The organism is Allonocardiopsis opalescens, assembly GCF_003002095.1.
Lineage (GTDB): Bacteria > Actinomycetota > Actinomycetes > Streptosporangiales > Streptosporangiaceae > Allonocardiopsis > Allonocardiopsis opalescens.
This window is the reverse complement of record NZ_PVZC01000001.1, coordinates 1,427,226-1,483,585: the sequence shown is the minus strand read 5'-3', so window position 1 is coordinate 1,483,585 and position 56,360 is coordinate 1,427,226. Positions and strand designations below refer to the sequence as shown.

At 73.7% G+C, this 56,360-nt stretch carries 53 protein-coding genes (2 of these 53 cut by a window edge); 15 read left to right on the top strand and 38 right to left on the bottom strand.

Going from position 1 to position 56,360, the window contains the following annotated elements; all coding sequences use genetic code 11:
• On the top strand, positions 1 to 662 hold the 3' end of the coding sequence (locus CLV72_RS06125) for a glycoside hydrolase family 3 protein (protein WP_106240556.1). It extends 811 nt beyond the left edge of the window; 662 of the gene's 1,473 nt are visible here — the last part of the coding sequence; the start codon falls outside the window, past its left edge; its stop codon occupies positions 660 to 662.
• A 106-nt stretch (positions 663 to 768) separates the two neighbouring features.
• Here the strand turns inward: CLV72_RS06125 and CLV72_RS06120 are convergent, their stop codons facing one another.
• A complete protein-coding gene (locus CLV72_RS06120) occupies positions 769 to 1,302 on the bottom strand; it encodes a hypothetical protein (RefSeq protein ID WP_146159359.1) in 534 nt (177 codons plus the stop codon).
• 37 nt (positions 1,303 to 1,339) lie between these two features.
• Complete coding sequence (locus CLV72_RS06115) at positions 1,340 to 1,780, bottom strand: hypothetical protein (protein WP_106240548.1); 441 nt, start codon at positions 1,778 to 1,780, stop codon at positions 1,340 to 1,342.
• A 217-nt stretch (positions 1,781 to 1,997) separates the two neighbouring features.
• Here CLV72_RS06115 and CLV72_RS06110 point away from each other — a divergent pair, with 217 nt between their 5' ends.
• Complete coding sequence (locus tag CLV72_RS06110; RefSeq protein WP_106240545.1) at positions 1,998 to 2,456, top strand: RrF2 family transcriptional regulator; 459 nt, start codon at positions 1,998 to 2,000, stop codon at positions 2,454 to 2,456.
• Between the two features lie 206 nt (positions 2,457 to 2,662).
• Complete coding sequence (locus CLV72_RS06105) at positions 2,663 to 4,231, top strand: serine/threonine-protein kinase (protein WP_106240541.1); 1,569 nt, start codon at positions 2,663 to 2,665, stop codon at positions 4,229 to 4,231.
• Positions 4,232 to 4,312: 81 nt separating this feature from the next.
• On the opposite strand, the gene CLV72_RS06100 is transcribed toward CLV72_RS06105, so the two are convergent.
• The 6 genes from CLV72_RS06100 to CLV72_RS06075 form a co-directional block, all read right to left on the bottom strand.
• Positions 4,313 to 4,780 (bottom strand): Dps family protein, encoded by a 468-nt coding sequence (locus CLV72_RS06100; protein WP_106240537.1) that lies wholly within the window; start codon positions 4,778 to 4,780, stop codon positions 4,313 to 4,315.
• Between the two features lie 132 nt (positions 4,781 to 4,912).
• Positions 4,913 to 5,260 carry a helix-turn-helix domain-containing protein gene (locus CLV72_RS06095; protein WP_106240534.1) on the bottom strand — a complete coding sequence of 116 codons (348 nt, stop codon included), beginning with the start codon at positions 5,258 to 5,260 and terminating at the stop codon, positions 4,913 to 4,915.
• A 105-nt stretch (positions 5,261 to 5,365) separates the two neighbouring features.
• Positions 5,366 to 5,911: a CinA family protein gene (locus CLV72_RS06090; RefSeq protein ID WP_106240530.1), complete on the bottom strand. Its 546-nt coding sequence runs from the start codon at positions 5,909 to 5,911 to the stop codon at positions 5,366 to 5,368.
• Between the two features lie 38 nt (positions 5,912 to 5,949).
• On the bottom strand, positions 5,950 to 6,528 hold the full coding sequence (pgsA, locus tag CLV72_RS06085; RefSeq protein ID WP_245929882.1) for a CDP-diacylglycerol--glycerol-3-phosphate 3-phosphatidyltransferase: 579 nt from the start codon (positions 6,526 to 6,528) through the stop codon (positions 5,950 to 5,952).
• Between the two features lie 42 nt (positions 6,529 to 6,570).
• Positions 6,571 to 8,007: a 30S ribosomal protein S12 methylthiotransferase RimO gene (gene rimO / locus CLV72_RS06080; protein WP_106241474.1), complete on the bottom strand. Its 1,437-nt coding sequence runs from the start codon at positions 8,005 to 8,007 to the stop codon at positions 6,571 to 6,573.
• Positions 8,008 to 8,055: 48 nt separating this feature from the next.
• Positions 8,056 to 8,835: a helix-turn-helix domain-containing protein gene (locus tag CLV72_RS06075; protein ID WP_170140890.1), complete on the bottom strand. Its 780-nt coding sequence runs from the start codon at positions 8,833 to 8,835 to the stop codon at positions 8,056 to 8,058.
• Between the two features lie 203 nt (positions 8,836 to 9,038).
• Between CLV72_RS06075 and CLV72_RS06070 the strand changes: the two genes are divergently transcribed.
• Positions 9,039 to 9,500, top strand: coding sequence for a DUF3592 domain-containing protein (locus tag CLV72_RS06070; RefSeq protein WP_106240519.1), 462 nt, complete (start codon positions 9,039 to 9,041; stop codon positions 9,498 to 9,500).
• A gap of 13 nt (positions 9,501 to 9,513) precedes the next feature.
• Here CLV72_RS06070 and CLV72_RS06065 read toward each other — a convergent pair whose 3' ends face one another.
• From CLV72_RS06065 to CLV72_RS06045, 5 genes are all read right to left on the bottom strand, one after another.
• Entirely contained in the window at positions 9,514 to 12,003 is a 2,490-nt protein-coding gene (locus tag CLV72_RS06065) for an FtsK/SpoIIIE family DNA translocase (RefSeq protein WP_106241471.1), read from the bottom strand.
• 76 nt (positions 12,004 to 12,079) lie between these two features.
• The gene (locus tag CLV72_RS06060; protein ID WP_106240516.1) at positions 12,080 to 13,765 is read right to left on the bottom strand and encodes a ribonuclease J; all 1,686 of its coding nucleotides are present in this window, start codon (positions 13,763 to 13,765) and stop codon (positions 12,080 to 12,082) included.
• On the bottom strand, positions 13,762 to 14,739 hold the full coding sequence (gene dapA / locus CLV72_RS06055; protein ID WP_106240513.1) for a 4-hydroxy-tetrahydrodipicolinate synthase: 978 nt from the start codon (positions 14,737 to 14,739) through the stop codon (positions 13,762 to 13,764). Before dapA ends, CLV72_RS06060 begins: the two co-directional genes overlap by 4 nt.
• A 269-nt stretch (positions 14,740 to 15,008) precedes the next feature.
• The gene (locus tag CLV72_RS06050) at positions 15,009 to 15,386 is read right to left on the bottom strand and encodes a phage holin family protein (protein ID WP_106240510.1); all 378 of its coding nucleotides are present in this window, start codon (positions 15,384 to 15,386) and stop codon (positions 15,009 to 15,011) included.
• Between the two features lie 29 nt (positions 15,387 to 15,415).
• On the bottom strand, positions 15,416 to 15,688 hold the full coding sequence (locus tag CLV72_RS06045; RefSeq protein ID WP_106240507.1) for a hypothetical protein: 273 nt from the start codon (positions 15,686 to 15,688) through the stop codon (positions 15,416 to 15,418).
• A 111-nt stretch (positions 15,689 to 15,799) separates the two neighbouring features.
• On the opposite strand from CLV72_RS06045, the gene CLV72_RS06040 reads away from it, so the two are divergent.
• The 3 genes from CLV72_RS06040 (at position 15,800) to CLV72_RS06030 (ending at position 17,937) form a co-directional block, all read left to right on the top strand.
• Positions 15,800 to 16,369, top strand: coding sequence for a CGNR zinc finger domain-containing protein (locus CLV72_RS06040; RefSeq protein WP_106241467.1), 570 nt, complete (start codon positions 15,800 to 15,802; stop codon positions 16,367 to 16,369).
• A gap of 57 nt (positions 16,370 to 16,426) precedes the next feature.
• Positions 16,427 to 16,978 carry a GNAT family N-acetyltransferase gene (locus CLV72_RS06035; protein ID WP_106240503.1) on the top strand — a complete coding sequence of 184 codons (552 nt, stop codon included), beginning with the start codon at positions 16,427 to 16,429 and terminating at the stop codon, positions 16,976 to 16,978.
• 89 nt (positions 16,979 to 17,067) lie between these two features.
• A complete protein-coding gene (locus tag CLV72_RS06030; protein ID WP_106240501.1) occupies positions 17,068 to 17,937 on the top strand; it encodes a 1,4-dihydroxy-2-naphthoate polyprenyltransferase in 870 nt (289 codons plus the stop codon).
• A gap of 105 nt (positions 17,938 to 18,042) precedes the next feature.
• Here CLV72_RS06030 and CLV72_RS06025 read toward each other — a convergent pair whose 3' ends face one another.
• The 13 genes from CLV72_RS06025 to rimP form a co-directional block, all read right to left on the bottom strand.
• Positions 18,043 to 20,982: a glycoside hydrolase family 48 protein gene (locus CLV72_RS06025; RefSeq protein WP_106240497.1), complete on the bottom strand. Its 2,940-nt coding sequence runs from the start codon at positions 20,980 to 20,982 to the stop codon at positions 18,043 to 18,045.
• 679 nt (positions 20,983 to 21,661) lie between these two features.
• Positions 21,662 to 22,405 carry a 4-hydroxy-tetrahydrodipicolinate reductase gene (gene dapB / locus CLV72_RS06020; protein WP_106240494.1) on the bottom strand — a complete coding sequence of 248 codons (744 nt, stop codon included), beginning with the start codon at positions 22,403 to 22,405 and terminating at the stop codon, positions 21,662 to 21,664.
• 529 nt (positions 22,406 to 22,934) lie between these two features.
• Positions 22,935 to 24,281, bottom strand: coding sequence for a M16 family metallopeptidase (locus CLV72_RS06015; RefSeq protein WP_211302724.1), 1,347 nt, complete (start codon positions 24,279 to 24,281; stop codon positions 22,935 to 22,937).
• A gap of 103 nt (positions 24,282 to 24,384) precedes the next feature.
• Positions 24,385 to 26,661 (bottom strand): polyribonucleotide nucleotidyltransferase, encoded by a 2,277-nt coding sequence (locus tag CLV72_RS06010; protein WP_106240489.1) that lies wholly within the window; start codon positions 26,659 to 26,661, stop codon positions 24,385 to 24,387.
• Between the two features lie 275 nt (positions 26,662 to 26,936).
• Positions 26,937 to 27,206 carry a 30S ribosomal protein S15 gene (rpsO, locus tag CLV72_RS06005; RefSeq protein WP_106240487.1) on the bottom strand — a complete coding sequence of 90 codons (270 nt, stop codon included), beginning with the start codon at positions 27,204 to 27,206 and terminating at the stop codon, positions 26,937 to 26,939.
• Between the two features lie 273 nt (positions 27,207 to 27,479).
• Entirely contained in the window at positions 27,480 to 28,433 is a 954-nt protein-coding gene (locus CLV72_RS06000) for a bifunctional riboflavin kinase/FAD synthetase (protein WP_245929881.1), read from the bottom strand.
• Positions 28,434 to 28,568: 135 nt separating this feature from the next.
• Positions 28,569 to 29,459: a tRNA pseudouridine(55) synthase TruB gene (gene truB / locus CLV72_RS05995; protein WP_106240481.1), complete on the bottom strand. Its 891-nt coding sequence runs from the start codon at positions 29,457 to 29,459 to the stop codon at positions 28,569 to 28,571.
• Positions 29,452 to 29,904 (bottom strand): 30S ribosome-binding factor RbfA, encoded by a 453-nt coding sequence (rbfA, locus tag CLV72_RS05990; protein ID WP_106240478.1) that lies wholly within the window; start codon positions 29,902 to 29,904, stop codon positions 29,452 to 29,454. Before rbfA ends, truB begins: the two co-directional genes overlap by 8 nt.
• A 6-nt stretch (positions 29,905 to 29,910) precedes the next feature.
• A complete protein-coding gene (locus tag CLV72_RS05985) occupies positions 29,911 to 30,204 on the bottom strand; it encodes a DUF503 domain-containing protein (protein ID WP_106240475.1) in 294 nt (97 codons plus the stop codon).
• Between the two features lie 128 nt (positions 30,205 to 30,332).
• Positions 30,333 to 33,389 carry a translation initiation factor IF-2 gene (gene infB, locus CLV72_RS05980; RefSeq protein WP_106240473.1) on the bottom strand — a complete coding sequence of 1,019 codons (3,057 nt, stop codon included), beginning with the start codon at positions 33,387 to 33,389 and terminating at the stop codon, positions 30,333 to 30,335.
• Positions 33,390 to 33,594: 205 nt separating this feature from the next.
• A complete protein-coding gene (locus CLV72_RS05975; RefSeq protein ID WP_106240470.1) occupies positions 33,595 to 33,909 on the bottom strand; it encodes a YlxR family protein in 315 nt (104 codons plus the stop codon).
• On the bottom strand, positions 33,893 to 34,927 hold the full coding sequence (gene nusA / locus CLV72_RS05970) for a transcription termination factor NusA (RefSeq protein WP_106240467.1): 1,035 nt from the start codon (positions 34,925 to 34,927) through the stop codon (positions 33,893 to 33,895). Before nusA ends, CLV72_RS05975 begins: the two co-directional genes overlap by 17 nt.
• A 14-nt stretch (positions 34,928 to 34,941) precedes the next feature.
• Complete coding sequence (rimP, locus tag CLV72_RS05965; protein ID WP_106240464.1) at positions 34,942 to 35,424, bottom strand: ribosome maturation factor RimP; 483 nt, start codon at positions 35,422 to 35,424, stop codon at positions 34,942 to 34,944.
• Between the two features lie 298 nt (positions 35,425 to 35,722).
• Between rimP and CLV72_RS05960 the strand changes: the two genes are divergently transcribed.
• Both CLV72_RS05960 and CLV72_RS05955 read left to right on the top strand, forming a co-directional pair.
• Positions 35,723 to 36,226, top strand: a complete 504-nt coding sequence (locus CLV72_RS05960; protein WP_106240461.1) for a hypothetical protein — start codon at positions 35,723 to 35,725, stop codon at positions 36,224 to 36,226.
• On the top strand, positions 36,223 to 36,720 hold the full coding sequence (locus tag CLV72_RS05955; RefSeq protein ID WP_106240457.1) for a ferritin-like domain-containing protein: 498 nt from the start codon (positions 36,223 to 36,225) through the stop codon (positions 36,718 to 36,720). Before CLV72_RS05960 ends, CLV72_RS05955 begins: the two co-directional genes overlap by 4 nt.
• 22 nt (positions 36,721 to 36,742) lie before the next feature.
• On the opposite strand, the gene CLV72_RS05950 is transcribed toward CLV72_RS05955, so the two are convergent.
• Entirely contained in the window at positions 36,743 to 38,500 is a 1,758-nt protein-coding gene (locus CLV72_RS05950; protein WP_211302723.1) for a proline--tRNA ligase, read from the bottom strand.
• A 362-nt stretch (positions 38,501 to 38,862) separates the two neighbouring features.
• Between CLV72_RS05950 and CLV72_RS05945 the strand changes: the two genes are divergently transcribed.
• Entirely contained in the window at positions 38,863 to 41,706 is a 2,844-nt protein-coding gene (locus CLV72_RS05945; protein ID WP_106240453.1) for a LuxR family transcriptional regulator, read from the top strand.
• Positions 41,707 to 41,713: 7 nt separating this feature from the next.
• Here CLV72_RS05945 and CLV72_RS05940 read toward each other — a convergent pair whose 3' ends face one another.
• A complete protein-coding gene (locus tag CLV72_RS05940; protein ID WP_106240451.1) occupies positions 41,714 to 44,530 on the bottom strand; it encodes an AAA family ATPase in 2,817 nt (938 codons plus the stop codon).
• A 202-nt stretch (positions 44,531 to 44,732) separates the two neighbouring features.
• Between CLV72_RS05940 and CLV72_RS05935 the strand changes: the two genes are divergently transcribed.
• Together CLV72_RS05935 and CLV72_RS05930 are read left to right on the top strand one after the other, a co-directional pair.
• Positions 44,733 to 45,161, top strand: coding sequence for a hypothetical protein (locus tag CLV72_RS05935; RefSeq protein WP_245929880.1), 429 nt, complete (start codon positions 44,733 to 44,735; stop codon positions 45,159 to 45,161).
• 31 nt (positions 45,162 to 45,192) lie between these two features.
• Positions 45,193 to 45,897, top strand: a complete 705-nt coding sequence (locus CLV72_RS05930) for a nucleotidyl transferase AbiEii/AbiGii toxin family protein (RefSeq protein ID WP_170140889.1) — start codon at positions 45,193 to 45,195, stop codon at positions 45,895 to 45,897.
• A gap of 4 nt (positions 45,898 to 45,901) precedes the next feature.
• Here CLV72_RS05930 and CLV72_RS05925 read toward each other — a convergent pair whose 3' ends face one another.
• Positions 45,902 to 46,774 (bottom strand): spermidine synthase, encoded by an 873-nt coding sequence (locus CLV72_RS05925; protein WP_106240446.1) that lies wholly within the window; start codon positions 46,772 to 46,774, stop codon positions 45,902 to 45,904.
• Between the two features lie 294 nt (positions 46,775 to 47,068).
• Here CLV72_RS05925 and CLV72_RS05920 point away from each other — a divergent pair, with 294 nt between their 5' ends.
• Positions 47,069 to 48,040: a DMT family transporter gene (locus tag CLV72_RS05920; protein ID WP_106240443.1), complete on the top strand. Its 972-nt coding sequence runs from the start codon at positions 47,069 to 47,071 to the stop codon at positions 48,038 to 48,040.
• 49 nt (positions 48,041 to 48,089) lie between these two features.
• On the opposite strand, the gene corA is transcribed toward CLV72_RS05920, so the two are convergent.
• Entirely contained in the window at positions 48,090 to 49,064 is a 975-nt protein-coding gene (gene corA / locus CLV72_RS05915; RefSeq protein ID WP_245929935.1) for a magnesium/cobalt transporter CorA, read from the bottom strand.
• 142 nt (positions 49,065 to 49,206) lie between these two features.
• Here corA and CLV72_RS05910 point away from each other — a divergent pair, with 142 nt between their 5' ends.
• A complete protein-coding gene (locus tag CLV72_RS05910; protein WP_106240437.1) occupies positions 49,207 to 49,515 on the top strand; it encodes a hypothetical protein in 309 nt (102 codons plus the stop codon).
• Between the two features lie 54 nt (positions 49,516 to 49,569).
• Here CLV72_RS05910 and CLV72_RS05905 read toward each other — a convergent pair whose 3' ends face one another.
• The 7 genes from CLV72_RS05905 to CLV72_RS05875 form a co-directional block, all read right to left on the bottom strand.
• Positions 49,570 to 50,550 carry an FkbM family methyltransferase gene (locus CLV72_RS05905; RefSeq protein ID WP_106240434.1) on the bottom strand — a complete coding sequence of 327 codons (981 nt, stop codon included), beginning with the start codon at positions 50,548 to 50,550 and terminating at the stop codon, positions 49,570 to 49,572.
• Positions 50,551 to 50,884: 334 nt separating this feature from the next.
• The gene (locus CLV72_RS05900) at positions 50,885 to 51,109 is read right to left on the bottom strand and encodes a hypothetical protein (RefSeq protein WP_106240431.1); all 225 of its coding nucleotides are present in this window, start codon (positions 51,107 to 51,109) and stop codon (positions 50,885 to 50,887) included.
• Between the two features lie 231 nt (positions 51,110 to 51,340).
• On the bottom strand, positions 51,341 to 51,529 hold the full coding sequence (locus tag CLV72_RS05895; protein WP_106240429.1) for a hypothetical protein: 189 nt from the start codon (positions 51,527 to 51,529) through the stop codon (positions 51,341 to 51,343).
• Positions 51,530 to 51,989: 460 nt separating this feature from the next.
• Positions 51,990 to 52,784 (bottom strand): class I SAM-dependent methyltransferase, encoded by a 795-nt coding sequence (locus CLV72_RS05890; RefSeq protein WP_170140888.1) that lies wholly within the window; start codon positions 52,782 to 52,784, stop codon positions 51,990 to 51,992.
• 156 nt (positions 52,785 to 52,940) lie between these two features.
• Positions 52,941 to 53,249 carry a hypothetical protein gene (locus CLV72_RS05885; protein ID WP_106240423.1) on the bottom strand — a complete coding sequence of 103 codons (309 nt, stop codon included), beginning with the start codon at positions 53,247 to 53,249 and terminating at the stop codon, positions 52,941 to 52,943.
• Between the two features lie 203 nt (positions 53,250 to 53,452).
• Positions 53,453 to 53,686 carry a DUF397 domain-containing protein gene (locus CLV72_RS05880; protein ID WP_211302722.1) on the bottom strand — a complete coding sequence of 78 codons (234 nt, stop codon included), beginning with the start codon at positions 53,684 to 53,686 and terminating at the stop codon, positions 53,453 to 53,455.
• Between the two features lie 509 nt (positions 53,687 to 54,195).
• Positions 54,196 to 55,050 carry a helix-turn-helix domain-containing protein gene (locus CLV72_RS05875; RefSeq protein ID WP_245929878.1) on the bottom strand — a complete coding sequence of 285 codons (855 nt, stop codon included), beginning with the start codon at positions 55,048 to 55,050 and terminating at the stop codon, positions 54,196 to 54,198.
• Between the two features lie 350 nt (positions 55,051 to 55,400).
• Here CLV72_RS05875 and CLV72_RS05870 point away from each other — a divergent pair, with 350 nt between their 5' ends.
• The gene (locus tag CLV72_RS05870) at positions 55,401 to 55,886 is read left to right on the top strand and encodes an ATP-binding protein (protein ID WP_211302720.1); all 486 of its coding nucleotides are present in this window, start codon (positions 55,401 to 55,403) and stop codon (positions 55,884 to 55,886) included.
• Between the two features lie 34 nt (positions 55,887 to 55,920).
• On the opposite strand, the gene CLV72_RS05865 is transcribed toward CLV72_RS05870, so the two are convergent.
• Positions 55,921 to 56,360: the end of a glycosyltransferase family 4 protein gene (locus CLV72_RS05865; protein WP_106240411.1), read on the bottom strand. 694 nt of this gene lie beyond the right edge of the window; the window shows 440 of its 1,134 coding nt (coding positions 695-1,134); its start codon lies off the right edge, out of view — the gene reads right to left on this strand; its stop codon occupies positions 55,921 to 55,923.

Here is a 56,360-nt window from a genome sequence, read left to right as displayed (position 1 = left end):
AGGCGTCGGTGCGGGCGCTGCTCGCCGGCTGCGACCTGCTCTGCCTGGGCGCCAGCCAGTACGAGGACGTGGTCGCGGCGATCCGCGCCGCCATCGTGGCGGCCGTCCGCGAGGGCCGCCTGCCGGTCGAGCGGCTGGAGGACGCGGCCGAGCGGGTGCGCCGGGTGCGGTCCTGGGCCGCCGAGCCCGCCGCCGCCCCGCCGGACCCCTCCGTCGGCGCGGAGGCGGCCAGGCGCGCCATCACCGTGTCGGGCGCGCTGCCCGCCCTGGACCGGCCGCTGGTCGTGGAGTGCGACGCCCCGCCCGGTATGGCCGTCGGCGCGGTCCCGTGGGGCCTGGCCGAGGGCTTCGGCCCCGACGTGGTGCGGGTCGGCGCCGACGGCGCCCCCGCCGGCCCGGAGGGCGCCGACGCCGTCCTGGCCCAGGCGGGCCCGAGGTCGCTGGTGGTCGTCGTCCGCGACGCCCACCGCTACCCGCGCACCCGAGCCCTGGTCGAACGCCTCACCGCGGCCCGCCCCGACACCGTCGTCGTGGAGATGGGCCTCCCCGTCTGGCGCCCCGAGTGCGCCGCCTACATCGCCGCCTACAGCGCCTCCCGCGCCTCCGGCCGCGCCGTCACCGAACTCCTCCAGGGCACCTGGACGGGCGCCTCCACCGCCTAGACCCTCCCCCGGCCCCGTGGTCGGTGGCTCCCACGGGGCCACCCGGGCCGGTCGTCCGCCCCCCGGACGACCGGCCCGGTCCCATTCCCTCATGTTCCGCCCGGGCTCAGCCCCAGATCGGCACCTCGCCGAGCAGCGCCGTCCACTGAGCGCCGGTGAGCCCGTCCCGTGGCCACACCTCCACCAGGATGCGCTCCGCCGACGTGCCGGGCACCGGCGGCCGCTCACGCGCGGCACGGTGGCCCACGACGTCGACCCGTACGCCATGGGGACCCGCCCCCGCGACCAGCGGCAGCTCCACGCCGTCGACCGGGCCGCGCGCGTCCGCACACCGCAGCCGGTCCGCACCGTAAACGACCTCGGCGGACTCCGTGGCCACGTCGGCGAGGTCCGGCCCGGCGTACTCGCACCGGCGGTAGGTCAGCTCCAGCACCAGGTGCTCCTCACGCGAGGCGGGCCGTACGTCGACGAACCCGTCCCCCGCGCCGAGCACTCCGCCGTCCGGCACCACCGCCCGGGGCGCGCTCTCCCGCCCCGGGGCGCACAGCCGCACGAAACCGTCACCGGTGTACACGAGCAGAACCCGCCGCACCGCCCCCGTCCGTGCGAAGACCCGCCGCTCCGACCGCTCAGCCCTCACTGTCGCCGTCCATCCCGCTCCGCCGCTCCACCGCGCCTCATCCCGCCGGCCAGACCGCGATGCGGACCCGCTCGGGCGAGGGTGCCTCGTCCTCCCGCGGCGCTCGTGCGGCGGCGTGGTTGACCAACTCACCACGGACACGGTAGCGACCGGGACCGGCGGGGAGAGGCGCCGCAAGACCGCCGATCCACCCGTCGACGTCCGACACGACGATCCGGTCGACCGAGAAGTCCACATCGAGCCGAGCCACGGCGACGTCGTCGGCGGCGAGCAGCGCCGGCTCGGATTCCGCCACGGCAAGGCTGACCGGAATATGCCCCGACTCCGTCGCCACCATGATGAACACGATGTCCCGTGCGCCTGCCATGAAATCCCGCCGCACATCGAAGCGCATATCGAGAGGAGGGTCGTCAGGCGGCTCCACCTTGAGGAATCCATCAAGGACGAAGGCGACGCCGAAGCACTCGCGCATCTCCACTTCTCTCCTCCCACCCCCTGCCTCCTCCCGGCCGCGCCGGCCCACGGCACTGCCGCACCCCGGTTCTACCGGGCGCCGACGACCGTCGCACGCGGTCCCCGAGCGTTTCGGCCCCGGTGACCACCGCACCCGGTCGCGGGGCCGACGAATCGTGCGTCCGGCACCGGTCCGCGCGGTGTTTGCACACCAAGCAGGCGGATGGCGGCATAATCGCACCATGCGTCTTTCTGCCCGGGTCGACTACGCGCTGCGCGCCGCAGCCGAGCTGGCGGCGGCCAGCGGAGGGCCGGTCACGGCCGAACAGCTCGCACGAGCGCAGGCCATCCCGGGCAAGTTCCTGGAGAACATCCTGACCCAGCTGCGGCGGGCGGGGCTGGTGCGCAGCCAGCGGGGGCCGGTGGGCGGGTACTGGCTGGCGCGGGCGGCCGGGGAGATCTCGCTGGCCGACATCATCCGGGCCGTCGACGGGCCGCTGGCCAATGTGCGCGGCGAGCGGCCCGAGCATGTCGGCTACGAGGGGGCGGCGCGCTCCCTGCAGGAGGTCTGGATCGCGCTGCGCGCCAGTGAGCGCTCGATCCTGGAGTCGGTCACCCTCGCCCACATCGCGGCCGGCGACCTCCCGCAGCCGGTCCGGGAGCTGGCCGAGAAGCCCGAGGCGTGGGTGAGCGGCCGCTAGCGCCGCCGTCCCTCCCGCGTCCGCCCCGGATCACGACGGGGCGACTTTTCCGGGATGCCCGAACACGGACGATCACCATTGCCGTACCCTTTGACAGTCGATCTGCCGAATGACCCGGCTGGGCACGTTCGCGGCATTCGGGCGCACCGCCCCCGCCGCCCGCCCAGATCGGCCGTACCGCACCAGTACCGTCCGGGGGGCCGTGCATGTCCCAACCTCACCCGCTCCAGCCCGGTGACCCAGCGCGCATCGGCGACTACCGCATCTCCCACCGCCTCGGCCAAGGCGGCCAGGGCGTCGTCTACCTGGGCACCGCGGCCAACGGTGCGCGGGTGGCGGTCAAGGTGCTGGGTCCCGAGGCGGCGCGCGACGCCGAGTCGCGGCAGCGCTTCGAGCGCGAGGCGGCCGCGGCGCGGCGGGTGGCGTCCTTCTGCACCGCCCAGGTGCTCGACGCCGACTTCGGCGCGGTGCCGCCCTACATCGTCAGCGAGTACGTCGACGGCCCCTCACTGCGCGACGCGGTCGCCACCGCCGGCCCGCGCACCGGCGCCGCGCTGCACCGCCTCGCCGTCGCCACCGCCACCGCGCTGGTCGCCATCCACGAGGCCGGCATCGTGCACCGCGACCTCAAGCCGGCCAATGTGCTGCTGGCGCAGGACGGCCCCCGCGTCATCGACTTCGGCATCGCCCGGATGACCGACGCGGGCGCCACCCTGCCCGGCGACGTCAACGGCACCCCCAGCTACATGGCGCCCGAGCAGATCCGCCGCGGGCCGGTCGGACCGCCCGCCGACGTCTACGCCTGGGGCGCGGTGATGGTCTACGCCGCCACCGGCCACCCCGTCCACCCGGCCAGGTCGCTGGGCGCCCTGGTCGAGCAGGTGCTGCACGCCGAACCCGACCTCAGCGGGCTGGACGGCACCTGGCGCGAGCTGCTGCTCCCCTGCCTGGACCGCGATCCGGCGCGCCGCCCCAGCGCCCACGACGTGCTGATGGGGCTGCTGCGCCGGCCCGGCTCCCCCGCCGAGCCCCGGCCCGCCGCCGCGCCGCTCGCCGCCCCGGTCGCGCCCGCCGCCCTGGCCGCTCCGCCGGAGCCCGGCCCGGCCGACGGCACCGATGTGGACCCCGCCACGGTCACCTCCACCGAGGTCTCCCCCCGGGGGCGCTCCCGGCGCGGCGCCATGGCCCTGGCCACGGCAGCCACCGCCGTCGCGGTGGTCGCCGCCCTGGTGGGCGGCGCCTACCTGCTGTTCCGGCCCAACGACGACGGCGGCCAGACCCAGGCGGCCGCGGCCGGCCCGCTGCCCGGCGGCGGCTCCGCGTCCGCGGAGCCAGGCCCGGCCCGCCCGTCGCACGACCTCGGCGGCGGCGCGGTGAGCGCGACCGCGCAGGCCAGTGCGTCGCCCTCCGCCGAACCCTCGGCGGACGAGTCCGCCGGCGATGACTCCGGCGGCGACGCCGCCGCCTTCCCCGCCGGATACGCGGGCACCTGGATCGGCTACTGGGCCGAGCAGGGCGACGCGCAGCCCGATTTCGAACTGACCATCGCCGAGGGCTCGGCCACCGGCGCCTTCCACCGCTACGACGGCCAGTGCGACGCCGAGTTCACCTTCACCGGCGCCGACGACTCCGGCACCACCGCCTCGGTCGCGCAGAGCGGCCCCGGCTGCAGCGCGCACACCACCGCCACCCTGAACGTCTCCAGCGGCATCATGGGCATCTACCTGCACCCCGCCGGCGGCGCCGCCGGCGCCAACCTGGTGGCCACCCGCTGACGCGCATACGAAAGGCCGGGCCCGCGCCCACGCGCGCGGCCCGGCCGATGCGGGCGCCCGCCCTGAGGGCGGCGCCGGCCGCTACTTCATCGCCTCGAACATCCAGTGCTGCTGCTCCAGGTCCTCGCTGACCGCGATCAGCAGGTCCTGGGAGACCGGGTCGGGCTCGTCGGTGGCGATGACGCGGTCGCGGAAACGGGCCGCGATACCCCACAGGGTGTCGGTCATGATGCCGACGACCTTCTCGTCCTGGATGTATCCGGCCTCGATAGGCCGTACGTCGGAGGTGTTCGCCACCGTCGCCGCGCGCCCGTCGGGGTTGACCCCGATGGCGACGGCGCGCTCCGCGATGACGTCCATGTGCTTGCGGGCCTTCTTGACCACCTCGTCGAGCTGCAGGTGGACGGAGCGGAAGTTGGGGCCGATGATGTTCCAGTGCGCCTGCTTGGCGATGAGAGAAAGGTCGATCAGGTCGATCAGCGCCCCCTGGAGGGCCTCTCCGACGATCTTCCTGGCATCCTCGGCCAACGGGCTTCTCACGGTAGCCATGCGATGTCCCCCAGATAGTCGTCCCTGCCGGGCTGCGAGGGGGACTCCTGCCCATGGCCCCGCCGGGCGAAACGGCGGGCGGGCGGGTGCGGGCCGGGGGCAGGGGCCCGGATGCGCTCGGGGCGCTGCCGCTTACACAGGCACCATGTCGACGACGTCGGGCACACCGCCGGAGGTGGACTCCAGCTCCAGCCGCTCGTGCTCCAGGGCGTCGGCCCGGGACAGCACCGGCTCGTGCTGCAGTTCGGCCAGGGCCAGCTGGTCCGCTACGTCACGCAGGACGTGGGAGAGCGGAACCCCCAGGGCCCGGCAGATGGACGCCAGCAATTCGGACGAGGCCTCTTTCTGGCCGCGTTCGACTTCGGACAGATATCCCAATGAGACTCGGGCGTCGGCCGACACCTCACGGAGGGTGCGACCCTGCCGCAGCCGGAGCTGCCGCAGCACGTCACCGAGTAGGTGACGAAGCAGGACCATCATTTCGCTCCCTCCCGCCAGTCAAGACCGCCTCCTCCACCGTACCCGCCAACCCGGCGCCTAGGGCACTCCCGATCGGCGATGTTCGCTGGTGGGGTAACACTTGATTTATCGGAGTTGTTCCCCTCTGTTTGGGTAACTATCGACTGCACTATGCAGGAATCGCAGCGCCCGAACGACCGTCTGCGCGCGGATTCCCGCCCTGTCCCCCACGATATCCAGGCCGTTCATCCGGGTCACCCCTCCCGGGCCGGCGAGGCCGACGAACACCGTTCCCACCGGGCGCCCGTCCTGGGGATCCGGACCGGCCACTCCGGTCACCGCGAGACCGAAATCGGCCGCGAGCCGGTCCCGAACCCCCCTCGCCATCGCGACGGCCACCTCGGGGTGCACGGCGCCGCTCCGCGCCAGCAGCGCGGCGTCCACGCCGAGCAGCCCGGCCTTGAGCTCGGTGGCGTAGCTGATGATCCCGCCGCGGAAGCTCTCCGACGCCCCGGGCACGGCGGTGACCGCCGCCCCGATCAGCCCGCCGGTCAGCGACTCGGCCACCGCCAGGCTCGCCGAGCGCCGCCGCAGCACCGCGAGGGCGGCCCGGGCCGCCTGCTCGGCCTCCGCGGGCACACCCGCGGCGTCGGCGCCGGTCCGCTGCTCCATGCGCCCAGCCTCTCATCCCGGCGGCTGCGCCGGCCCGATCACGCGCCCGCGTCGCCGCCGGCTTCACCGGCCCGTCCGCGCAGCCGCACCGCCTGCACGACGTAGTCGGCGCCGGTGACCAGGGTGACGGCGACGGCCGCGCCCATGATCACGTGCGCCACCATCAGCAGCTGCGCGGAGAAGGGCAGCACCGCGAGCGGGAACAGGTACACGCAGATCGCCACGATCTGCAGCACCGTCTTCAGCTTGCCGCCCCGGCTCGCGGGGATGACGCCCAGGCGGATCACCCAGAAGCGCAGCGCGGTGATGCCCAGCTCGCGGACGAGGATCACGACGGTAACCCACCACCACAGCTCGCCCAGGACCGAGAGGACCACCAGCGCCCCGCCGGTGAGGGCCTTGTCGGCGATCGGGTCGGCGATCTTGCCGAAGTCGGTGACGAGGTTGCGGCGGCGGGCCAGCTCGCCGTCGATGTGGTCGGTGATCGAGGCCACCACGAACACCGCGAAGGCGGCCAGCCGCCACAGGGTGCCGTCCTGGAACATCAGCACGACGAACACGGGCACCAGGATCAGCCGCACCACGGTGAGCGCGTTCGCGATGTTGTACGTGCTCACGCGGGCACCGCCGTGGCCGTGGGTCTGCGGGGTCAGCACGGCTTACCGCCGGCTCAGGATCGCGACGGCGTCGGCTTCGAGGTCGACGCCGGCCGCGCCGGTGACCTCAGCGCTGACGAGGTCGCCCACCACCAGCCCGCTGCCCCGCACATAGGTGGTGCCGTCGACCTCGGGCGCCTGGTGGGCGGCCCGCCCCTCGTACAGCCCGGGTTCGGCCTCCTCCTCGATCAGCACCTCGACCGTGCCGCCGATGCGCTCCTCGGCGCGCTGGCTCATCAGCTCCTCGGCCAGCCGGCCCACCTGCTCGACCCGGGCCGCGACGACGTCGCCGGGGAGCTTGCCGGGCAGCCCGGCCGCCTCGGTGCCGTCCTCGTCGGAGTAGCCGAACACGCCGACGGCGTCCAGCCGCGCCTCCTCCAGGAAGCGGGTCAGCTCGGCCAGGTCGGCCTCGGTCTCGCCCGGGAAGCCGACGATGAAGTTGGAGCGCGCCCCGGCCTCGGGCGCCAGTTCGCGGACGCGGGCCAGCAGTTCCAGGAAGCGCTCGCGGTCGCCGAAGCGGCGCATCGAGCGCAGGGTGGGGCCGCTGGCGTGCTGGAAGGAGAGGTCGAAGTAGGGGGCGACGCCCGGGGTGCCGGCGATCACCTCGATCAGGCCGGGCCGCACCTCGGCCGGCTGGAGGTAGGTGACGCGGACGCGCTCGATGCCCGGCACCTCGGCCAGCCTCGGCAGCAGCTTCTCCAGCGAGCGGAGGTCGCCGAGGTCCTTGCCGTAGGAGGTGGAGTTCTCGCTGACCAGGATCAGCTCCCTGACGCCCTGCTCGGCCAGCCAGCCGGCCTCGGCCAGCACGTCGGCGGCGGGCCTGGACAGGTAGGCGCCGCGGAAGGCCGGGATGGCGCAGAAGGTGCAGCGGCGGTCGCAGCCGGAGGCGATCTTCAGGGCGGCGGCCGGGCCGTCGTCCAGGCGGCGGCGCAGCACCGGGCGCGGGCCGCTGGCCGGGGCGAGGCCGTCGGGGAGGTCGGCGGGGGGCGCGGCGCCGTGGCCCGGGGTGTGCACGGAGCCGCCGGGCCGCTCCGCCGGCGAGATGGGCAGCAGGGTGCGGCGGTCGCGGGGTTCGTGCGGGGTGAGCGGGCGGCCGGCCAGCACGTCGTCGAGGCGCTCGCCGATCTCGGTGTAGTCGTCGAAGCCCACGACCTGTGCCTCGGGCAGCGCCCTGGCCAGCTCACCGCCGTACCGCTCGGCCAGGCAGCCGGCCGCGACCACCCGGGCGCCGCCCTCGGAGGCCTCCAGCAGCGTGTCGATGGACTCCTGCTTGGCGGCCTCGATGAAGCCGCAGGTGTTCACGACGACGACGGAGGCGTCGGCGGAGTCGTCGACCAGGGTCCAGCCGGACCCGGCGAGTCGGCCGGCGAGCTCTTCGGAGTCGACCTCGTTTCGGGCGCACCCCAGGGTGACCAGGGAGACGGTACGGTCCGCAGACATGCCTCCGAGCATACGGGTCCGCGGCGGCGGCCGAGGCGGCCCAGTGCGTCAGGACGGGGCCAGGGCGGCGGTGGGCGGGTCGTCGGGCCGCACGGTGAAGGCCTCGACCTCGCCGCTCTCACCGACGGGACCGAGGTCCTCGCCGTTGACCAGCATCGTCAGGCCGCCGGCGTTGCCGACCACCACGCGCAGGTCGTGGTCGGCCGACCAGTCGCGGGAGCTGCCCTGCTCGATGGTGCCGCTGAACAGCTCCTGGCCCTCGGCGTCCTTGACGCTGACCCAGGTGGTCTCCTCGGCACGCAGTTCGAGGCGGAGCCGCTGCGCCGAGGGCGACGGGGAGGGCTCGGCCTGGGGCGCGGACTCGCTCGGCTCGCGCTCCTGCGGGCCGGTCAGCGACTCGGCGACGACGCGCTGGGCGGTGGCGGGGCCCTGCGGCGCCGGGGCGGTCACCGCGTAGAAGACCCCGTAGCCGACGACGCCGAGCAGCGCGAGGGCCATGGCCATGGTCCAGTTGGGGCGTCTGCGCGTGGAGACGGAGACGCGTCTGCGGCTGGAGAGGACGGGGTCGGGGGTGATGATGGTGTCGAAGCTCGGGGCGGGGCCGAACTCGGCGTCGAACTCCGCCACCAGCGGCACGGGGTCGAGGCCGAACAGCTTGGCGAGGCTGCGGATGTGGCCGCGCGCGTAGAAGTCGCCGCCGCACAGCGAGAAGTCGTCGCGTTCGATGGCGTGGATCACGGTCTCCCTGATCCGGGTCCGCTCGGCGACGTACCGGATGGAGAGGTTCGCCTCGCGCCTGGCCTGGGCCAGCTGCTCTCCGATGCTCACGCTGCCTCCCGCTGTGGAACACCTCGAGATCCCGGACGGCATTGCTGACGATCCGCTACCCACGCTAACGCAGGGTAATAACAAAGATCCCGGTTGATGGTGATCGTGTCGATACCGTTAGGAACGGCGCGGCGGGCGCCGCGGTCTGAGAAGCTGGCGGTGCCCGAACCACGCGCCCCCGCCCCTCTCCCCCGGAGGTCCTCGTGGACGACACCTATGCCGTCCTCATCGCTCCGATCGTCGGAGTCATCGTCACCATCGTCGGTGTGGCGCTGGTCCGCTCGGGCCGCCAGCTCAAGCGCGACGGCCACCGGGTGCCCGGGGTGATCGTCGGCAGCCGCCCGGTCGGGATCGGCTATGTCCGCGTCTCCAAGAACGTCTACCTCAAGGTCCGCGGCTCCAGCAGCGGCGCCAACACCCATGCCCCGGTGGTGCGCTTCCGCACGCTCGACGGCCGGCAGATGACGGCCTCGCCCGGCTACGGCTCGAACGTGGCCATCAACCGCGAGGGCAAGGAGGTGACGGTGATCTACGACCCGGACAAGCCGGAGCGGGTCCGCATCGACGGGCACATCGACAATGTGCTCGGCCCGGTGCTGTTCATCGGCCTCGGCCTGCTGTTCACCGTGATCGGCACCCTGGTCTCCTTCGCCGTGCTGACCTGAGCGGCGGCCGCGGCTACTCCCCGCGCAGCCGGGTCAGTACCTCGGGGAGGTCGTCGGGCTGGACCAGCACGTCGCGGGCCTTGGAGCCCTCGCTGGGGCCGACGATCTCGCGGCTTTCCATCAGGTCCATCAGCCGGCCCGCCTTGGCGAAGCCGACCCGCAGCTTGCGCTGGAGCATCGAGGTGGAGCCGAACTGGGTGGTGACGACCAGCTCGATGGCCTGCAGCAGCAGGTCGAGGTCGTCGCCGACGTCCTCGTCGATCTCCTTCTTGCGGGTCTCGGCGGCGGCGACGTCCTCGCGGTAGGTGGGCTCGGACTGCTTCTTGACGTGCTCGACGATCGCGCGGATCTCCTTCTCGGAGACGTACGCGTTCTGCAGCCGCATCGGCTTGGAGGCGCCCATCGGCAGGAACAGGGCGTCGCCCTGGCCGACCAGCTTCTCGGCGCCGGGCTGGTCCAGGATGACCCGGCTGTCGGAGAGGCTGGAGGTGGCGAAGGCCAGCCGCGAGGGCACGTTCGCCTTGATCAGCCCGGTGACCACGTCGACGCTCGGGCGCTGGGTGGCCAGCACCAGGTGGATGCCTGCCGCGCGGGCCAGCTGGGTGATGCGGACGATGGCGTCCTCGACGTCGCGCGGGGCCACCATCATCAGGTCGGCCAGCTCATCGACGATCACCAGCAGGTAGGGGTAGGGCTCGTAGACGCGCTCGCTGCCGGGCGGGGCGGTCAGCTCGCCCGCGCGCACCGCGCGGTTGAAGTCGTCGACGTGGCGGTAGCCGGAGGCGGCGAGGTCGTCGTAGCGGCGGTCCATCTCGCCGACCACCCACTGCAGGGCCTCGGCGGCGCGCTTGGGGTTGGTGATGATCGGCGTGATGAGGTGCGGGATGCCCTCGTACATGGTCAGCTCGACCCGCTTGGGGTCGACCAGGATCATCCGCACCTCGTCGGGGGTGGACCGCATCATGATCGAGGAGATCAGGCCGTTGATGCAGGTGGACTTGCCCGCGCCGGTGGCGCCGGCCACCAGGATGTGCGGCATCTTGGCCAGGTTCGCCACCACGTTGCGCCCCTCGACGTCCTTGCCGAGGCCGACCAGCATGGGGTGCTGGTCGCTCGCCGCGGCCGGGGAGCCGAGTACGTCGCCGAGGCTGACCAGTTCCTTGTCGGTGTTGGGGATCTCCACGCCGATGGCGGACTTGCCGGGGATCGGCGACAGGATGCGCACGTCGGCGCTCTTGACCGACAGGGCGATGTTCTTGGTGAGCGCGGTGACCCGCTCGACCTTCACCGCCGGGCCCAGCTCGATCTCGTAGCGGGTGACCGTGGGGCCGCGGGTGAAGCCGGTGACCTGGGCGTCGACGGAGAACTGGTCCAGCACGCTGGTCAGCGCCTCGACCACCACGTCATTGGCCCTGGTGCGCGGCTTGGGCGGCGATCCGGGCTGCAGCAGGCCGGCCGGCGGGAGGTCGTAGTCGCCGTCGACCACCCGGGACGGGATGGACAGCTGCTCGGCGGAGGCCGGCGGCGGGGTGGGGTCGGGCGGGTCGGGCCTGATGGCCGGCTTCTCCGCCACGATCGGGGTGTCGTAGGGCTTGTCGAGCTCGCCGGGGCCGACCGGCTCGGGCTCGGCGGCGGGCTTCCTGCGCCGCCGCGGCTTGGCGGGCTCCTCGGCCTCGGGACGCGCCTCGCGGGCGAGGGGCCGCTCGGGGTCGGCGGCGCGGCCGCCGCGCCGGACGAGCCCGCCGAGGCGCTCGGGGACCTTGCCGACGGGGGTCTTGGTGATGACCAGCAGCCCGAACAGGGCGACGAGGGTCAGCAGCACACCGGTGACGACCGGGGTGAGCAGGCTCGCCAGCGGCACCGCGGCGACGTAGCCGATGATGCCGCCGCCGGAGCGCATCGCGGTGGCGCCGTCGGCGGGCACCGGGAGGCCCTGGCTGATGTGGGTGAGGCCGAGCACGCCGACGCCGAGGGTGGCGGCGCCGATCAGCAGCCGGCCGGTGTCGGCCTCCTCGTCGGGGCGCCGGAACAGCCGCAGCGCGAACAGGCCGATGACGACGGGCACCACCGGGGTGGCGGCGCCGAAGGCGCCGAGGACCACCAGCCGGGTGGCGTCGCCGACGGCGCCGCTCATCTGCCACCAGGTGGCGGCGGCGACCACGATGGCCAGCGCCAGCACCACCAGGCCCAGGCCGTCGCGGCGGTGCGCGGGGTCCAGATCGCGGGCGCCCTGCCCGACGGCGCGGAAGGTGCCGCCGATCGCGCTGGACAGCAGGTTCCAGACGAAGGCCAGCACACCGTAGATGACGCCGCCGACCCAGGTGACCGGATCGGCTCCGCCCGCCGGCCGGCGGGACGCGGGCTTGCGCGCCGCCGGCTTCTTCGCCGCGGGCTTCTTCGCGGCCGGCTTGCCGGCGCCGGAGCGCCGCGAGGCGGCCCCGGCGCCGGATGCCTTCGCACCGCCGCGGGGGCGCGCCTGGCTCTGCGACGCACGGGGGGCCATGGTGGGCACTTTACCCAGCGACGGGCGGAGCGCGGTGGTTTCGGCCCGGTGTGTCGCCGAGGGCGCCCGGTGCCGGTCAGACGTCCATGACCACCGGGATGATCATCGGGCGCCTGCGGTAGGTGTCGCTGACCCAGCGGCCGACGGTGCGCCGGACCAGCTGGCGGAGCTGGTGGGGGTCGTTGACGCCGTCGGCGGCGGCCCGCTCCAGCCCCTCCTCCAGCTTGGGCAGCATGGCGTCGAAGTCGGAGGGGTCGATACCGGAGCCGCGGGCGTGGAACTGCGGCTCGCTGACCAGCTTGCCGGTGGTGGAGTCGACCACGATGACCACGGAGACGAAGCCCTCGTCGCCGAGGATCCTGCGGTCCTTCAGCGCCGCCTCGGTGATGTCGCCCACCGACGCGCCGTCGACGTAGACGTAGCCGCACGGCACCGCCCCGACCACCCGGGCCCGGCCGTCGATGAGGTCGACGACCACGCCGTCCTCGGCCACCGCGACGTGGCTCTCGGGCACGCCCGAGAGCACGGCGAGGTCGGCGTGGGCGCGCAGGTGGCGCCACTCACCGTGCACCGGCATGAAGTTGCGCGGGCGCACCATGTTCAGCACGTACAGCAGTTCGCCGGCCGGGGAGTGACCGGAGACGTGCACGCGGGCGTTGCCCTTGTGCACCACCTTGGCGCCCCAGCGGGTGAGGCCGTTGATGACCCGGTTGACGGCGTTCTCGTTGCCGGGGATGAGCGAGGAGGCGAGCACGATGGTGTCGTCCTCCTCGATCCGGATCTGGTGGTCGCGGTTGGCCATCCGCGACAGCGCCGACATCGGCTCGCCCTGGGAGCCGGTGGAGACGAGCACGACCCGGTCGGGCGGCAGTTCGTCGAGTTCGCGGACGTCCACCAGCAGGCCGTCGGGCACCTGGAGGTAGCCGAGGTCGCGGGCGACGTTCATGTTGCGCACCATCGAGCGGCCGACGAAGGCGACCTTGCGGCCGTGGGCGCCCGCGGCGTCCAGCACCTGCTGGACGCGGTGCACGTGGGAGGCGAAGCAGGCGACGATGACCCGCTTGGCGGCCCGCGCGAACACGCCGTCGAGCACGGGCGCGATGTCGCGCTCGCTGGTGACGAAGCCGGGGACCTCGGCGTTGGTGCTGTCGGACAGCAGCAGGTCGACGCCCTCGGCGCCGAAGCGCGCGAAGCCGCCGAGGTCGGTGAGGCGGCCGTCCAGCGGCAGCTGGTCCATCTTGAAGTCGCCGGTGTGCAGCACGGTGCCGCCGGGGGTGCGCACGCCGACGGCCAGGGCGTCGGGGATGGAGTGGTTCACCGCGAAGAACTCGCAGGCGAAGGGGCCGAAGGAGTGGCGCTCGCCCTCCGCCACCTGCTGGGTGACGGGCTTGATGCGGTGCTCGCCGAGCTTGCTGGTGATCAGCGCGAGGGTGAGCCGGGAGCCGATCACCGGGATGTCGGCCCGCTCGCGGAGCAGGTAGGGCACCGCGCCGATGTGGTCTTCGTGGCCGTGCGTGAGGACCAGGGCCTCGACGTCGTCCAGGCGGTGCCGGATGTGCTCGAAGTCGGGCAGGATGAGGTCGACGCCGGGCTGCTCGGTTTCGGGGAAGAGCACCCCGCAGTCCACGATCAGCAGCCGGCCGTCGTACTCGAAGACGGTCATGTTCCGGCCCACCTCGCCCAGGCCGCCGAGCGCGACGACGCGCAGGGCCCCCTTGGGCAGCGGCGGCGGGCTGGGGAGCTCGGGGTGCGGATGGCTCACGCGGACCCCTCCGACACGGAGTCGACCTTGACCGCGCTGGCGGGGACCGCCGCGTCGGGTGCGAGGCCGATGGGGCCCTTGACGCCCGCCGCGGCGAGGTCGCCGCGGAGCAGGGTGGTGAGCTCGACGGACGCGTCGGCCAGCGGGCTGCGGACCGGCCCGCCGGGCAAGCCGAACAGGTTGAGCACGGCCTTGACGGTGATCACTCCTTGGGTGCGGAAGATCCCGGTGTACACCGGGGTGAGCCTGCGGTGGATGGCGAGGGCGCGCACGACGTCGCCCTCCAGGTAGGCGTCGATCATGTCGTGCAGGTCGGTGCCGACGATGTGGCCCACGACGCTGACGAAGCCGGCCGCGCCGATGGCCAGCAGCGGCAGGTTGAGCATGTCGGTGCCGGAGTAGTACGCGAGGTCGGTGCGGGCCATCACCCAGGTGCTGGCGCCCAGGTCGTCCTTGGCGTCCTTGTTGGCCACGATCCGCGGGTGCTCGGCCAGTCTGACCAGCGTCTCCGACGCGATCGGCACCCCGGTGCGGCCGGGGATGTCGTAGAGCATCACCGGCAGGTCGGTGGCGTCGGCGATCGCGGTGAAGTGGCGGACCAGGCCCTCCTGCGGGGGCTTGTTGTAGTACGGGGTGACGGCGAGCAGCCCGCGCGCACCGGCCTTCTCGGCGCTGTGCGCCAGCTCGATGCTGTGCCGGGTGTCGTTCGTGCCCACGCCCGCGAGCACCGTGGCGCGGTCGCCGACCGCCTCGACCACGGCGCGTACGAGCCGCTCTTTCTCGCGGTCGCTGGTGGTCGGCGACTCGCCCGTCGTTCCGTTCAGCACCAGGCCGTCGTGGCGGTGCTCGTCGACGAGGTAGGTCGCGAGGCGGGCGGCGCCGTCGTAGTCGACGGCCCCGTCCAGGGTCATCGGAGTGACCATCGCGGTCAGCATCCGGCCGAAGGGCGCTTCTGGCGCTGTACTGCCTGCCATGGGGCCAACCGTACTCGGTATATCCCCTCATCGGGGACCACCCGGCGCGCGACGCGCGTGCGGTGGCGGGGTCCGGCCGGGCCCCAGGAGCGGCGGCGCGCGCCGCCGGGGGCGCGGCCGTGACCGGCGGCGGGCATGGGAAGACGCCGCCGGCGCGCGCTCGGGGGTACGCACGCCAGCGGCGCCTGTTTCATCATCGTGGCATATGTGGCGTCCCTTACACGGGATTTAGCCGAGTTTCCGGTAACTGTTATCGAACGGCGACGTTCTCAATCGGAATCGCGGCCGACAAACATGTTGGCCAGCCAGCTGACGATGCCGACGATGATGGCCCCCCAAAAGGCGGCCCAGAAGCCGTCGACCTCGAAGGCGAGCCCGAACTGCCCGGCCAGCCAGCCGGTCAGCAGGAGCAGCAGCGCGTTCACGACCAGGGCGATCAAGCCGAGCGTGAGGACGTACACCGGGCAGCCGACGGTCTTGACGATCGGTTTGATGACGGCGTTCACGATGCCGAAGATGACCGCGACCACCACGAGAGTGACGACCTGCTCACCGACCGAATCCGTCGTGACCTCAAGGCCGCCGACGAGCACCGTGGCCAGCCACAGCGCGAGCGCGTTCACAATGACCCGAATAAGTATGGACACGCTCCCGATCGTGCCACGGCGCGCGGCCGCTAAACCGAAGGCGCACCAATCCTCCGGGACAGTTCAGGGGCGCGGCGGCGCGACCCCGGGGTCGTCTCGGGGTCGGCGGCGGCCATGATCCGGGCGGCGGCCTCGCGCACCGGCCGCCAGGCGGCGAGCGCCCGCGCGATCCGGCCGGGCCCGCCGTCCGCGCGCCCGCGGCGGGCGGCCCGCAGCCGCCGCGCCGCCCGGTCCGAGCGCGCCCGCGCCCGCAGCTCCTCGATCCGCTCCCTGGCCAGGTAGGCCGTGCTCCAGGTGTCCATCGCGGCGTTCCTCCTCGGTTCCCCTCGCCCAGCTCAACACCATCTAAAGCATTTCACAGGTGTCGCGTGCATGCAACCAGCTATCCGGTTATGCTGGTTTCGGAGGCGCCGATGCTTTTCGAGGAACCCCCCGCCCGGACCGCGGCGGAGCTGCTGCGAGATTTCGCCAACACCTACGACGTCGAGCAGGCCGAGGAGTCGCTGCGCGCCCCGTCCGACCTGGTGGAGTGGCTGGCCTACCAGGGACTGGCCCCCGAGGCCGCGCAGGCGGGCACCGCCGCGCTGGACGCGGCGCTGCGGCTGCGCGCCGGCCTGCGCGCGGCGCTGGCCGGCCACCACGACGGCGCCGCCGACCACGCCGGACTGGCCCTGGCCGCGGCAGAGCACCCGCTGCGGCTCGGCTTCGACGCCGACCGGCCCGTGCTGCTCCCGGCGGCCGACCCGGGCGCCGAGCCCGTCGAGGCCGGGCTGGCGCGGGTGGTGGCGGCGGTGGCCGCCGCCCAGTCCGACGGCACCTGGACGAGGGTCAAGCTGTGCGCCACCGCCGACTGCCGGTGGGCCTTCGTCGACACCAGCAAGAACCGCTCCAGGACCTGGTGCTCCATGCGGGTGTGCGGCAACCGCGCCAAGACCCGCGCCTACCGGGCGCGCGGCCGCGACGACGGCCCGCCGCCGGCCTGAGCCGCCGCACGCGTCCCGCCGCCGGCCACCGCGCCGACCGGCACTAAGCTGGCGGCGATGACCACCCAGAGGTTCGTGCGCGCCGCCCGGGCCGCCGACGTCCCCACCATCGCACGCGTCCAAGTGGAGGCGTGGCGCACCGGCTACGGCCCCGCCCTCCCCGCGGCGGTGGTGGCCGAGCTGACCAGCCCCCGCGCCCTCGCCGGCTTCGAGGAGCAGTGGCGCGAGGCCGTCGAGAAGCCGCCCACGGACCGGCACCGGGTCTTGGTCGCCACCGACGAGCGCGAGATCGCCGGCTTCGCCGCCTTCGGCCCGGCGGGCGACCCCGACCGCTGGCCGCGCACCGACGCCGAACTGCTCGCACTCCACGTCGACCCCGCCCGGGTGCGCCAGGGCCACGGCAGCCGGCTCTCCCACGCGGTCGTCGACCACCTGCTCGACGACTCCTTCACCGCCGTCTACACCTGGGTGCTGGCCGCCGACAACCCGCTGCGCTCCTTCCTGGACGCCACCGGCTGGGGCCCCGACGGCGCCACCCGGGAGATCGACATGGGCGAGCCGGTGGCCATGGTGCGCTACCACACCGCCATCAGCCCCACCCAGACCTGACCGCGGGCGCGCGACCGCGCCCGCGGACACACCACAGCACCAGGCCGGACGCCCGGGCGGCGCCGGCCGGCAGGACGAGGAGACGCAGCGTGGCGACGGTCGGAGAGTGGATGGCCGGTGCCCGGCCGAGAACCCTGCCCGCGGCGATCGCCCCGGTCGCCGTGGGCACCGGGGTCGCGGTCGGCGCGGGCCAGCCGGTGTGGTGGAAGGCGGCGCTGTGCCTGCTGCTCGCGCTGCTGCTGCAGATCGGCGTCAACTACTCCAACGACTACAGCGACGGCGTCCGCGGCACCGACGCCCGGCGGGTGGGCCCGGTCCGGCTGACCGCCACCCGGCTGGCCCGCCCCCGCCACGTACTGGCCGCCGCGCTCGGCTGCTTCGCGGCCGCGGCCGCCACCGGCCTGGTGCTGGCCGCGACTTCGTCGCTGTGGCTGGTGCTGGTCGGCGCGCTGGCCATCGTCGCCGCCTGGTTCTACACCGGCGGCTCCCGGCCCTACGGCTACCGCGCGCTCGGCGAGCTGTCCGTCTTCGTGTTCTTCGGGCTGGTGGCCGTGGTCGGCACCGCCTACATCCAGCTGCTCGCCGCGCCGTGGACGGCCTGGGCCGCCGCGGTGCCCGTCGGCCTGGTCGCGGTCGCGCTGCTGGTCGTCAACAACCTGCGCGACATCCCGTCCGACACCGAGGCCGGCAAGCGCACCCTGGCCGTGGTGCTCGGCGACCGCGCCACCCGGCTGCTGTACGCCGGCGCCGTCGCGGGCGCCTTCGCCGTCGCGCTGCTCACGCTGGCGGCGAGCTGGTGGGTGGCGCTGGTGCTGCTGGCCGTCCCGCTGGCCGTCGCGCCGGTGCGCACCGTCCTGGGCGGTGCCACCGGTCCCGCGCTGATCCCGCCGCTGGCCGCCACCGGGCGGCTGCAACTGGTGATGAGTCTGCTCTACGCCGTCGGCCTGGCGCTGGGCTGAGCCCGGACGGCGAGAGCCCCCCAGAGCGGCCGGACGGCCGCCCCGGGGGGCCGGTCAACTCAGCGGAGGGTCCTCACCCTCCCCTGTACCGCATGCCCGTCGCTGCTACCCGGCGTCGCCGAACAGTTCGTCGTGGGCCGCGAACGCCGTGGCGATCTCGACCTGCGCCCAGAACCGGTGGTAGGTGAACGTCGGAGCCTCGCCGGTGCCGTTGAGGTACGCCTCGAGTTCGGGGAACGCGGGGTCGTCCTCGTAGAAGGACCGGATGGACAGGAAGGTGGAGTCGGAGTTGATCGGGTCGCCGTTGGCCATCTCGCCGGTCCAGCCCGGCGGGATGTAGAGGCCGTCGCCGCCCGGCTGGTACTCGTCGTCGAACCGGCCGTAGTCGGTCCGGGTCTCCTCGGTGGCGATGCCGAGGTCGTCGGTGTGCTCGAGCAGCGCGTCCAGCAGCCCCTCGCCCACGGTCCTGGCCTCGGCGTCGCCGGACGCCTCGGCGTAGTACAGCAGCGTCTTGGCGAGCGCCGCCGCCACACCGACGTCCTGGCCGTGCGAGACCACGTCGACGTGCAGGTCCGGGTTGCCGGTGTAGGTGCCCTCCCAGGTGTCGGGGGTGCCGCTCCACTCCATGTCGGCCGGGACGGCGAAGTCGCCGCCGGTGCCGACCTCGGTGTTGGCGATGGCCCACGGCACCCAGCGGTCCAGGATGGCGCCGGCGCGCTCGTCGCCGGTCATCTGGTAGAGCTGGGCCGTGCGCTCCATCTGCCAGACCTGGAAGCCGAACCACCGGTTGCTCGGCGGGTCGTTCCAGACCGGCTGCCAGTCGTAGTACATGCCGTAGAACTGCGAGTTGGCCGCGTCCGCCGGGGGCTGGGAGTAGCTGCCCTGCCAGCTGTTGGTCGCGCCGCCGGCGATACCGCCCTCGGACGACTGGAGCCACTGGAGGAACTCCAGCTGGCGGTCCATGCTGGTCGCCCAGTCCTGGGCGCCGGTGGGCGACTCGGGCCGCAGCTCGGGCACCTCCGACAGCGCGTAGGCCGCCAGCGGGTTCTGGTAGCCCTGGTGCGAGGCGCTGGAGCCGATCCGCCACGCCCACGGCGCACTGGTGTTGGTGGCGCCGCCCCAGGCGAAGTACCACGACATCAGGTAGTGGGCGCTGTTCTTGCCGGTGCCGGCGGGGCACTGGGTGGGCCCGACGCAGTCGCCGATCTCCTTGAAGTACTTGTCGTACATCGCGTAGCGCAGGTAGTCGCCCATCATGGCCGCGTCGGAGACCGACTCGGCCACCGCGTCGGCCTGCCCCTGCTCCTCGGCCCAGGTGTGCGCGAGCAGGGCGACCTGCACGGCGCGGGCGTCGGCGTCGGGGGCGTTGGTGTAGCGCCACTGCTCGGCGTAGGAGGCGTCGTCGGTGAACAGGTCGACGAAGCCGTTCTGGCCGCCGTGCTCGAAGGTCTCGCACGACGGGTGCGGCACGGTCTCCCAGACCGACTCGTGCGAGCCGCGCTGGAAGGTGTTGATGAACGCCGGGGCGTCGTCGGAGCCGTCACCGCAGAAGCCGTAGCCGTAGGTGTTGTCCACGTCCAGCAGCCAGTGCATCGCGTAGACCTCGTCGGTCCCGTAGGTGCTGCTCAGCTCGTTGGCCAGCGGGTCGTCGCCCACCGGCACGCTGGGCTGCAGCAGCGAGGGGTACTCCGAGGGGTGCGGGTACTCGGCCGCGTAGGTGGCCGGCGAGCCCGGGTCGTAGGCGCCGTTGGTCGGCTGGTCCTCGGTCTCGGGGATGATGTACTCCTCCATCGACGCCCAGGCGTCGTTGAAGGGTCCCCAGTCCTCGGTCACCCTGCCGTAGGCCGCCTCCAGCCACAGGTAGTAGCTGAACGCCTCCGAGGTGGTGGCGTGGCCGTGGTCGGGCGCCTCGACGATCAGCGTCTCCACCGAGTGGTAGGGCACCAGTCCGCCCGCGAACTCGCGGAAGTAGCCGTTGTCCGGGTCCTTGATCTTGTTGTACTGCTCAAGGAACTCGGCCTCGTAGACGGAGGCGCCGATGACCTCGCGCGCCTGCACCACCGCGGAGTCGTGCCCGGGGGCGGAGGCGGTGAAGGTCGCCGAGGCGCTGTCGCCGCCGTTGTCGGCCGACGCGATGGTCACCTCCTGGGGGTCGTCCCAGTTGGTGGCGGTGAAGGTCAGCTCGTCGCCGTCGGCGACGCTCAGGTCGGCCGAGCCCTGGGTCCTGGCCACGTCGACGGTGACCGTGCCGCTCGGAGCGCTGGCCAGCGTGACGTCGAAGGTCCCGGTGTCGCCCTGGCGGATGCTCAGCGTCGACGGGTTGGCGACCACGGCCGGCCCGTCGAGCACCTCGATGGCGATCGGGAGCGACGCGGCGCTCTCGCCGGAGTCGTCGAAGGCGACGGCGGTCACCGAGTACTGGCCGACCGCGGCGTTCTGCCAGTTGTAGGTGTACGGCGCGGTGGTGTCGGAGCCGAGCACCGTCCCGTCGGCGCGGAACTCCACCCGGTCGATCGAGCCGTCGGCGTCGCTGGCGTCGGCGGCCAGCTGGATCGGCTGCCCGGCGAGGAAGGCGGAGCCGTCGGCCGGCGCGGTCAGTTCGACGACCGGCGCCGAGCTGCCCTGCTCGTTGCAGGCGACGCCGTTCAGGGCGAAGTCGGTGGGCACCGAGTTGGTCGCGCCCCTGGTGCCCTGGAAGCCGAGCGAGACCGTCTCGTTGGTGTTGAGGCTGTTGTCCCAGCTCGGGTTGGTGACCCTGACGTTGCTGCCGCTCTGGCTGTACACGCCGTTCCAGCCGTTGGTCACTCGCTGGCCGTCGTCGAAGCTCCAGGTGAGCTCCCAGCCGTTGGGCAGCGGGTCGCCGGTGTTGGTGAGCGTGACATTGGCGATGAAGCCGGTGCCCCACTCGTTGGCTATCTGGTACTCCGCGGTACACGAGGGCGCCGCCAGGGCGGCTCCGGCCGGGAGCAGCGCCGCGGCCAGTGCCGCCACCGCCGCTCCGGCGAGCCCGCGCCGGCGCGATCGCACCAGTGAACGCAAACTCATCTGCGAAAACCTTCCGTTCGGTAGTCCGGCGGTCGCGGACGCGTCCGCCGGGGGGACCGGTCGTACGCCGCCATGGCGAGTCCTGGCGGCGTACGGCGGTCAGAAGGTCGTCGGGCGAAGGGCACCACCTCCAGGCGCTCGCCCGGCGCGGGTTTCGGGTGCGGATGCGGGCGTCGGGAGCGAGCGGAGGGCATGCGCCACCAGGGTGGCGCGCGGACGCGGCGAGCCGGTGCGGGATGCGCGGGCCGGCGACGCATCCCGCACCGGTAGGTGGAGGAGCCAGGCCGGCTGTCACTACCAGGCCGGCTCACTCCGGGGAAGGCGGCCGGTCGCGGCGAAGGGCGACGACGGCCGCGCTGAGGCGCGGAGAGGGAGGGTGGCGGGGGGCGGGACGGGTCGGGAACGGTTTCGGGTCTCTGGCTTGGGAGCGCTCCCACGAGGGGCCCTCCGGCCGTGGCGCGTAAGGGGGGACGCATGGTCGGCCGGAGGGAGTCTCGTTGTGATCTCAACCACTGGGAGCGCTCCCACGGAGAAGGGTAACCGCGGCGAAACATCCTGTAAACCCGGCAGAATCCACAATTCCGACGAGTTTCGCCCGGGCGGCGGCGGGATCAGATAACGGCTGATCACAGCGGCGGCCCGCCCGCGATCACGCGGGCGGGCCGGCCGGTTCGCGGGCTCAGGACAGGCCGAGCAGGCCGTCGATCCCGACCGTGACGGGCTCGGGCAGCCCGGCCACCCGGCGGACGCCGAGCAGCACGCCCGGCATGAAGGACTCGCGGTGCAGGGAGTCGTGCCGGAGCGTGAGGGTCTCGCCGTGGGTGCCCAGGACGACCTCCTGGTGGGCGATCATCCCGGCGATCCGCAGCGCGTGCACCCGCACTCCGGCGATGTCGGCGCCGCGCGCGCCGTCCAGGGCGGTGGTGGTCGCGTCGGGGGCCGGTCCCGCCCCGGCCCGGGCGCGCGCCTCGGCCACCAGCTCGGCGGTGCGGACGGCGGTCCCGCTAGGCGCGTCGACCTTGCCGGGGTGGTGCAGCTCGACGATCTCGACGGAGTCGAAGAACGGGGCGGCCTTCACCGCGAAGTGCATCATCAGCACGGCGCCGATGCCGAAGTTGGGCGCGATCAGCACCCGCACGTCGGGGCGACCGGTCAGCATGCCGCGCACCTCGGCGACGCGCTCCTCGTCGAAGCCGGAGGTGCCCACCACGCCGTGCACGCGGTGCTCGGCCAGCCAGCGCAGATTGTCGAGGACGACATCGGGGCGGGTGAAGTCCACCGCCACGTCGGCCGCGGCCAGCGCCTGGCGGTCGTCGCCGTCGTCGACCGCCGCAACCAGTTCGAGGTCGTCGGCGCCCTGCACGGCCTTGACGACCTCGGCTCCCATGCGCCCTCGGGCGCCCAGCACTCCCACCTTGATCATGGGGAAACGCTATCGGAAACCGCGCGGGCGCCGCCGGGCCGGCGCGGCCGCGCGGTGCCTTTCGGATGGCGCGCGCCACCCGGGTCGGCGCAGCGGCGCGGGATTTCGCAGCGCGCCGCAACGCCCTCCGCACCAAGGAAGGGAAAGGCGTGCCGTGGGTGTGCCACGGTTAATCGGAAGGCGGCGGACGCGTCCGGAGAAATGGCGGACCGGGAGCGCGGTCGCGCCGCCGGAGTCGGGCGGGCGCCTCGGCGCCGGCGCCGTGTGCTGGGCTTTCCGTCGGGATCGCGGCCGGCGAGCACCACGCGGGCGGGGCGGGCGGCCGCGTTCCGCGTACCAGGGAATGCGGCGGGAGGACGCAGGGAGAACCCGGTCGGCGAACCGCTCCCCCGTCACCGGAAAGGACGGCGAGCACCGGCTGGAAATGGCACCGGATCCAGTGCGGAAAAGGACGGCCGCGCCATCCGGATCCGGATTCGGCCGCGCGGGAAAAGCGCCGCGGCGGTGCGGTCCGCGCGGCGCGGGAGGGTCAGACCGCGAACTCGCGGTCGGCGTGGTAGGGGCCGATCACCGCGAGGCTGCGCGGCCGGGCCAGCACGTCGGCCGCGATGGCGCGCACGTCGTCGGCGGAGACCGCATCGATGCGGCCCAGCAGCTCGCCGACCGAGGGGAGGGTGCCGTAGACGAGCTCGCTCTTGGCCAGCCTGCTCATCCGCGACTGGGGGTCCTCCAGGCCGAGCACGAAGGAGCCGCGGACCTGGCCCTTGCCTCTGACCAGCTCCTCCTCGGTGATGCCGTGCGCGGCGACGTCGCCGATCTGGTCCAGGCAGACCGCGAGCACGTCGTCAATCTTGGCGGGCTGGCAGTCGGTGGCCACCGCGAAGGAGCCGGTGTCGGCGTAGCCCGAGGTGAAGCTGTAGATGGAGTAGGCGAGCCCGCGCTTCTCCCGCACCTCCTGGAACAGGCGCGAGGACATGCCGCCGCCGAGGGCGGCGTTCAGCACGCCCAGCGCGAACCTGCGGTCGTCGGTGCGGGCCAGGCCGGTGCCGCCGAGCACCAGGTGGGCCTGCTCCGTGGTCCTGGAGCGCACCTGGACGGCCGTGCGGGCCGGGTCGGGCTCCGTGCCCAGCCTCGGGCCGCACGGCAGCGCTCCGGCCGCCTCAGCGGCGCCGAGCGCGGGCGCGAAGGCCGCGCGCACCTGGTCCACGACGGCGTCGTGCTCGACATTGCCCGCCACCGCGACGACCAGGTCGGCCGGGCGGTACCTGGCGCGGTAGTGCTCCATGATCCGGTCGCGGCCGAGCCGCCCGATGGTCTCGGGGGTGCCCAGGATCGGCCAGCCGAGCGGGCTGTCGCCGAACAGGGTCTCGGCGAAGAGGTCGTGCACCAGGTCGCCGGGCTCGTCGTCGACCATGGCGATCTCCTCCAGGATCACCTCGCGCTCGGCCTCGACCTCGCGAGGCTCCAGCACCGAGCCGGTGAGCATGTCGCCGAGCACGTCGACGGCGAGCGGCAGGTCGGCGTCGAGCACCCGCGCGTAGTAGCAGGTGTACTCCTTGCCGGTGAAGGCGTTGTGCTCGGCGCCCACCGCGTCCATCAGCGAGGCGATCTCCATGGCGGTGCGGCGCCGGGTGCCCTTGAACAGCAGGTGTTCGAGGAAGTGGGTGGAGCCGGCGTGCACGGCGTCCTCGTCGCGGGAGCCGACGGCCGCCCACACGCCCAGAGCGGCCGAGCGCACGCCGGGTAGGAACTCGGTGACGACGCGCAGGCCGCCGGGCAGCACGGTGCGCAGCACCGGGCCGGCGCCGTCGGCCCCGTCGAGCAGGGTGAGCGTGCTGCCGGGCGGCTGCTCGGCGGCGGTCGGCTTGTCGTGCACCACTGGATTCACCCCTGCGCGCTGAGCGCTGCCGAAACGACGGTGGAGCGGCCCCGGACGGGGCCGCTCCACCACGTTATCCGTGATGAGCCGTCAGACGGACTCAGGTGTTCTCGCCGCTGCGGGTACGGCGCCGGCGGCGGTCGCCGCCCTCGGCCCCGGAGGCGTCGGCCTCCGGCTCGCCGCCGCCCTCGCCCGCGGCGGCCGCCTCGGCCTCCACGACCTCGACCGGGATGAGCGAGAGCTTGCCGCGGTCGTCGATCTCGCGGATCTCGACCTGGATCTTCTCGCCGACCTTGATGACGTCGTCGATGTTCTCGATCCGCCTGCCGCCGTGCAGCTTGCGGATCTGCGAGACGTGCAGCAGGCCGTCCTTGCCGGGCAGCAGGGAGACGAACGCGCCGAAGGTGGTGGTCTTGACCACCGTGCCCAGGTAGCGCTCGCCGACCTCCGGCATGTGCGGGTTGGCGATCGCGTTGATCGCGTCGCGGGCGGCCTCGGCGGCCGGGCCGTCGGCGGCACCCACGTAGATGGTGCCGTCGTCCTCGATCGTGATCTCGGCGCCGGTGTCGTCCTGGATCGAGTTGATCATCTTGCCCTTGGGGCCGATGACCTCGCCGATCTTGTCGACCGGGACCTTGATGGTGAGGATGCGCGGCGCGTTCGGGCTCATCGCGCCGGGGCGGTCGATGGCCTCGCGCATGACGTCGAGGATCGCCAGCCGCGCGCCCTTGGCCTGCTTGAGCGCCGACGCCAGCACGGAGGCGGGGATGCCGTCGAGCTTGGTGTCGAGCTGGAGCGCCGTGATCAGGTCGCGGGTGCCGGCGACCTTGAAGTCCATGTCGCCGAAGGCGTCCTCGGCGCCGAGGATGTCGGTCAGCGCCACGAACTCGCCGCCCTCGCTGATCAGGCCCATGGCGATGCCCGCCACCAGGTCCTTCAGCGGCACGCCCGCCGCCAGCAGCGACATGGTGCTGGCGCAGACCGAGCCCATCGAGGTGGAGCCGTTGGAGCCCACCGCCTCCGACACCTGCCGGATGGCGTACGGGAACTCCTCGCGGGAGGGCAGCACCGGGATCAGGGCGCGCTCGGCGAGCGCGCCGTGCCCGATCTCGCGCCGCTTGGGCGAGCCCACCCGGCCGGTCTCACCGGTGGAGTACGGCGGGAAGTTGTAGTTGTGCATGTACCGCTTGGTGCGGTCGGGGTTGAGCGTGTCGATCAGCTGCTCCATGCGGAGCATGTTCAGCGTGGTGACGCCCAGGATCTGGGTCTCGCCCCGCTCGAACAGCGCCGAGCCGTGCACCCGCGGCACCACGTCGACCTCGGCCGTGAGCTGGCGGATGTCGCGCGGGCCGCGGCCGTCGATGCGGACCTGCTCGCGGATGACCCGCTCGCGCACCAGCTGCTTGGTCAGCGACCGGTAGGCGGCGGAGATCTCCTTCTCGCGGCCCTCGAAGGACTCGCCCAGCTTCTCGGCGGCCAGCGCCTTGACGCGGTCCAGCTCGGTCTCGCGCTCCTGCTTGGGAGCGATGGTGAGCGCCTGGGCCAGCTCCGCGCGCACGGCCTGCTCGACGGCGGCGTAGACCTCGTCGGTGTAGTCCAGGAAGAGCGGGAACTCCGCGGTCTCCTTGGCGGCGGAGGCGGCCAGCTGCCGCTGCGCCTCGACCAGCACCTTGATGAACGGCTTGGCCGCCTCAAGGCCCTCGGCGACGCTCTCCTCGGTGGGGGCGACGGCGCCGTCGGCCACCAGCTGGAGGGTCTCCTTGGTGGACTCGGCCTCGACCATCATGATCGCGACGTCGCCGTCGTCGAGCACCCGGCCGGCCACCACCATGTCGAAGGTGGCGCGCTCCAGCTCGGGGTGGGTCGGGAAGCCAACCCACTGGCCGTCGATGAGCGCCACCCGCACGCCGCCGATCGGCCCGGAGAAGGGCAGCCCGGCGAGCTGGGTGGACAGCGACGCGGCGTTGATGGCCACCACGTCGTAGAGGTGCTCGGGGTGCAGCGCGAGGATCGTCTCGACGATCTGGATCTCGTTGCGCAGGCCCTTGACGAACGACGGGCGCAGCGGCCGGTCGATCAGCCGGCAGGTGAGGATCGCGTCCTCGGACGGACGGCCCTCGCGGCGGAAGAACGAGCCGGGGATGCGGCCCGCGGCGTACATGCGCTCCTCGACGTCGACCGTGAGCGGGAAGAAGTCGAGGTTCTCCTTGGGCCGCTTGGACACCGAGGTGGCCGAGAGGACCATGGTCTCGTCGTCCAGGTACGCGACCGCGGAACCGGCGGCCTGACGGGCCAGCCGGCCCGTCTCGAAGCGCAGCGTCCGGCGCCCGAACGCGCCGTTGTCGATCACTGCTTCAACGGAATAAACGCCCTCCATGGGCGACCTCCTTGGGAGTGGTCAAGTCCGCAACCCGTCCCGGGAGTCTCTTCGGCGCCGTTGTCGTCTGATAACCGGCCGGTCATCGATCGAAGCCCGCGGAACAGTGCGTTCCGGCGGACCACTACCGAGGACCGGCCACGGGCGCGGCGGCGGCCGGTGCCGGGAAGCGGAGCTGGTTGCGATGGAGTTGTGAGGGTCCGGGCGGCGGCGCTCGCGCGCCGCGCGGCCCGGACGCAGGAGGGGGAGCGGCCGGCGGCCGCTCCCCCGTCGTCCTAGCGGCGCAGGCCGAGGCGCTCGATCAGCTTTCGGTACCGCATGATGTCGACGTCCTGCAGGTACTTCAGCAGGCGGCGGCGGCGGCCCACGAGCAGCAGGAGTCCACGCCGACTGTGGTGGTCGTGCTTGTGGAACTTGAGGTGCTCGGTGAGCTCGTTGATGCGGTGGGTGAGCAGCGCCACCTGCACCTCGGGCGAACCGGTGTCGCCCTCGGCGGTCGCGTACTCAGAAATGATCTTGCTCTTGGTGGCGGTGTCGAGCGACACGGCACTCCTTCTTCTCAAAACGGCGCGCGTGCACGGACGTGCCTCGTGCCATGCTTCACCATTGCACGAGGTCCGGCAACCATGCGCGCCCACAGTCGCCGGATGGGATGGCACAGGCCGGGGTCCGCAAAACCCACTGGACGTCACTCGTGCGGGGGGCCTGACGGCTCGCTCGCTCACAAGTAGCCCACCTGTGCGTCTTCACGCTACCACGCGCACCGACCGCTTTCGGCCGGGCCGCCGCCGGCCCGGTCCGGCGCGCCGACGCCCCGCTCAGGAGGGGCGGGTGACGCGCCTGGCGTGCGCCACGTCGCGGGTCATCTCGGCGATGAGCTCGTCGACGGAGTCGAAGCGGAGCATGGGCCGGATGCGCTCGGCGAAGTCCACCGCGACGTGGCAGCCGTAGAGGTCCAGGTCGGTCTCGTCCAGGGCGTAGGCCTCGACGGTGCGCTCCTCGCCGGCGAAGGTGGGGTTGGTGCCGACGGAGATGGCCGCGGGCCAGGAGGCGGCCGCCTCGCCGGGCTCGGGGTAGGCCGGGCAGTGCATCCAGCCGGCGTACACGCCGTCGGCGGGCACGGCGGTGTACGGCGGGGTGTCGAGGTTGGCGGTGGGGAAGCCGAGCAGCCGGCCGCGCTGCGCCCCGCGCACCACCACGCCCTCCACCCGGTGCGGCCGGCCCAGCAGTGCCGCCGCCTCGGCCACGGCCCCCTCGGCGACCAGGGCGCGGATGCGGCTGGAGGAGGTGGGGACGCCGTCGGCGTCGAGGTCGGCGGCGACCGTGGCGAAGCCGAGGGCCTCGCCCAGCTCGCGCAGCGTCTCGACGTCGCCCGACGCGCCGCGGCCGAAGCGGAAGTCCTTGCCGACCACCACGGTGGCGGCGTGCAGCCGCTCGACCAGGGCGTCGCGGACGAAGGCGCCGGGTTCGAGCGCGGCCAGGTCGCCGGTGAAGGGCACCAGCACCGCGGCGTCGACGCCGAGCCCGGCCAGCAGGTCGATCCGGCGGCGCAGGGTGGTGAGCAGCGCCGGGTGGCCGCCGGGCCGCAGCACCTCGCCGGGATGGGGGTCGAAGGTGAGGACGACGCTGGGCGCGCCCAGTTCGCGGGCGCGCCGCACCGCGAGTTCGACGATGCTCCGATGGCCCCGGTGCACCCCGTCGAACACGCCGACCGCGACGACGGACCGCTCCAAGTCCTCGGGCACCTCGCCGAGTCCGTGCCAACGCAGCACGTCTGCGCTCCCTTCCCGGATCGGGCGGAGATCTCCTGCGACTCCCCGGTCAAGCCTGCCATGCCGGCGGGCCCGCTCCGACATCGAGGCGGCGTGATCTGGGGCATGCGCCGCGGCGCCGCGCCCGCGGGCGGATCAGCCCGCCGGGGCGAAGACCACGGTGGGCTTGGCCTGCCGGCCGACCTCCTCGGCGAGCGCCAGCACGCTGCCGTCCGGTCCGAACAGCCCGATCGGCCCGGGGCCGAGCCGCGCGGCCGGGATGCGGCCGCCGTGCGCGATCCTGCGGGCCTCGTCCTCGGTGAGGTCCCGCCGGGGGAAGGCGGCCGCGACGGCGTCGTCCAGTCCGACCACGTCGAAGCGGGCGGTCAGTTCCTCCAGCGTGCGGGCCTGGTCCAGGCCGTAGGGCCCCACCCGGGTGCGCCGCAGCGCGGTGAGGTGCCCGCCGACGCCGAGGCCGGCGCCGAGGTCGCGGGCGAGGGCGCGGATGTAGGTGCCGCTGGAGCAGACGACGCGCGCGTCGACGTCGACCAGGGTGCCGTGCGGGTCCTCGACGCGGCGCAGCGCGCCGACCGCGAACTCCGACACGGTGACGGTGCGGGCGGCCAGCTCCACCCGCTCCCCCGCGCGGGCGGACTTGTAGGCCCGCCTACCGTCGACCTTGATCGCGCTGACCTGCGGCGGGACCTGCTGGATCGGCCCGGTCAGCCGGGCGGCGCCCGCGCGCACCGCCGCCTCGCCGACGGCGTCGGCCGGGACGCGCCCGACCGGTTCGCCCTCGGCGTCGTCGGTGTTGGTGCTCTCGCCCAGCCGGATCGTCGCCTCGTACACCTTCTCGGTCAGCGCGAGGTGGCCGAGCAGCTTGGTCGCCTTCTCCACGCCCACCACCAGCACGCCGGTGGCCATCGGGTCGAGGGTGCCGGCGTGGCCGACGCGCCGGGTGCCGGCCAGCCGGCGGACGCGTGCGACCACGTCGTGCGAGGTCCAGCCGGCCGGCTTGTCCACGACGACCAGGCCGCTGTCAGCCATCGGTGTCGTCGTCCTCGTCCTCGTCCCTGCGCGGGACGCGGTAGGGGTCGGGGTCGCCCGCCGGGCTCGCCGCGGCCGCCGCCCTGGCCACCTCGGCGTCGGCCTGCCTGGCCTGGGCCAGCAGGTCCTCGATGTGCTGGACGTTGGCCTGCACCTTGTCGGGCACGAAGGTCAGGGTGGGGGTGAACTTGACCCCCGTCTGCCGGCCCACCTCCGAGCGGATGACCCCGGTTGCGCTGGCCAGGGCGGCGGCGGTGCCGGCCTGGTCGGTGTCGGAGCCGTAGACGGTGTAGTACACCGTCGCGTCGCGCAGGTCGGGGGTGACGCGCGCGTCGGTGACGGTGACGAAGCCCAGCCTCGGGTCCTTGATCCGGCGCTTGAGCATCTCGGCGACGACCTGCTGGATCCGGTCGGCGAGCTTGCGCGCGCGAGCCGCGTCAGTCATGGTCGCTCACTCCTCATCGTTGAAGATCCGGTGCCGGGCGGAGAGCAGCTCGACCTCCGGCCGGGCCGCGACGAGCCGCTCGCAGCGGTCCAGCAGCTCCTTGCAGTGCGCGGCGGTGGAGGCCGCCACCGCGACACCGATCTCCGTGCGGCGGTAGACGTCCTGCTCGCCCGTCTCGGCGACGGACACCGCGAACTTGCGGTGCAGCTCGGCGACGATCGGGCGGACGACGGAGCGCTTCTCCTTCAGCGAGCGCACGTCTCCGAGCAGCAGGTCCAGAGTCAGTGCACCGACGTACACTCCAGGATTCACCTCGTGGTGGGGGGCGGCGCGCCGGTTCGCCCGGTGCGCCGCGGGTCGGGGATGTTCGCCGGACGGCAAGGCCGGGGCCCCGGCGCGCACGCGCGCCGGGGCCCGGCTCGACCGCGTCAGTCGCGCGGCTTCTCCTGCATCTCGTAGGTCTCGATGACGTCCTCGACCCGGATGTCGCTGTATCCGATGCCGATACCGCACTCGAAGCCTTCGCGGACCTCGGTGGCGTCGTCCTTGAACCGCCGCAGGGACTCCACGGTGAGGTTCTCGGAGATGACGACACCGTCGCGGATGAGGCGCGCCTTGGAGTTGCGCCGGATCGTGCCGGAGCGCACGATCGAACCCGCGATGTTGCCGATCCTGGGCACCCGGAAGACCTCGCGGATCTCGGCGGTGCCGAGCTGCACTTCCTGGTACTCGGGCTTGAGCATGCCCTTGAGGGCCGCTTCCACTTCCTCGATCGCCTGGTAGATGACCGAGTAGTAGCGGATGTCGACGCCCATCCGGTCGGCCAGCTCCTGGTTCTTGCCCTCGGGACGGACGTTGAACCCGATGATGACCGCGCCGGGGTCGCCGGCGGCGAGGTTGATGTCGTTCTGGGTGATCGCGCCGACACCTCGGCCGATGACCCGGATGTTCACCTCGTCGCCCACGTCGATCTTGAGCAGCGCGTCTTCCAGCGCCTCGACCGAACCGGACACGTCGCCCTTGATGATGAGCAGCAGTTCCTCGCGCTCACCCTCCTTGAGCCTGCTCTCCCAGTCTTCCAGCGAGACGCGGCGGGAGGTCCTGGCCTGCTGCGCGAAGCGCTCGCGCGCCTCCCGCTGCTGGGCGATCTGCCGGGCGACGCGGTCGTCCTTGACGACCAGGAAGTTGTCGCCCGCGCTCGGCACGTTGGTCAGGCCGAGCACCAGCACAGGGCGCGAGGGCGGTGCCTCGTCGACCTGCTCGCCCTTCTCGTCCAGCATCGCCCGGACGCGCCCGTAGGCGTCGCCGCAGACGATCGACTCCCCGACGCGCAGGGTGCCGCGCTGCACCAGGACGGTGGCCACCGAGCCGCGGCCGCGGTCGAGGTGCGCCTCGATCGCCAGGCCCTGGGCGTCCTGGTCGGGGTTGGCCCGCAGGTCCAGCTCGGCGTCGGCCGTCAGCACGATCGACTCCAGCAGGCGGTCCAGGCCGAGCCGCTGCAGCGCGGAGATGTCGACGAACTGGACGTCGCCGCCGTACTCCTCAGCCACCAGGCCGTACTCGGTGAGCTGCGCACGGACCCGCTGCGGGTCGGCGCCCTCCTTGTCGATCTTGTTGACGGCCACCACGATCGGGGCGCCCGCCGCCTTGGCGTGGTCGATCGCCTCGGTCGTCTGCGGCTTCACGCCGTCGTCGGCCGCGACCACCAGCACCACGATGTCCGTGGCCTGGGCACCGCGGGCACGCATGGCGGTGAACGCCTCGTGACCCGGGGTGTCCATGAAGGTGATCTTGCGCTCGACGCCGTCGACCTCGGTGCTCACCTGGTAGGCGCCGATGTGCTGGGTGATGCCGCCGGCCTCCTTCGCCACCATGTTGGTGCTCCGGATGGCGTCCAGCAGCTTCGTCTTACCGTGGTCGACGTGGCCCATGACGGTGACGACCGGCGGCCTGGCCACCAGGAGCTCGTCATCGCCCTCGTCCTCGCCGTACTCGATGTTGAACGACTCCAGCAGCTCGCGGTCCTCGTCCTCGGGACTGACGATCTGGATCTCGTAGTTGAGCTCGGCGCCGAGCAGCTGCAGGATCTCGTCGCTGACGGTCTGGGTCGCGGTGACCATCTCGCCGAGGTGCATCATGACCTGCACCAGCGAGGCGGGGTTCACCCCGATCCGGTCGCCGAAGTCGGCCAGCGAGGAGCCGCGCGGCAGCCGGATGGTCTGGCCGTTGCCGCTCGGGATCTTCACGCCGCCGAACGACGGCGCCTGCATGTTGTCGAACTCTTGGCGCCGCTGCTTCTTGGACTTGCGGGCGCGTCCGGGACGGCCGCCGGGACGGCCGAAGGCCCCCGCCGTACCGCCGCCGCGACCGCGGCCGCCACCAGGGCGGCCACCGCCGCCGAAGCCGCCGCCGGCACCCGGACGGGGCGCTCCCGCGCCACCGCCGCCACCGCGCGGACCGGCGCCGACACCGCCCGGACGGCCACCGCCGCCGGGACGGCCGCCACCGCCGCCAGGACGGCCACCGCCGCCGGGACGGCCGGCTCCGCCACCGCCGCCCGAGGGGCGGGAGGACGGCATGCTCAGCGGGTTGGGCCGCGGACCGCCTGGACGGGGTCCGCCCATACCGGCCGGGCTGGGGCGCGGACCGCCGGCACCAGGGGCGCCGGTGCGCCCGCCGGGACCGGGGCGCGGACCGCCGGAGCCGCCGGGACGCGGCGGACGGTCACCGCGGTCGCCGCGCTCGGCGCCGGGACGGGGCGCGCCGGGACCGGGCTTGGGGCCCGGCTGACCCGGGCGCGGGCCCGGCTTGGCGCCCATGCCGCTGGCGTTCGTCGCGAACGGGTTGTTGCCGGGGCGCGGACCGCCCGGACGCGGACCCGGCTTGGGGCCGGGCTTGGCGCCCTCGGGCCGCGGGGCGCGCTCGGCGCCGCCCGGCCGGGCGGCCGGACGCGGCGCGCCGCCCTCGGGACGGCTCGGGCCGCCCTCGGGGCGGCCGCCGCCGCGCTCGCGCTCACCGGGGGCGCGTCCGGCTCCCGGCTTGGGAGCGGGGCGCGGACCCGGCTTGGGTCCTGGGCGCGGGGCACCGCCGGCCGGGGCGCCGTTCGCACTGCCGGGCGTACCGGCGGCCGGGCTCGGCCGCGCGGCCGGGCCGGGGCGCGCCGACGGCGCCTGAGCGCCCTCGGCCGGAGCGGCCGGCGCCTCGGGGCGGACGGGCGCGCTCGGGGCGGCCTCCGCGTCGGACCTGGTCGTCTTGTTGGGGGCGCTCGGGCGGGGCGGCGCGGGGCGCCTGTCACCCGACCGGCCACCGCCGGACTTCTTGTCGGCGGGACCGCCGAACGCGTCCTTGAGCCTTCGTACCACCGGCGCCTCGATCGTGGAGGACGCCGATCGTACGAACTCGCCCATCTCGTTGAGCTTGGCCATCACGGCCTTGCTCTCTACACCGAACTCCTTGGCGAGTTCGTATACCCGGACCTTCGCCACTGCTCTCCTCTATCTCGGTCCGGGCCACGGGAGTGTTGTGCCGGACCGTCGCTACCTTGACGTACTCATCGCCGCGTGCTCATCGAGCGCTCATCGCAATCTCGGCCCACTTCCGATTCGGTACATCCACTGGTGGTCAGCGGACGCCAACAGCACGACATTCCCTCACAAGCGGCTGATCCGCCGATCGTGACCATCGCGCAACCTATCTGGACATGCCAGTGGCCGGGCCATCCTCAGATGCCGTGATCCGGGTGCGGAGCCGTGTGGTGTCGGGCGGACGCGCGAGCCGGAAGGCCCGCGTGAACGCCCGGCGCCGCTCCGCCAGCTCAAGGCACCGGGAGGAGGGGTGAATCGACGCACCCCTGCCCGGCAGCCGCCCGTTCGGATCGGGGACGATGACGTCCTCGACCACGACCAGGCGCAGCAGGTCAGACTTTGCCGCCCGGGACCGGCAGCCCACGCACGTGCGTACGGGGGTCTTCCGGTCACCGCTGTCCAGTCTAGCGCGCCGAGGCATCGGCCGGACCGGACACCTGCTGGGTGTCTTGGACGGGGCGCTCGGGCTCGGCCGGCGCGGCGTCCGAGCGGATGTCGATCCGCCAGCCGGTGAGCCGGGCCGCCAGCCGCGCGTTCTGGCCCTCCTTGCCGATCGCCAGCGACAGCTGGTAGTCGGGGACGGTGACCCTGGCGACGCGCTGCTCGCTGTCGACCACATTGACGTGGCTAACACGTGCCGGCGAGAGCGCATTCCCCACGAAGGAGGCGGGGTCGTCGGAGTAGTCGACGATGTCGATCTTCTCGCCGTGCAGCTCGGTCATGACATTGCGGACCCGGCTGCCCAGCGGGCCGATGCAGGCGCCCTTGGCGTTCACGCCCGGGCGGTTGGAGCGGACCGCGATCTTGGTGCGGTGGCCGGCCTCGCGGGCGATGGCCGCGATCTCGACGGTGCCGTCGGCGATCTCGGGGACCTCCAGCGCGAACAGCTTGCGCACCAGGTTGGGATGGGTGCGCGACAGGGTGACGGAGGGCCCGCGGTGGCCCTTGCGCACCTGGACGACGTAGCAGCGCAGCCGCTCGCCGTGCTTGTAGGTCTCGGTGGGGACCTGCTCCTGCGGCGGGAGGATGGCCTCGATCCGGCCGAGGTCGACCAGGACCGAGCGGGGGTCCTTGCCCTGCTGGATGACGCCCGCGACGACGTCGCCCTCGCGGCCGGCGTACTCGCCGAAGGTGAGTTCGTCCTCGGCGTCGCGCAGCTTCTGCAGGATGACCTGCTTGGCGGTGGTGGCGGCGATCCGGCCGAAGCCGCTGGGGGTGTCGTCGAACTCGCGCAGCACCTCGCCCTCGGCGCCGACCTCGGCCGCCCAGACGGTGATGTGGCCGTTGGAGCGGTCCAGCTCCACCCGGGCCGGGGTGTTCTCGCCCTTGGTGCGGTGGTAGGCGATGAGCAGGGCGTCCTCGATGGCCTTGACCACGAGGTCCACCGCGATGTCCTTCTCGCTCTCCAGGCTGCGCAGGACGCTCATGTCGATATCCATCGCCGATCCCCCATCTACTCCGCGTCGCACGAGCCCTGGGCCCGACGGAACTCCACTTGAACCTTGCCGTTACCCAGCTCGCCATAGCCGAAGCCGCGCTGCTCGGCGCCCACTTCCAGTACGACACCGGCGTCGTCGGCCGATACGACCCGCCCCTCGACCTCGCCTCCCGAGGCCAGCGGCGCCCGGACCAGCCGGCCCGCCGCGCGCCGCCAGTGGCGGGGCTCGCGCAGCTCGCGGTCGACGCCCGGCGAGGTGACCTCCAGGACGTAGGGGGCGCCGCCCATGGCGTCGGAGGAGTCGAGGGCGTCGGACACGGTGCGGCTGGCCTCGGCGATGTCGTCGAGGGAGACGCCGTCGTCGGCGTCGACCACCACGCGCAGCAGGCGGCGGCGCCCGGCCGGGGTGACCTCGACGTCCTCCAGCTCCAGACCGGCCTCGGCGACGACCGGCTCCAGCAGGCGCACGAGACGGGCCCTGCGAGCGTCGGCGCTCATCGTTCCTCCTCGTGTCAACCGCTGTGCGGCGCGGCACCGGATCCGGCCTCCCGGACGCGCCGCGCCGGGCGCGCCGCCCCGCGGCCGCCCGCTCGGCGGGTGGCTCGGCCGACGGTGCCGGTGGTGGAGATGCCGCCGCCCTGGACTCAGCGTATCCGTTGGCGGACGAGCCCTGGCGCTTTCACCCGAGAGGCGGGCCTGCCATGGGAAGATTACATTCGATCATGGGGCCGGGTGGGATTCCACCCGGTTCGAGCCCGCTCGCGCCCGCGACAGGCGCCGTCCGGGAGGACCTTCGTTGCTGGACCATCCCACGACCCGGCGAGCGCTGCTGGGCGGAGCGCTCGCGGCGGGCTCCGCCGCGGCGCTGAGCGGGTGCGACGCCGGGTTCCTGTGGAACCCTCCGGTCGAGCCCGACCCCGACGCGGCCGTGCTGGACGCGGCCGTGGCCACCACCCTGGCGGCCATCGGGCACTACGAGGCGGCGCTGGCGGCCGGCGGCGGCGACACCGACCGGTTCACCGCCTTCCTGGCCAACCACCGCGCGCACCTGGTCGAGCTGCGGCGCCGGCTGCCGCCGCCGACCGACGACATGCCGCCGCCCCCGGCCGCCACCGCCGCCCCGCCGGCCGTCGACCCCGCGCAGGCGTCCACCGGGCGGCTGCGCGAGCTTGAGGAGGAGGCCGCGCGGGCGCGGCTGGAGCAGCTGGAGCGCAGCAGCGCGCCGCGGCTCGGCCAGCTGCTGGCCAGTATCGGCGCCTGCGAGGCCGCGCAGGCGTCCCGCCTGGGAGGGGACCTGTGAGCCGTTCGCCCGATCCCGCCGAGTCCACCGCCGACCCCGCGCTGGCCGCGCTGCAGACCGCGCTGCGGGCCGAGCACGCCGCGATCTTCGGCTACGGGCGGCTCGGCCCCGAGCTGAGCGGCGGCCGCCGGCAGCGGGCGGTCCGCGACATCGAGGCGCACCGCGCGCGGCGCGACGGGCTGCGCCGGATGGTGCTGGACCGGGGCGGCGTCCCCGAGCGCGCCGCCCCCGCGTACGAGCTGCCCGGCGAGCCGGACGGCGCCGAGGCGGCCGCGCGGGTGGCGGCGCAGCTGGAGTGGGCGACGGCCCGCGCGCAGCTGGCGCTGGCCGCCGTGCCCGACCCCGAGGTGCGCGCCGCGGCCGGGGCCGCCCTGCAGGACTCGACCCTGCGCGCGCTGTCGTGGTCGGAGGCCGAGGTGCCGGCCTGGCCCGGCTACCCCGACGACGCCTTCGCCGGCGCCCCCTCGCCCTCGCCGGCCCCGGCGGCCGACTGAGCGCGGCCCGCCGCGCGGCGGGTCAGCCCTCGGCGGCGATCCGCTCGGCGACGAGCTCGACCACGGAGTCCAGCGGCACCTCGGAGCGCTCGCCGCCGGCGCGGTCGCGCAGCTCAACGACGCCGTCGGCGAGGCCGCGGCCGACGACGACGGAAGTGGGCACGCCGAGCAGCTCGGCGTCGGTGAACTTCACGCCGGGCGACGCCTTGCGGTCGTCCACGATGACGCGCAGCCCGCGGGCGCGCAGCTCCTCGCCGATGCGCAGCGCCACCTCGACCTGGTCGGCCTTGCCGGTGCCGATGACGTGGACGTCGGCGGGGGCGACCGCGCGGGGCCAGATGATGCCGCGGTCGTCGTGGGACTGCTCGACGATGGCCGCGACCAGCCGCGAGACGCCGATGCCGTAGGAGCCCATGGTGATGCGGACCGGCTTGCCGTCGGGACCGAGGGCGTCGACCTCGAAGGCGTCGGTGTACTTGCGGCCGAGCTGGAAGATGTGGCCGATCTCGATGCCGCGGTCGATGCGCAGCTCGCCGCCGCAGACCGAGCAGAGGTCGCCGGCCCGCACCTCCACCGCCTCGACCTGGGCGTCGATGGCGAAGTCGCGGCCGGCGACGACGTGGGCGGCGTGGAAGCCGCGGCGGTTGGCGCCGGTGACCCACTCCGTGCCGGGCCGCACGCGGGGGTCGGCGAGGTAGCGGATGCCGATCCCGGCCAGCACCTGCGGGCCGATGTAGCCGCGCACCAACTCGGGGTGCTCGGCCCAGTCGTCGGCCTCGAACAGCTCGACGGAGGCGGGCGCGAGCGAGGACTCGGCCAGCCGCTTGAGGTCGACGTCGCGGTCGCCGGGGACGCCGACGACGACCACCTCGTACTTGGTCTCGCCGGGCTGGGTGACCTTGAGGACGACGTTCTTGAGGGTGTCGGCGGCGGTGTAGGTGCGGCCGAGGTCCATCGCGTTCAGGCGGTCGACCAGCGACTGGATGGTGGGGGTGTCGGGGGTGTCCAGCTCCAGGAGCGCCGGGACGGCCGAGGGGTCCGCGGCCGTGTCGGGCACGACCGTGCGCACCGCCTCGGTGTTGGCGGCGTAGTCGCAGTTGGTGCAGGACACGTAGGTGTCCTCGCCGGTGGGCGCGGTGGCCAGGAACTCCTCGGAGGCCGAGCCGCCCATGGCGCCGGAGACGGCCGACACGATGCGGTAGTCGACGCCGAGCCGGTCGAAGATGCGGATGTAGGCGCCGCGGTGCGCGGCGTAGGAGCGGCGCAGGCCGTCGTCGTCGAGGTCGAAGGAGTAGGAGTCCTTCATGTGGAACTCGCGGCCGCGCAGGATGCCGGCCCGGGGGCGGGCCTCGTCGCGGTACTTCTCCTGGATCTGGTACAGGGTGACCGGGAAGTCCTTGTAGGAGGAGTACTCTCCCTTGACCAGCAGCGCGAACAGCTCCTCGTGGGTGGGGCCGAGCAGGTAGTCGGCGCCCTTGCGGTCGGTCAGCCGGAACAGCAGGTCGCCGTAGTCGGTCCAGCGGCCGGTCGACTCGTAGTACTCGCGGGGCAGCAGCGCGGGCAGCAGCAGCTCCTGCGCGCCGATCGCGTTCATCTCGTCGCGCACGACGCGGGCGACGTTCTCCAGCACGATCTTGCCGAGTGGCAGCCAGCTGTAGACGCCGGGGGCGGCGCGGCGCACGAAGCCGCCGCGGACGAGGAGCTTGTGGCTCGGCACCTCGGCGTCCGCGGGGTCCTCGCGCAGGGTGCGCAGGAACAGTGTCGACATCCGCAGCAGCACGGCCACTCCCAGGTACTCAGAGCAGAAAAGAAGACGGGTGGGAATGGCACAGGTTATCGAACAACCGGGGGTCGGCGGCCGAATTCGCCCCGCCCGGGGCGGACGCGCATCGGGGCACCGGGCGTGAGTCCACGCCCGGCGCCCCGCTCTCCTGACGGCGGACTGCCCCTCATCCGGATCAGCCCACCCGGCCCCCTCCGCAGCCGCCGTCGAGGAAGTCCTTAGTGTGCCCAGTACTTCCCCGGTCGCGCATCGACGAGATGACTGGGTATCACGGCCGGCGCCGCTAGGGTGGTCGCGACGGCGGCCGGGCCGCGGCCCAGGCCCCGCGGCGGGCCGACGCCGTCGAAGGGGGTCCGACAGTGTCCGCTGGGTCCGCTGCACCCGACGCACCCGGTGCGCCCGCCTCCCGGCCGGCGTCCGGCCGGCCCGAACCGCTGGTCGGCCGGGAGGCCGAACTGATCGCGCTGGCCTCGCTCACCGCGCGCGCGGCGGCGGGCGAGGGCGGCTGGCTGGTGCTGGGCGGCCGCACCGGCGCGGGCAAGAGCCGGCTGCTGGCGGCGGCCGTCCGCCAGGCCGAGCAGGTCGACGGCCTGCGGGTGCTGGCCGCGCCGGCCGGCGGCCCTCCGTCCGGGTGCCCGCTGCTGGCGCGGCTCCTGGCGCCGCTGGCCGGTGAGGAGCCCGGCGGGGCGCTGCCGGCGCGGCAGGAGGCGGCGCTGCGCCGGCTGCTGGCCGGCGAGCCGGTGGAGGCCGTCGGCCGGATGCCGGTGGCGGTGGCCGTGCTGAACCTGCTGGCGCGCGCGGCCGAGCGCCGGCCGCTGCTGGTGGCGGTGGACGACGCGCACGACGCCGACGACGCCACCCTGGAGGTGCTGGCCTTCGTGGGGCGCCGGCTCTCCTCCACCGGGGTGGCGCTGCTGCTGGCGGTGGACCCGCGCCGGCTGGGCGCCCCGCACGCCGCCGGGCTGCCGATGCTCGAACTCGGGGCGCTCGGCCCCGAGCACGCGCTCGTGCTGCTGCGGCGGCTGGCCCCCGACATCGCGCCGGGAGTGGCGGCCGAGCTGCGCGCCCTGGCCCGGTGCTGCCCGATGGCGCTGACGGAGCTGGTGGGGGCGCTGACCGAGCGGGAGCGCAACGGGTCCGAGCCGCTGCCGCGCCCGGTCCGGGTCACCCTCCGGGTGGCCGACGCCGTCCTGGAACCGCTGGCCGGACTGCCCGGGCGCACCGCGATCCTGATGGAGGTGCTCGCGGCGGGCCCCGGCAGCGACGAGGCGACGGTGGACGCCGCCGCCCGGCTGCTGGGCTCGTCGCTGGCCGACAGCGGGCCCGCCGAGGACGCGGGCGTGCTGGAGGCGGGCGAGCGCCGCCTGGAGTTCACCGATCCGCTGGTGCGGGCGGCGCTGTACACCCGGCTGGGCGAGGCCCGCCGCCGAGCGGTGCACGCGGCGCTCGCGGCGGCCTGCACCGGCGAGGCGCGCGCCGCCGCGGGCGCCTGGCACGCCGCGCTCGCCCTCGACGGGCCCGACGACGCCGCGGCCGACCGGCTCGAGGGCAGCGTCCCGGCGCTCGGCCGCGCCTACGGGCTGCTGTTCGGGGCGCGCGCCCGCGAGCTGGCCGGCCGGGTGACCGCGCGGCCGGGGCTGCGGGCCAGGCGGCTGCTGGCGGCGGCGCGCGAGTACTGGCTGGCCGGGTACACCGAGCGCGCCCGATCCCTGCTGGCCGAGGCGGTGGAGGGCGCGCTCGACCCGGGCGTGCGCGCGGCGGCGGACGGGCTGGAGCTCACCCTGGACTACGCCTCGGGCCTGGCCGTGGAGGACACCGGTCCCCTGCTGCGGGCCACCGAGGCGATGGCGCCGTCCCATCAGGGGATGGCCGTGTCCTTCATGTCGATGGCGGCGCGGGTGGCGTACTGCGGGGGCGACGCCCGGCTGCTGGCCGCCACCGCCGACGGGCTCGACGCGCTGGCGGGCCCGCTGGCCGGGGCGGCGGGCCGGCTGGCGGCGGCGCTGCGCACCCTCACCCGCACCGACCGGATCGACGGGGAGGCGCTGCGCTCGGCGCTGGAGGCGGCGGGCACCGGCGCCGCCGCCTGGTCCATGCAGTGGTCGTGGCCGCCGCCGGAGCTGTACGTCCTGGTCGGCGAGGAGGAGCGCAGCTACCTGGGGTGCCGGGAGGCGGTGGCGGCGCTGGGCGAGGCCGCGCCCGTCACCACCCGGGCGGTGGCGCTGACCTTCGCCGCCGAGCACGAGCTGTCGCTGGGCCACTGGGACGCCGCGCACGAGCACGCCCAGGCGGGCATCGACCTGATCGAGCAGCCCGAGCACCGTCCGCTGACGGCCCGGCTGCTGGTGCAGCTCGCCCAGGTGCATGCGCTGCGCGGCCGGTTCGAGGAGGCGGAGCGGTCCGCCCGCCGGGCGCTGGCCATCTCCGTCCCGCTGCGCAACGCGCTGATCTCGGCGATGGCCTACTGGACCCTGGGCGTGATCGACCTGCTGGCCGGGCGGTCGGGCGCCGCCCTCGCGACGCTGCGGCGGGTGGTGGAGCCCGGCGGCGACGCCTGGCACCCCGTGGTGGCGCCGCAGGCGGCCGTCTCCTACGTGCGGGCCGCGCTGGACCGCGGCGAGCACGCGGCGGCCGGCGCCGTTGCGGAGCGGCTGGCCGGGACGGCCGGCGATATCGGCGCGCCCTGGGCGCGGTGCATGGCGGCGGTGGCGCGCGCCCTGGTGGCGGCGGACTCGCCCGGCCCCGAGGCGGCCGCGCGGGCGGAGCCGCTGTTCCTGGAGGCGCTCCGCGAGGCCGAGCGGGAGCGGCAGCGGCCGCTGATCCAGCTGACGGCGAGCCTCGCCTACGGCGTGTACCTGCACCGCCGCCGCCGCAGAGGCGACGCGCAGCGCCACCTGCGGACGGCGTCGGACATCGCGGTGCGGCTGGGCGCGGTGCCGTGGCAGCGGATCATCCAGCAGTACCTGCGCGCCGCCGGAGGAGCGGTGGACGGTGCCGCGCCGGCCGCCCCGGAGGCACTGACGCCGCGCGAGCGCGAGATCGCCCGGCTGGCCGCGGCGGGCCTGTCCAACCGGGCCATCGGCGAGCGGCTGTTCCTCTCGCCGCGCACCGTCGGCTACCACCTGTACCGGGTCTTCCCGAAGCTCGGGATCACCTCGCGTGCCGAGCTGCACAGGGTCGACCTGTCCGATCCGCACGAGTGAGCGCCGGTCAGGGCACCCGTCCCGGCAGCTCGGCGCGGGAGCGCAGGTCGAGCTTGCCGAACACCGCGTGCAGATGGTGGGCGACCGTGCGCGGCGACAGGAAGAGCTGCGCGGCGATGCGCCGGTTGGACAGCCCCGCCGCGGCCAGCCTGGCGACCTGCAGCTCCTGCGGGGTGAGCGGGAGGCCGCCGGCCGGCTCGGCGCGGGCGTCCTCGGCCGCCGGCGCGTCCGCGGTGTGGCGCTCGAATCCAGCGGCGGCCAGCTCGGCGCGGGCCCGCTGCGCGGCGGGCTGGGCGCCCAGCTCGGTGAACAGGCGCAGCGCGGTCCGCAGCTGCGGCCGCGCGGCGGCCCTGCGGCGGTTCCTGCGCAGCCACTCGCCGTAGTCGAGGTGCACTCCGGCCTGCACGAACGGGCGGCGCACCGCGGTGTACTCGGCGAGGGCGGCCTCGAAGTGCCGGACCGCCTGGCCCTGCACGCCGGGATCGCGCGAGGTGGTGGCCATGAGGGCGCGCACGTGGTGCTCGCGCGCCAGCGCCACGGGGTTCCGCGGGGCGCGGCCCGGCAGCACGTAGGCGAGCACGTCGGGGGTGATCTGGTCGAGCCGGCCCGCCCGCACGGCCGCCTCCACCAGCAGTGAGGCGCCGAAGGCGGCGATGAAGCGGTGCGAGGACGGGCCGTTGGGGGTGGCGATGGGCAGCAGCTGCTCCAGCGCCTCGGCCGGGCGGCCCTCGCCGAGTTCGAGCAGGCCGAGGGCGAGCCCGACCTGCGCCCTGGCCGTCCTGGCCTGCCCGGGGACCGCCAGCCTGAGCACCTCGGTGACGTGCCGGTGGCAGTCGTCCGCGCGGCCCTGGGCGGCGGCGATGTAGGCGAGGCCCCCGTGGAAGACCGCGGAGTCGAGTTCGCGCTCGCCGATGTCGACGGTGAGCCGCAGCCCTTCATGGGCGTGCACGACGGCGTCCGCCCACTCCCCCATCAGCGTCTCCAGGCAGCACAGCTGCGCGAGCACGACGGGCAGGCCGCCGGCCATACCCCGGTCGCGCAGGGTCGCCTCGGCGCGCAGGTAGGCGGCGCGGGCACCGGTGTCGTCGTAGCCGAAGGACGGCTGGAACGGCGGCGGCCACATCCACGGGCGGGGTCGCGGGCTGTCGACCCAGTGCAGCATCGCGCTGTGCAGCTCGGAGGCCGATATCTCGCCGGCGGGCAGCGTGCGGCCGTGCAGCATGGCGGCGGCGGCCGTGCCGACCCGGCGCACCGGGTTGTCGGGGGGCAGCGGCAGCTCGGCGATGGCGGCGAGCCCGGAGCCGATGGCGTCCATCGCCTCCGCGTCGAAGGCGTAGCGGACCGCCTGGAGCCGCAGTTCGGCCGCGCCGGCGGGGTCGTCGCGGGCGAGGACGGCCGCGCCGTCGGCCAGCAGGGCCATCGCGCCGGTGACGTCGCCGCCGCCGGCCAGCAGCAGCGCGTTGAGGCGGTCGCGCTCAGCGCGGGCGGCGGGGCTGTGCACGTCGACGGCGGCCCGGTCGAGCAGAATCCTGGCGTGGCCGTTGCGGCCGACCTGCCAGGCGGCGTCGGCCGCGCGCAGCAGGCGTTCGGCGCGCTCGGCCGCGCCGGGGCTGAGGTCGGCGGCGCGCTCCCACATCGGCGCGGCGGCCGCGATGCCGCCGTGCCTGGCGGCCCGCCGGGCCGCCTGGTCGAGCAGGTCGGCGACGGCCGCGTCGGGCTCGGTGCGGGCGGCGGCGAGGTGGATGGCCTGGCGCGCGGTGTCGCCGGCCCGCTCGAAGACGGCGCCCAGGGCGGCGTGCACGGCGCGCTGCTGCGCGGACGGGGCGGCCTGGCGCAGGTACCAGCGCATCAGCGGCTGGCTGAACACGATGCGGTCGCCGTCGGCGCGCACCAGGCCCGTGTCGGCCAACTCGGCGAGGGCGGTGTCGGGCAGGCCGAGCAGCCGCACCGCCTCGCCCACCGCGGCGCGGCGGCCGGTCTCCTCCAGCGCCACGACCAGCAGCGCGTGCGCGGCCTCGGGCTCCAGTCCGGCGGTGGCGGCGCCGACGGCGCGGGTGAGTGCGTCGCCCAGCGGCAGCCGGTCGGGCAGCGGCAGCCGCCCGCCCCGCATACCGGGGCTGAGCAGCCGGGGTAGGGTGCGCAGCGCCAGCGGGTTGCCCGCCGCCTCGGCCAGCAGCCGGGCCCGTACGGGGGCGGCCAGCTCGGCCTCCTGGTCGTCCAGCACCCGGGCGGCGGCGTCCTCGGGCAGCGGGCCGAGGGACAGCTCGGGCAGTACGCGCAGCGGGTCGTCGGGGCCGGGGCGGCGGCCGGCGCACAGCAGCGCGATCGGGTCGCCGGAGACGCGGCGGGACACGAAGGCGAGCACGTCGGCGGAGGCGGGGTCCAGCCACTGGACGTCGTCGGCGAGCAGCAGCAGCGGGGCGTCGCCGGCCAGCTCCGCCAGCAGGGTGAGGGTGGCCAGCGCGACCAGGAAGCGGTCCGCCGGCGCCTCCTCCATGGCGAGCGCGCCGCGCAGCGCCGCCGCCTGGTCGCCGGCGAGCACGTCGACCCGGGCCAGCACCGGCAGCAGCAGCTCGTGCAGGGCGGCGAAGGGCAGCGCCGCCTCCAGCGGGGTGCCCGCGCAGGAGAGCACGATCATGCCGTCGGTCACCGTGCGCACATGCCGCAGCAGCGCGGTCTTCCCCGCGCCGAGGTCGCCGCGCACCGCCAGCGCGCCGCCCCGCCCGGCACGGGCGGCGGCGACCAGGTCGAGGAGCTGCTTGGACTCCCCTTCCCGGCCCGGCGGCGGCACCGTCGGCGACGCGTGGTCACGCGCGTTGGGCATCGCTCGGTCCTCGAGGTCAGGGGGGATGGCGGCGTTACGGTGAGCGATCGTTTCAGCCTAACGTTTTTACCGTGTTCTCCCGGCAACGTGCGCCGAAATCGCCCAAAGTTCCGGTTCGTCGCGGCTTCGCGCTGTTCAGGCACGAACGGCACCGTCCACGCCATCGTGTGCGCTACGGCCGTGCTCCGGGGATAATGGCCGCATGAGCCGACCCGAGCCGCACCTTCCCTTGTGGAACCCCGGTGCGCCGAGCCCTGTGCGATCCAACGGCACAGCGGCGCCCTCCACCGGCCGGCTGCGCTCCCCCGACGCCGTCCGCTACGCACATGTGTCAGACCGGATTCCGTCATCCCTGGACGCCCTGCGCGGACCTGCCGACGGCGTCGTCCGGCCGCCGCTCCGGCTGGCCTGGTCGGGTATGAGGTCCTTCGACGTGGGCCGCCCGGGCATCCGTGTCGGGCTGTACCAGTTGGTGATCACCGAAGGGCTGGCGGAGGACTACATCACGTACCTCAACGCCGGGCACCTGGTGGCCGACTGGCCTGTGCTGCGCCGCGCGTTCGGACCGGTGTTCCGCACTCCCTGGGAGGAGCGCTTCCCGGAGCTGCGCCTCGCCGTCCCGCACGACTGACCGGCCTTCTCCCCCTGAAGGGCTCCACCCGGTGGAACTCCCTCGTCTCCATCGTCAACTGCTTGACGTCGCGTATCGGCTACAGGACGCTTACGGGCTCTGCCTCGCGGGCGGCTACGCCGTACGCGCCCACGGGCTGGTCGAGCGTCCGAGCCAGGATCTGGACTTCGTCATCTCGACGGAGGTCCCGATCGAGCGCACCCTGGAGGATCTGGCCACCGCGTACCGCGACTCCGGTTACGACGTGGAGATCATCGAGGGAAGCCCGCTGATGGCCCGGCTGCTGGTCATAGACCCCGTCTCGCGCGAGGCGTGCGAGGTGGACCTGCTCAAGGAGCCACTGCTCCACCCTCCGGTCGGGCTCGACATCGGTCGCGTCATCTCGCTCGAAGACGCCGTCGGACTGAAGATGCGGGCCATCTGCAATCGCAGTCTGCCGCGCGACATCATCGACCTCGCCGCCGCGGGTGAGTACTTCTCCTTCACCGAACTGGAGAACCTGGGGCGGGCGCACAGTGCCGTCGGTTCACTGACCGATCTCGCCGAGCGGCTGGACTTCGTCAACGAGATGGATCCCGAACTGCTGGCCGCGTACGGGATCGGCGCGGAGCGGGTGCGCGAGATCCAGGTCTTCGCGGCGCGGTGGTCGCAGGACATCAACGAGCGCCTGGCCGCCGGGGAGGACGGGGAGCCGGACGCGCCGTGGGCGTCGTACGCGGAGTACCTGGACGAGTAGCGGCTCAGCGCAGGAAGACGCCGTCGGGGGGTGCCGGGGAGGGGGTGGCGGCGGCGTCGTGGACGGGGGCGACGCCCGAGGTGAAGCGGGCCAGCTCCTCGCCGGCCAGCACGCGGGCGGGCATCGCGTCGCGGGCGGTGCGGCGGGTGAGCTCCGCGACGGGCAGCGGGTCGTGCGCGGCGACCAGCACCAGGTTGCCGAAGCGCCGGCCGCGCAGCACGGCGGGCTCGCCGATCACCAGGACGTGGGCGAAGACGCCGCCGACCGTCGCGGCCTGGGCGCGGATGTGCGCCAGCGGGCGGCCGTCGGCGATGTTGGCCGCGTAGACGCCGCCGTCGCGCAGCACCCGGGCGGCCTCGGCCACGAACTCCGCGGAGTTGAGGTGCGCCGGGGTGCGGGCGCCGGCGAAGACGTCGGCGATGACGATGTCGGCCGAGGCGGCCCGCTGGCGGGTCAGCCACTCCCGCGCGTCGGCGCCGCTGACGCGGATGCGGGCGCGGGGGTCCCACGGCAGCCGGCGGCGCACCAGCTCCGTCAGCTCGGTGTCAATCTCCACGGCGCGCTGGCGGGAGCCGGGCCGGGTGGCGGCGATGTAGCGGGCGAGGGTGAGGGCGCCCGCGCCGAGGTGGACGGCGTCGATCGGGGCGCCGTCGTCGGCCGCCAGGTCGACGGCGTGCGCCAGGCGCCGCACGTACTCGAACTCCAGCCGGGTGGGGTCGTCGAGGTCGACGTGGGACTGGGGTGTGTCGTTGACGATCAGCATCCAGCCGTTGGGCCGGTCCAGATCGGCCAGCAGCTCGGCCCGGCCCCCCGCGACGGTGTGCGCCGTCAGCCCGTCGTCGTGTTCGGCCGCGCGTCTGGGCCGTCGAGAGCTCATGGTTCCAGTGTGAAGCACCGTCCGGGCGGACCCGGACGGCACAGGACGGCCGAGTGCGGCGGTCGCCGGCGCCCGTACGCTCCCTCCGCGCCGGGGACCGGCACGCGGAGGCGGGCGCCGCCCCTGCCCGGCAGCGGCCCGGCGGGCTCCCCTAGACTCGTCGCCATGGCCCGGCCTGATCTCATCTTCTGCACCCCGCCGCCGCTCCGGTAGCGCGCGGGCGGTGTAGTTCACAGCACGAGCCCGCGCCGACGACTCCCCGAAACGTCGACGCTGGAGTTCTCTGTGCCCGAAATGCCTGGTCAGGCTGCTTCTTCTCGTACTGCTTCCGAACCTGCCGCCCATCCGGCCGGATCCCCGTCCGCGCGACCGCGCCGCGGTGCCTCCGGTCCGCTGCTGCTGGTGGCGGCCGGAGTGCTGTGGGGCACCGGCGGTGTCGCCGGCTACGTCCTGCAGCGCACCGCCGAACTGCACCCGCTCGCCGTCGCCGCCTACCGGCTGCTGCTGGGCGGGCTGGCCGTCACCCTGGTGCTCGCGGTCACCGGACGGCTGGCGCGGGTGCCGCTGCGCGGCGCGGTGGTCCGGCGGCTGCTGGCGGCCGGCGCCCTGCTCGGCCTCTATCAGGCGGCGTACTTCGCCTCGGTGTCGCTGCTGTCGGTCAGCCTGGCCACCCTGGTGACGATCGGCAGTGTGCCGGTGTTCGTCACGGCCGGCATGGTGGTGCTGACCCGGCGCCGCCCGGCCGGGCGGCTGCTGGCGGCGCTGCTGCTCGCGGTGGCCGGCCTGGTGCTGCTCGCGGGCGCGCCCGGCCTGGAGGCGGACGGCTGGGGGACGGCGGCCGGGGTCGGCGCCGCGCTGCTGGCGGGCCTCGGCTTCGCCGTCCTCACCCTGCTGAACCGCACGTCGGTGCCGGGCCTGGACGCGCTGGGCGTCACCGGCCTGGGCTGCCTGGTCGGCGGCGCCCTGCTGCTGGGCCCGGCCGCCTTCGCGGGCCTGGCGGTGCCCGCGACGGCCGCGTCCTGGGCGGCCGCGCTGTACCTGGGGGCCGTCCCGACGGCGCTGGCCTACGTCGCCTACTTCTCCGGGCTGCGTACCGCGCCCACCTCAGCGGCGGCGCTGGCGGTGATCCTGGAGCCGCTGACCGCGACGGTGCTGGGCGTGCTGCTCCTGGGCGACCGGCTGAGCACGGCCGGCGCCGTCGGGGCGCTGCTGCTGGCGGCCGCGGTGGCGGTGGAGTACGCGGCGCCGCGGCGGCGCCGCGGCTAGGCGGCGGCCGCCGGCGCGGGGCCGCCGGGGGCGGGCCCGCGCCGGCGGCTCACAGCCAGCGGCTGCGGCGGAACATCACGAACAGGACCGTGCAGACGGCCACCATGGCGAAGATCGCCATCGGGTACCCGAAGGCCCAGCGCAGCTCGGGCATGACGTCGAAGTTCATCCCGTAGATGCCGGCGATCATCGTCGGCATGGCGAAGATCGCCGCCCACGCGGTGATCCGCCGGGCGTCGTCGTTCTGCTGCACGCCGACCTGGGCGAGGTGCGCGGCCAGCACCTGCGGGAGCAGCTCGTTGAGGGAGTCCACCCGGCTGTCGACCAGCATGACGTGGTCGGCGACGTCGCGGAAGAAGGGCAGCGCCTCCGGCGCGACCCGCACCGACTCGCCCGTCACGATCGAGCTGACCACCGGCACCAGCGGGTCGACGGCGTTGTGGATCTCCAGCACCTCGCGCTTGAGCGCGTAGATGTCCTCGGCCACCGGGCCCCGGGTGGAGACGAACACGCGCTCCTCCAGGTCGGTCACCGCGGCGTGCACCTCGTCGACGATGTCGACGTAGCGGTCCACGACCGCGTCGATGACGCCGTAGAGGACGGCCGAGGGGCCGAAGTCGATCAGGGTCGGGTCCTTGTCGAGCCGGCGGCGGACCTGCCCGAGCGGGTCGACGTCGCCGTGGCGCACCGTGATGACGTAGCTGCGGCCGATGAACAGCATGAGTTCGCCGGTGCGCACGTCGGTGTTGGCGCGGTCGTAGCTCAGCGTCTTCAGGACGACCAGGAGGACGTCGCCGTAGCGCTCCAGTTTGGGCCGCTGGTGCGCCTCCACCGCGTCCTCGACCGCGAGGGGGTGCAGGTTCAGCTCACTGGAGGCGAGGTCGAACTCGGTCTCGGTCGGCTCGTGCAGGTCGATCCAGCAGAAGGCGCGGTCGTCCGAGAGCAGGGCCTCGTCCAGGGTGTCGCTGATGTCACCCTCGACGTCGATTCGTTCACGAGCGCGGTAGATCGCGCATTCCGTCATCACGGGGACCAATTATGGGTGCTTGTCCGGTGAACGCATCCCGAACTGATCGTTTCGGACGGCCGCACCTGGTCATCCGCCCGGTCGGCCGGATGTCGGGTGCACTCGCCACGCGTCGCCGCCGAGTGGTAGGTTCTCGAACATGAGTTCGAAGGATCTGCTCGACCAGGTCATCCACACCCTGGCGACCCAGCTGGCGGCCCCTCCCGGGCCGGCGGTGGCCGCTCCCGAGTACCGGGAAGAACTCGCGCTCCGCTATGCCGTGCTGGGCCGGCGGCTCACCGTGCTCACCACCCGGCTGCGCCAGGTGCACGGCGCGGAGCTCAGTGAGGCCGCCCTTGACGAGCTGAACCTCGCCTGGGAGTTGCTCGGCGAGCTGAACGCGCAGGTGGAGCAGTGTCTGGCCGTCATGGAGCGGCCCACCGGCGCGGCCCGGGTGAACGCTGCCTGAGGCCGTGCGGCCGGGGCGCCCGACGCGAGGCGGGCGCCCCGGTTCCGCGCCCGGCTAGCGCTCGCCGATCTCGATGCCCATCGCGGTCAGCTCGTCCTCGCCGCGGGTGGTGAAGAACCAGTCGCGGTGCACCTGGTCGGGCACCAGCTCCCCCGCGGGCGCCAGGTCGTGCTCGCGGACCAGGTGGAAGCGGTAGCCGTGCGGCTTGAGCAGCGCGGCCAGCTCGGCGCCGTCGGCGTGTTCGTGCAGCACCTCGCAGAGCATGTCGGGGCGGTGCTCGGCCAGGAAGCGCTGGCCGTGGCGGAACACGTCGTCCTCGGTGCCCTCGACGTCGATCTTGACGACCACCCGCGAGCCGGCCGGCACCTCGTCGGCGAAGGAGTCCCAGGAGCGCACCGCGATCGGGATGCCGTCGTTGAACGACAGCGAGGCCGAGTAGAAGCTCGGCAGCGCGGAGTCTCCGGAGGCGACGGGCATGGTGATGGTCGTCTCGGGGTCGCCGACGCCCACGTGGTGCAGGGTGGTGCGGTCCAGCACCCGGTTGCGCACGACGTTGTCGAACAGGGCGCGGTACACCTCGGGCACGATCTCGAAGGTGTGCGCGCGCAGCTTGTCGTTGACGGCGGTGCCCACCAGGGTGAACAGCCCGGTGTAGGCGCCGATGTCGAAGAGCACGTCGGAGTGGCGGGCCACCGCCGCCACCAGCCGGACCGCGAAGTCGTCGCCCGCCTGCGGCCGGCGGCCGTGGCCCCAGTACAGCTCCTTGGCGATGACGCACATCGACGGCCGCAGCATGACGAAGCGGCTCTCGTCGACGATGCCCACGACCTCGCGCAGTGCCGCCGGGGCCGGCAGCCGGCCGGTGCGGCGGAGGTCGGGGCGGAGCACGTTCACCGCCCCGCGCATCACCAGATTGGGCACTCTCCAGCCGAGCACCCGCTTGACGTGCTTCTTCGTCCCGTACCAGCTGCGCCGCCGCCCGACGGCGCTCGACCGGTAGTCGTCCCGCTGTTCGTCGGTCGCCTGCACCGCCACACCCTCACCACCTGGAACTCGGACTCCGTGCCTGGACGGCACGCCCAAGCTACACCGCCCGTGCACGGGCGGTGTGCGCCTTCGGCCGGGCTCGCCCGGCCCGGCGAGGGACGGCGGCCGCCCCGACCTGCGCGGGGACCGGCGGGCGAGGGGCGGCGGAAGGCGGCGGAAATGAGAGACCTCTGGCCCGTCCGTGCTCCCCCCAGGTTCACGGACGGCCAGAGGTCCTCATATCCCCCGACAGGGCGGGAGCGCGTCCCGCCGATCTCCACGTTACGGCCGCCACCAGGAGTTCTGTATCGGTCGGGTGACTGATGTCGGCCCGTCCGCCCCGTCAGACCGCGGCGGCGTCCAGCAGTTCGCCCAGCCGGCCCGCCCGCGCCTGCTCGACCAGATCGCGGAACTGCCCGGCGCTCATCTGCACCCGCTGCCCGAAGTCGTCGGTGAGGACGATCCTGCGCTCCTCGGGGGCGCCGGGGTCGACGAACAACTCGGGGCAGCCGCAGTTGCACTGCCCGCAGAAGGTCGCCAGGTGGGTCAGTCCGTTCGTCGTGGCCATCTCGCACCACCTCCGAGCACTGCTGTGCCCCTCCGGCGCCGCGCCGACCCCTGGCCGCGAGGCCAAGCTTTGCTATCCCGCGCGGCACCCCGGCGGCACCCGGGGACGGCGGCGGCCGCCGTGCTCGGTGCACGGCGGCCGCGGCCGGGACCTCGGGGATCCCTGTGGAGAAGGGGCAACCGGTCCCGCCACCCGCCCGGGGCGGCCCGGTTGCCCGGTCCTTGATCGCGCTCAGGCGGCGCTGCCCTCCAGCACCCGCTCCTCGCGGACGGCGGGGGCGGGGGTCGGCGCGGCGTCGATGTAGTGGCCGACGCGGCCCTGCGCGAGCTCGCGGACGGCGGAGACGACCGCGCCCGCCAGCGCCAGGCTCCCCAGGCCGACGATGCCGATGACGAAGGTCGTGATGACAATGGCGCTCATTTGTTTTTCCTGCTCCTCAAGGCGGCGCATGATATGGCGTGATCGTTTTCGCCGCTTTGATCGACTATTCGACTGATCAGGTCGCTCAATTCGACATTCTCAGCTCCGGCACCGGCGCCTCCTCATTGAAACGCCCATGCACCGGTTGCAACTCCTCGGCGCGCCGCCGCATTCCCCGTCGGCCGGATGCCTCCGGCCAGCGACACGCCCGGCATCCCCTGCGACCAGGTGAGCCTAGCCATTGGATGCTGTATGCAATGCTACGTGCTCGCGGAGCGCTTCGAACACCGAATGCCACGGAAACTGCCGTTCGTGACCAGGATTACACCGCCAGGGCACTCTGGGCGGCCGCACGTTACCTCGCACCCACATGCCGTTAGCACGGCTGTTACACGCATCCCTCTGTGCTGTGATGCGCAATACTTAATAGGGTGACCCAGGGCACAGCGGCGGTGGTCTGCTATTTGCGGCCGAGCGCATAAATGACGTCCGCCTCGCGCATCGCGCGCTCGTCGGCGGCGAGCGCCTCGGCGAGCGCGGCGCGGTACCGGCGGCGCAGCAGCGCGCGGCGCTCAGGCGCCAGGCCGGCCAGCGCCTGCCCGTGCGGGCGCTCGGCGTGGTCGCGCCAGGCCCGTGCCAGGTCGGCGTCGGAGAGCCGGACCGGTTCGATGGCGAAGGTCACCGGGGTGAAGGCCGCCCGCTCCAGCGCGACGCGGCAGCGCTCGACGGTGCCCAGCGGAGCGCTCGGATCGTCCAGCTCCAGTCCGAACTCGGCGGCGCAGCGGCGGAACAGCCGGGCCGCCGTGGGGAAGCCGACGTGCCAGCTGGAGAAGGCGACCAGCCCGCCGGGGGCGAGCAGCCGGTGCCACTCGCGCAGGGCCGGCCCGACCGGCAGCGCCAGCAGGGCGGCCGAGCAGACCACCATGTCGAAGCTGGCGTCGTCGTAGTCGTCCAGGTAGGTGGCGTCGGCATGCCGCAGTTCGACATTGGTCAGCCCGTCGGCCAGCAGCGACCGGCGCAGGCGGTCGAGCTTGCCCGCGCCGATGTCGACCCCCGTCACCTTCCCCTGCGGCCCGGCGAGGCGGGCGGCCGCGGCGGCCGCCTGGCCGGTGCCGGTGGCGGCGTCGAGCACGCGGTCGCCCGGGCGGGGGCGGGCGAGTTCGACCAGGCGCTGGGCGCAGCCGGTCCGCCAGCCTTCGGCCGGGCGGTCCATGGCTCCAGCGGGGGCGGCGGCGGCCGCGTCGGAGTGCACCATGGACCGATCCTGGGCCATGCCCGGAGACGAGGGGCCGCCGTGCCGTTAACGGCGCCGGAGGATTCGGTGAAGCTCACAGGTGCACGCGGTCAAGGCCGGGCGGGTAACGATTCAACGGATGGTCATGGCGGCTCGGGGACTCGGCGGAGCGGACGGTCAGGGCCGCTCCACGGTGTCCTCCATGATGCCGATCAGCTTGCCGGCCGGGACACTGAGCACGACGATCGCGGCGGCGGTCCAAAACAGCCACCACGCGTTGATGATGAGGGCGATCCCGCCGGCCACGAAGGCGGCGATGACGACCGCCACCAGCAGCCACGAGCGCAGGCTGCCGTGCGGGCTCCCCGAGGGGCCGATCATGTGGGGGCGGGGCTGCTCGCCGGATCCGGTCGCGGCTCGTCCCGGCAGGTCCTTCTCGGTCTCGGGGCCCTTGCGGCGCTCTGACATGTCTTCGAAGCGGCTCACACCTGGTCACTCCCTGGTGGCGGCTCGGGCGGACGGACACTTCGCCCTTGCCCGCCCGCCCCGGGGCGAAACGGCGCCGCCGCGGGCCGCCCGGCGTCCGCCCCGCAACGACCGAGGGCCGGCTCCACGCCTGCGCGTGGTGCCGGCCCGTCCTCCCCCACCGGAAAGTTCCGGTCCTTTGGAGTGGTCGAACTCTGGGGCGATCAGTACACCAGGTCGTCGAACTCGCCGGACTTCATGCCCTGGATGAGGGCGTCGACTTCGGCCTTCGTGTAGACGAGCGCGGGTCCCTCGGGGAACCGGGAGTTGCGGACGGCGACCTCGCCGTTGGCCAGCCGCGCCATCTCCACGCAGTTGCCCTGCGAGTTGCTGTACGAGCTCTTCTGCCACATGACACCAGGCAGAGCGGTCGCCGGCATGCCGTTGCGAACTTCCATCGTCTCCATCTCCTTCGATCGGCCGGTGATCCGCCGCTGAGATAGCGGGACTCAACGGAACCGGGGGCGGATGCGGCACGCGGGACGCCGCATCCGATGCTGTCAACGCGTAGGCGCGGGCCGCTCCGGCATCTCTGCCGGTCGCGGCGGTACGCCGGGTCCTTCTTGATCACAAGCATATGCACGTGCAGATGCGCTGTCATCTGCTTCGTCATTTGCACAGTTGGTCGAGCGCGGGCGCGATGGCGGGTGGGACTACCCTGCGTCACACCGCTTTCCCGTATGCCAGAATTCCGCTCGTCGCGCCGACACGGTCCGTCATCAAGATCACCGCGGGTGAGCGGATCGGCGGTAATGCGGCCACAAAACTTCTCGCTCCGAACGGCCCGAATCCCGGTCCGGAAGGCCGCTCAGCGGGACACGCGGCAGCCGGGAGACCGGGCGAGGCACGCCGGACGGCCCCTCGAGAGGGCTTGCGGAAGGGGAGAAGGCGGCGGAGCGGGCCGGCCTCAGCGCGCTTCGGCGCTCTCCTCGCGGTTCTCCAGCTCGCGGAGGGTCTTGGCGTACTGGTCCAGGGTGCGGACGGTCTCGCGCGGGGTCATGCTGTCGACGCTGAGCTGGTCCATGACCTGGGTGTAGCGCTCGATCTCGTCGGCTTTCTCCAGGTACTGCGCGCTGGTCAGCTGCTCGACGTAGACGATGTCGGTCATGTCGGCCTCGGGGAAGCGCAGGATGCTGAAAGCACCGCCCTCGGCGGTGTGACCGCCGAATCGAAAGGGCATGACCTGGATCGTGATGTTGGGCCGCTTGCTGAGCGCGATGAGGTGTTCGGCCTGACCGCGCATCACCGACGGGTTGCCGATCCTGCGCCGCAGCGCGGCCTCGTCGATGACCGCCCACAGCTGGAGGCGCTCGCCCTCGGTGGTGGTCAGCAGCTGCTGGCGTCTCATCCGCATGGCCACCCGCCGCTCGACGTCGTCGGTGGCGCCGGCGCCCTGGGCGGCGCCGATGACGCTGCGGGCGTACTCCTCGGTCTGGAGCAGGCCGGGGACGAACTGGATCTCGTAGGTCCTGATCCGGCTGGCCGCCTGCTCGAAGCCCACGTAGGACTGGAACCAGTGCGGCATGATGTCGTTGTAGCGGTGCCACCAGCCCGGCTGGTTGGCCTCCTGGGTCAGTTCCAGGATCTCGACGCGCTCGGTGCCGGTGACGCCGTAGTAGGTGAGCAGGTCCTCGATGTCGCGCCGCTTGAAGCTGACGCGGCCCAGCTCCATCCGGCTGATCTTAGATTCGGACGCCCGGATCTCGTATCCGGCCGCCTCGCGGCTGATGCCCCGGGCCTCGCGCAGTCTCCGCAACTGCATGCCGAGGAGGACACGGCGGACTGTAGATCCGCTGCCCTGCTGCCCCTTGCTCACAGGCCCGCCCCTCCCACGGCATGCACAGCGCATAGTTTGCCACTGTTTTGTTCAGAACTCAGGTCTCATCGGGCGTTTGTTCGTGCTTAAAATCTACTCGCACACTGCATCTGCACGTGCATCCACTCTTGCATCTGCAGCTCGGACGACCGATGCTAGAGGGACGCTAGCCGTAGCCTGCCGATCACGAGTGTTGGGACACAGCGGGGATGACGATGGACTCGGGCTGGATGTCTGGTACCGCGACCAGCGACTCGCACGTCGGCTGTGCGACGACGGTTAAGGAGTCCACCGAGTTGCCCCGACACCCCTACGAGCACCGGGCCCCCGCTCCGGAACCGCGGGTCCCGGCCCCCGCGGCCGAGACGGCCAGCTGCCCGCTCCGGCCGGTGCTCGAGTCCGTCAAGACCGCCCGCGGCTTCACCGCCGACACCCTGCGGCGCTGGGGCCTGTCGCACCTGAGCGACGACCTCACCCTCGTCGTGTCCGAACTGGTCACGAACGCGCTGCGCCACGGGGTCGGCCTGGAGCGCGGCACCCGTTCCGGCCCGCTCGCCGCCCCCGTGCTGGGACGGCCGATCGAGCTGAGCCTGCTTCGGGAGGACTCCCAGGTGATGTGCACGGTGCGCGACCCCAGCGACCGCACCCCCGTGGAGAAGTCGCCGGACTTCATCAACGAGACCGGACGTGGCCTCTACCTGGTCAGCTCGTTCAGCCAGGAGTGGGGCTGCACCCCGCTCGAACACGGCGGGAAGGTCGTCTGGGCCGTCGTCGGCCACTGAGGGCCGCGCCCGCACGGCCCGCGTCCCGGCCAGGTCAGCCGTCCCCGCGCAGCAGCGCGGCGAGCGCGCGGTGCGACCGGTCCCAGCTCCAGTGCTGGCGCACCCAGGCCCGTCCCTTCTCCCCCATCGCCCGCGCCAGTCCGCGGTCGCCGAGCAGCTCGGCCAGCCGCCGCGCGGTGTCGTCCGGGACGCCGCCCCGCACCACGTAGCCGGTCTCGCCGTCGCGCACCGTGTCGGGCGCGCCGCCGGAGTCCCCCACCACCACGGGCAGTCCGGTCGCCGCCGCCTCCAGGTAGACGATGCCCAGCGCCTCAGGTTCGAGGCCGCCGCGCCGGGTCCGGCAGGGCATCGCGAAGACGTCCCCGGCCGCGAAGAAGGCCGGTACCGCGTGGTGGGGCTGCCCGCCCGCGAAGACCACCGCGTCGGCCACCCCGCAGCGCCGGGCCAGCGAGCGCAGCCGCGACTCGTCGGGGC

Excerpts from the sequence above, each read along its gene's own strand:
- CLV72_RS06110 (WP_106240545.1), top strand. The coding sequence starts at position 1,998 with ATGCGTCTTTCTGCCCGGGTCGACTACGCGCTGCGCGCCGCAGCCGAG.
- CLV72_RS06105 (WP_106240541.1), top strand. The coding sequence starts at position 2,663 with ATGTCCCAACCTCACCCGCTCCAGCCCGGTGACCCAGCGCGCATCGGC.
- CLV72_RS06100 (WP_106240537.1), bottom strand. The coding sequence starts at position 4,780 with ATGGCTACCGTGAGAAGCCCGTTGGCCGAGGATGCCAGGAAGATCGTC.
- CLV72_RS06095 (WP_106240534.1), bottom strand. The coding sequence starts at position 5,260 with ATGATGGTCCTGCTTCGTCACCTACTCGGTGACGTGCTGCGGCAGCTC.
- CLV72_RS06090 (WP_106240530.1), bottom strand. The coding sequence starts at position 5,911 with ATGGAGCAGCGGACCGGCGCCGACGCCGCGGGTGTGCCCGCGGAGGCC.
- rimO (WP_106241474.1), bottom strand. The coding sequence starts at position 8,007 with ATGTCTGCGGACCGTACCGTCTCCCTGGTCACCCTGGGGTGCGCCCGA.
- CLV72_RS06065 (WP_106241471.1), bottom strand. The coding sequence starts at position 12,003 with ATGGCCCCCCGTGCGTCGCAGAGCCAGGCGCGCCCCCGCGGCGGTGCG.
- dapA (WP_106240513.1), bottom strand. The coding sequence starts at position 14,739 with ATGGCAGGCAGTACAGCGCCAGAAGCGCCCTTCGGCCGGATGCTGACC.
- CLV72_RS06045 (WP_106240507.1), bottom strand. The coding sequence starts at position 15,688 with ATGGACACCTGGAGCACGGCCTACCTGGCCAGGGAGCGGATCGAGGAG.
- CLV72_RS06040 (WP_106241467.1), top strand. The coding sequence starts at position 15,800 with ATGCTTTTCGAGGAACCCCCCGCCCGGACCGCGGCGGAGCTGCTGCGA.
- CLV72_RS06035 (WP_106240503.1), top strand. The coding sequence starts at position 16,427 with ATGACCACCCAGAGGTTCGTGCGCGCCGCCCGGGCCGCCGACGTCCCC.
- CLV72_RS06025 (WP_106240497.1), bottom strand. The coding sequence starts at position 20,982 with ATGAGTTTGCGTTCACTGGTGCGATCGCGCCGGCGCGGGCTCGCCGGA.
- dapB (WP_106240494.1), bottom strand. The coding sequence starts at position 22,405 with ATGATCAAGGTGGGAGTGCTGGGCGCCCGAGGGCGCATGGGAGCCGAG.
- CLV72_RS06010 (WP_106240489.1), bottom strand. The coding sequence starts at position 26,661 with ATGGAGGGCGTTTATTCCGTTGAAGCAGTGATCGACAACGGCGCGTTC.
- truB (WP_106240481.1), bottom strand. The coding sequence starts at position 29,459 with ATGGCTGACAGCGGCCTGGTCGTCGTGGACAAGCCGGCCGGCTGGACC.
- rbfA (WP_106240478.1), bottom strand. The coding sequence starts at position 29,904 with ATGACTGACGCGGCTCGCGCGCGCAAGCTCGCCGACCGGATCCAGCAG.
- CLV72_RS05975 (WP_106240470.1), bottom strand. The coding sequence starts at position 33,909 with ATGCCTCGGCGCGCTAGACTGGACAGCGGTGACCGGAAGACCCCCGTA.
- nusA (WP_106240467.1), bottom strand. The coding sequence starts at position 34,927 with ATGGATATCGACATGAGCGTCCTGCGCAGCCTGGAGAGCGAGAAGGAC.
- rimP (WP_106240464.1), bottom strand. The coding sequence starts at position 35,424 with ATGAGCGCCGACGCTCGCAGGGCCCGTCTCGTGCGCCTGCTGGAGCCG.
- CLV72_RS05940 (WP_106240451.1), bottom strand. The coding sequence starts at position 44,530 with ATGCCCAACGCGCGTGACCACGCGTCGCCGACGGTGCCGCCGCCGGGC.
- CLV72_RS05935 (WP_245929880.1), top strand. The coding sequence starts at position 44,733 with ATGAGCCGACCCGAGCCGCACCTTCCCTTGTGGAACCCCGGTGCGCCG.
- CLV72_RS05925 (WP_106240446.1), bottom strand. The coding sequence starts at position 46,774 with ATGAGCTCTCGACGGCCCAGACGCGCGGCCGAACACGACGACGGGCTG.
- CLV72_RS05920 (WP_106240443.1), top strand. The coding sequence starts at position 47,069 with ATGCCTGGTCAGGCTGCTTCTTCTCGTACTGCTTCCGAACCTGCCGCC.
- corA (WP_245929935.1), bottom strand. The coding sequence starts at position 49,064 with ATGACGGAATGCGCGATCTACCGCGCTCGTGAACGAATCGACGTCGAG.
- CLV72_RS05910 (WP_106240437.1), top strand. The coding sequence starts at position 49,207 with ATGAGTTCGAAGGATCTGCTCGACCAGGTCATCCACACCCTGGCGACC.
- CLV72_RS05900 (WP_106240431.1), bottom strand. The coding sequence starts at position 51,109 with ATGGCCACGACGAACGGACTGACCCACCTGGCGACCTTCTGCGGGCAG.
- CLV72_RS05895 (WP_106240429.1), bottom strand. The coding sequence starts at position 51,529 with ATGAGCGCCATTGTCATCACGACCTTCGTCATCGGCATCGTCGGCCTG.
- CLV72_RS05890 (WP_170140888.1), bottom strand. The coding sequence starts at position 52,784 with ATGGTGCACTCCGACGCGGCCGCCGCCGCCCCCGCTGGAGCCATGGAC.
- CLV72_RS05880 (WP_211302722.1), bottom strand. The coding sequence starts at position 53,686 with ATGGAAGTTCGCAACGGCATGCCGGCGACCGCTCTGCCTGGTGTCATG.
- CLV72_RS05875 (WP_245929878.1), bottom strand. The coding sequence starts at position 55,050 with ATGCAGTTGCGGAGACTGCGCGAGGCCCGGGGCATCAGCCGCGAGGCG.